Here is a 57,671-nt window from a genome sequence, read left to right as displayed (position 1 = left end):
GGGTTGATTTTTTTGCTGTTATTAATACTTATTGCACTTTATAATGATTTTTCTCGCTTTTAACGGCTCGAAGCTGACTAGGAAAACTTATAACGACGATGGTAATGAAAAAATTATTCGTAGCATCTCTGCTTCTTAGCAGCGCTACAGTGCATGGTTCAGATAAATTTACGTTAGAATCTATTAATTTCGAAGGTTTGCAAAGAGTGTCTCCCGGAGCAGCTCTTCTCAGTATTCCTTTTCATATTGGTGATGAAATAAATGATGCTGATTCCGATGTCGCTGAAATTATTCGTTCACTATTTGCGACTGAGAATTTTGAGAAGGTTGATGTTGCTCATGATGGCGGCAAGTTGATCATCAAAGTCAAAGAACGCCCTACCATTGCTAATATTAGCTTCTCAGGTAATAAATTAGTGCAAGATGAGGTGCTTAAACAAAATCTTAACTTATCTGGAATTAGAGTAGGTGAAGCATTAGATGCTTCTACTTTATCTCACATTGAAAAAGGATTGGAAAATTTTTATTACAATATGGGTAAATATAGCGCTTCGGTGAAAGCGATTGCGACACGTCTGCCGCGCAATTGTGTTGACTTGAAACTCGTTTTGATTGAAGGGGTCTCTGCAAAAATACAGCAAATTAATATTATAGGCAACCATGCGTTCAGTAGTGAAACTCTGCTTTCACTTTTTCAATTACGTGATGAGGTACCTTGGTGGAATTTAATGGGTGATTTAAAATACCAAAAACAAAAATTAGTAGGAGATCTTGAAACTTTGCAGCGTTTTTATCTTGATCGTGGTTATGCAGGTTTTAAAATTGATTCCACTCAAGTCAGCTTAACTCCAAATAAAAAAAGTATTTATGTAACAATTAATATTACTGAAGGGAGCCAGTATAAACTTAAAAATATTACTGTTAATGGAAATATAGCCGATTATATTTCTCAAGCAAAAAAAATAGCCACAATTAAACTTGGTGAACTCTATAACTTCAGCCAAGTCACTCAAATTGCAGATAATATTAAAAAAATGTTGAGCAGTTATGGCTATGCTTATCCATATTTACAGATGCACCCTAACTTAAACAAAAAAGATAAAACAGTAGAATTAGAGATTGAGATAGATTGTGGAAAGCGGTTTTACGTTCATCATGTTATTTTTTCAGGTAACAACGCGACAAAAGATATTGTTTTACGGCGTGAGTTACGTCAAATGGAGGGCGCATGGTTGAACAACGATAAAGTGCAAATAGGTAAAGACCGGCTCAATCGGTCGGGATATTTTGAAACTGTTGAAGTAGAAACTCAAGGTGTTCCCAATACTTATGACCAAGTAGATATCATCTATAAAGTTAATGAACGTAACACCGGTATTATGAACTTTGGTTTTACCTATGGCACAGGGGGAGGGCTTGGATTTCAGGCAGGCGTTGATCAAGATAATTGGTTAGGTACAGGAAATAAGGTCAGTATTAACGGAAATAAAAACAGTTACCAAACTTATGCTGAATTTTCTTTAACCGATCCTTATTTTACTGTAGATGGCATGAGCTTAGGCGGGCGAGTTTTTTACAATAATTTTAAGGCAGATAAAGCGCAACTTTCGAGTTATAAAAACAGAAACTATGGTATCGATGGTAATATTAGCTTACCCATCAATGAATATAATTCATTCAGCCTAGGTTTAGGATATGCATATAATAGTCTTTCTGATATGTCACCGCAGCTTGCAATGTGGCGCTATCTTAAATCTTTAGGTAAAAATATAAACTATCCTGATCGTCTTAATTTTAAGACGCACGATTATATGTTCAATACAGGTTGGATTTTTGATAATCTGGATCGTGGATATTTTCCAACATCTGGAATAAAATCTTCCATCACTGGTAAAGTAACTATCCCAGGTTCAAACAATGAATTTTATAAACTTATATTTGACACTTCTGCGTATTATCCATTAAGCGAAAATTGCTCTTGGATCATGCTATTCACGGGTCGTATTGGATACGGTGGTGGCTTCAGGCATAAAGAAATGCCCTTTTATGAAAATTTTTATGCTGGAGGAGTAGGCAGCCTGAGAGGTTTTCAATCAAATAATATAGGCCCTAAAGCGGCATATTATATAGATGATGGAAATAGAATAAAAAATTCTACGGATGCTATTGGAGGAAACGCACTCGCCGTAGGTAGCCTAGAGTTAATTACTCCGACTCCTTTGATTAGTGAAAAATATACGAACTCTGTTCGTACTTCTGTTTTTATTGATTTTGGTACAGTATGGGACACAAATTGGGAAGATACAGAAAAAACACGATCGGCAGGAGTTTCAAATTATAGTAACATGGCTGAAATTCGTATTTCAGCCGGCGTCGCTTTGCAATGGATATCACCATTAGGCCCATTAACATTTTCTTATGCTACTCCACTTAAAAAGTATGAAGGCGATCAATCAGAACAGTTTCAATTTAATATCGGCAAAACTTGGTAAATTTTTTAAAAATATAGGAAATAAACATGAAAAAATTTTTAGTAATACTCAGTATTTTTTTAGGATTATCTCTTAGACTGCCTGCTCAAGCAGCAAGTAATATTGCTGTTATTGACATACAAACCATTGTTCAAAACTCACCTGAAAAAAAAGAAGCAGATAAAAATTTCGAGAGTAAATTTAAAGAACGCGAAACAAAGCTGAAAATAGAAAAAGTTGATTTAGAAGATAAAATAAAGAACTTTGAGAAAAATTTTTCCACAATAAAACAAATGGAACGTAAAAAATTTCAAAAAGAAATTGACAACAAACGTGACATCTTTATAAAAAATATGAAAGCATTTCAAAATGATACTTATAAATTTCAAGCAGAAGAAAGTGCGAAAATTTTTCGTAATATAAAAAGTATTGTCAAGTCAGTTGCCTATAAAAAGGGATATGAAACTGTGATTGACTTTAATACTGTGATTTATAATAAAAATGACAAAAGCGACATCACTAATGACGTTTTAAGAGAAATGCTTAAGAAAGCTACAAAATAAAATCAATGAGACCTCATTTTGTATTATCTGATTTAGCGAATCAATTAAATGCGAAATTGCAAGGGGACGGTAATACAATTATTACCAGTATTGCGCCTTTGCAATCTGCCAAAAAAAATCAAATCACCTTTTTAACCAGAAAACCTTACAAAAAGTACCTTTCTGATTCTCAAGCCGGTGCAATTATACTAACGGAATCTGATTTACCGTTTTGTAATACGCCCGCTTTAGTGGTGAAAGATCCTTATTTGGCCTATGCCCTTTTATCTAAGATAATGGATACTACCCCTGCACCAGCAGAAAATATTGAGCCACAGGCAGTGATTTCGCCAACGGCTTGTTTGGGGAAGAACGTCTGTATCGGGGCAAATGCTGTTATTGAATCAGGTGTTATTTTAGAAGATGGAGTAGTGATTGGTGCAGGCTGCTTTATTGGTAAAAATGTTCATATTGGGTCAGGTACTCGTTTATGGGCAAATGTGTCTATTTATCATGATGTTCAAATTGGAGAAAGATGCTTGGTTCAATCAGGGGCGATCATTGGTTCGGATGGTTTCGGTTATGCAAACAACAAAGGGAAGTGGGTAAAAATAGCTCAACTTGGCTCAATAAAAATCGGTCACGAAGTAGAAATTGGTGCATCTACCAGTATTGATCGAGGAACACTTGGAGATACTATTATTGGGAATGGTGTTATCATCGACAATCAATGTCAAATTGCACATAACGTGACGATTGGAGATTACACTGCCATTGCGGGTGGTGTTGTGATGGCAGGGAGTCTGAAAATTGGGCGTTTTTGCCAAATTGGAGGCGCCAGTGTCATCAATGGTCATATTGAAATTACAGATAAAGTCGTGATTACCGGCATGTCAATGGTTATGAGGCCTATTACTGAGCCAGGCATTTATTCTTCAGGTATTCCCTTACAATCTAATAAGGCTTGGCGTAAAACAGCGGCGTTAGTGATGCAGATTGATAGTATGAATAAACGCCTAAAATCTTTAAAGCGTAAAATAGATAGGCAACCTATAACAGATTAATTAATAAAGGTACATCGAGAGGATTTATCCTGCCATTATAATCATAACTCGTTACCGATTGTGATGGAGAGAATTTCAGACGAAATTAATATGTTTATTTAATCCTTAAATAAAAATTATGAATTTTAAATTTGCGGCCAGCCTAAGATATTTTCATGATCATCTCGGGCCGTGTTGTTAATAATCTCGGTTTCCAAAGAAGGAAGAGTACTTTGACAACTGATACTGATATTTTAGATATTAGAGAAATTTTAGATTTATTGCCGCATCGTTACCCCTTTTTATTGGTAGATCGTGTTATAGATTTAAAAAAAAATAAATCCTTACGTGCTATAAAAAATATTTCTTTTAATGAGCCTTTTTTTCAAGGACATTTTCCCAAAAAACCTATTTTCCCGGGCGTGTTAATCTTAGAAGCCATGGCCCAAGCTACAGGTATTTTAGCTTTTAAAAGCAAAGGTAAATTGCAATCTGGTGAAATTTATTATTTCGCGTGCATTGAGAAGGCCCGCTTTAAACGTCCAGTGCACCCAGGAGATCAGATGATATTAGAAGTCAATTTTCTTAATGAGAGGCTAGGCTGTGCCCGATTTACTGGCGTTGCTAAAGTGGATGAAGAGCTTGTCTGTGAGGCCACCATGATGTGCGCTCGCAGTCGAGAGGTATAATAAATGATTCAAAAAAAAACTTTTATTCATCCAACTAGTATTGTTGAAAAAGGTGCGATTGTTCATGAGGGAACTCATATTGGTCCCTTTTGTTATATTGGATCACAGGTAGAAATCGGCTCTGGTACAGAATTAAAATCTCATATTGTGATTAATGGTATAACTAAAATAGGAAAAAACAATATCATTTATCAATTTTGTTCTATTGGTGAAGTGAATCAAGATTTAAAATATAAAGGTGAATGCACAAGGGTTGAAATTGGTGACTCAAATTTAATTCGAGAAAGTGTGTCTATTCATCGGGGCACTGAACAGGGAGAGGGTGCAACCTGTGTTGGTAATCATAATTTGTTAATGTTTAACACTCATGTTGCGCACGACTGTCTCATTGGTCACCACTGTATTTTAGCTAATAGTACAACCTTGGGAGGGCACGTTGAAATACACGATCATGCAGTTATTGGTGGTCTTTCAGCTGTGCACCAATTTTGCAAGGTAGGAAGTTATGCAATGTTGGCGGGTTGCTCTGCAGTTGTAAAACACATTCCGCCTTTTATACTAGCTCAAGGTAATCATGCTTCTCTTGTTGGCCCTAACACTGTAGGGCTAAAACGCCATTTTTCTGAAGCAAAATACAAAGCTATCCTTAAGGCCTATCAGCTGCTATATAAGCAGGGTAAAAGTTTAGAGGATGCAAAACTTGAACTTGCTAAGTTAGCGGAGTTATATCCTGTTGTTATATTACTTTTGAATTTTTTAAATCAAATCGATCTTAATTCTGATAAGAACCGTGGAATTGTTCGTTAAAATGCAAAATCGTTCGTTTACGATTGGATTAATTGCAGGTGAAGCCTCAGGCGATATTTTAGCAGCAGGATTGATACGAGAACTGAAAGCTCAGCTTCCGAATGTATCTTTTGTCGGGGTTGCTGGCCCCTTAATGCAGGCTGAGGGTTGTGAAGTATGGTATGAAATGGAAAAGCTTTCCGTCATGGGTATATTTGAGGTGTTGTATCACTTACCTCGTTTAATGCATGTTCGAAGAGATTTAACTCGTCGTTTTATTATGCTTCGCCCCGATATATTTATTGGTATTGATGCCCCTGATTTTAATATCAGGCTTGAAAAAAAATTAAAACAAAAAGGGATTCGCACGCTTCATTACGTGAGTCCTTCTGTTTGGGCCTGGCGTCAAAATCGTCTCTTTACTCTTGCTCAAGCGACCGACATGGTATTGGCACTGTTTCCTTTTGAAAAACACTTTTTCGATCGTTTTAATGTCCCCTGTGATTTTGTTGGCCATATGATGGCCGATGAAATCCCTTTAATACCAGACAAATCAGCAGCAAGAACTGCTTTGAGAATTGATCAAAACAGCTTATGTTTGGCTTTGCTCCCAGGTAGTCGGCACGCAGAGGTGGCTCTGCTGAGTGCTGATTTTATTCGCACGGCAATGCTTTTGCATCAACAATTGCCTCACTTAAAAGTGCTGGTGCCACTTTTTAACAATCAACGGCGAAAACAGTTTGAACGTATTAAAGCGAAAATAGCCCCTCACTTTTCTATGCATATTTTTAATGGCCAAGCTAGGTTAGTGCTAGAGGCGAGTAATGCAGCGCTATTGGCATCAGGGACGGTTACTTTGAAATCAATGTTGGCAAAATGCCCTATGGTTGTCAGTTACCGCTTAAAATATTTTACCTATTGGATTGCAAAACTGCTTGTCAAAACCCCTTATGTTTCACTACCAAATTTATTGATGGAAGAAAGATTAGTGCCAGAATTATTACAAAAAAACTGTGATCCTCAAAAATTAAGCAATGAATTATTGCCTTTACTGAAGGGAGGGAAAAAGGTTGAAATGTTAAAAGAACGTTTTTTGCTTTTACATCAAAGTCTCCGTTGTGGAGCAAATCAAAAAGCGGCGAAAGCTGTTTTGGCGCTCATAAAATGATGAGATCTGATTTTATTTACCATGAAGCTAAATGGATTGCAGGTGTTGATGAAGTGGGCAGGGGCCCATTAGCTGGGCCAGTTATCGCTGCAGCGGTCATCCTGGATCCTGAAAATCCCATTATCGGTTTAGCTGATTCAAAGACATTGAGTAAAAAAAAGCGGCTGGCATTATATGAAGAGATCACGCACAAAGCTTTGGCTTGGAGTCTGGGCCGTGCTGAGTCAAAAGAAATTGATGAAATCAATATTTTTCATGCTACTTTGCTTGCCATGCAAAGAGCAGTAAATGCTCTTAGCATCAGAGCTGATCATGTATTAATTGATGGTCATATTTGCCCGATTTTATCTATGCCCTCATCCTCTATTATTAAGGGAGACAGCAAGGTTTTAGAGATCAGCGCAGCTTCTATTTTATCTAAAGTAACACGTGATAAAGAAATGGAAGTCTTAGATACGATATTTCCTGAATATGGATTTGCTCAACATAAAGGTTATCCAACGGCTTTTCATTTAGAAAAATTGGCGCTTCTTGGCCCAACAAAACAACATAGACAAAGTTTTCGTCCGGTCAAGCGCGCTCTTTTTTCATTAAAAGTTTAATAAATCAAAAATCAACTGATTTTAAATAAATTGTTTCCATTCTTGAATTTGTACGCACCGGGAAGTATAGTAGTGCGCTATTTTAAGCTGCATATCAAAAAAGTTCCTTGCCTTTATCAACAGCGGTCGGTTATTTAATAAGAGGCTTAATAATCCAAAAGGAGCAACACCATGCGTCATTATGAAATTGTATTTATGGTTCATCCGGATCAAAGTGATCAAGTGGCCGGAATGATCCAACGTTATAGCACAGTGATTACTCAATCAGGGGGTCAGATTCATCGTATTGAAGACTGGGGCCGCCGACAGCTAGCGTATCCGATTAATAAATTACATAAAGCACACTATGTTTTGTTAAACGTCGAATCCCCTCAAAACGCCATTAATGAGCTGGAAACTAATTTCCGTTTTAATGATGCAGTGATGCGTAATTTTATAAAACGTATGAACCATGCGGTGACTGAAGAATCGCCTATCATAAAAATGAAAGATGAACGTCGTGAAGTCGTCGAGTTAACAACATCAGGATCTGAAAACAACCAAAAAAATCACCATCAAAAAGATCTTGATAAGAAAACAAATGAATTTTCTAAAGAAAATTGACCTTGTTGACGATAAACAACTGGCTCTTGTCTGGTACTGTATGTAAAGCTCCGATACAAAAAGTCAGTCCTTCTGGCATTCCGCATTGTCAGTTTTTGCTTGAGCACCGTTCTCAACAAAAGGAAGCGGGATTATACCGACAAACATGGTGTCGTATTCCTGTTGTGGCGAGTGGTCATGAGTTAAAAAAACACACTCATAACATCAGGTTTGGTACTAAACTAACTATAGAAGGCTTTGTTAGCTGCCATCAAATCCGTAATAAATTGGTGCTGCATGCTGAAAAAATAAAGTTCATAAATTTTGGAGAATAGCCTTATGGCACGTTATTTTCGCCGCAGAAAATTCTGTCGTTTTACCGCAGAAGGTGTAAAACAAATTGATTATAAAGATATTATCATGTTGAAAAATTATATCACTGAAAGTGGCAAAATTGTTCCAAGTCGTATCACCGGTACCTGCTCTAAATATCAGCGCCAGCTTTCTCAAGCTATCAAGGTTGCACGTTACCTATCTTTGTTGCCTTATACTGATGAACATCAGTCGTAGCAGTCTCCATTAATTCACTCGAGAGGATAATGGTAATGGAAATCATATTGTTAAATGAAATAGAAAATTTTGGTCAAGTAGGTAGCAAGGTAAAGGTCACAAGAGGTTTTGCCCGAAATTTCCTTCTACCAAAAAGGCAGGCAGTTCTTGCCACTAAAAAAAATATGGCGTATTTTGATGAGCGGCGATCTGAATTAGAATCCAAAGCAGCTAAGGCTATTGAAGAAGCTCAAGCGCGTGCGCGTGCTATTAACGAATTAGCTAGCCTAACGATTGCCTCTAAAGCAGGGAGTGAGGGTAGGCTCTTTGGTTCCATAGGAACTCGTGATATCGCGAAGTCACTAAGCGATGCAGGTATTCCTGTTATGAAAAATGAAGTTCGATTATTAAATGGCTTTTTGAGAACTTTGGGTGAACATGAAGTTCATTTCAAAATATACAATGGTGTGTTTGCACAGCTGAAAGTTATAATTATTTCAGAAGATTAGACAATCATTTTGAATTAATAAACGCCTCTTTAATGGCGTTTTTTTTAACATGTTTTTCTTACTAAAAAAGCCTCGTTCGCTTTGAATCATAATTGTCAAAAAATATGAAACTAACCTTATCTGATATTCAGCAGGCTAAAATATTAGTAGTAGGAGATGTGATGCTAGATCGCTATTGGTACGGGCCTGTTGATAGAATTTCACCTGAAGCTCCTGTTTCGATTGTAAAAGTGGATCAAATCCGAGAAACCCCAGGGGGCGCAGCGAACGTGGCTATGAACATCGCTGCGCTGGGTGCAAAGGTGCATTTAATCGGCTTGATTGGTAAAGACGAAGCTGGGAAAATCCTGACTCAAAAATTATCTGAAGCTCAGGTTGATTGTGATTTTGTGTCATCAAGTACCTATTCTACTCTGATTAAATTGAGAGTCCTGTCTCGTCATCAACAGCTCATTCGACTCGATTTTGAAAAAAATGCTCACACATCAGATGCCCAAAAAATCAAAGTTAGGATTGCTTCTTTATTTCCTCATATGACTGTTGTAGTGTTTTCTGATTATGCGAAAGGCACTTTAAATAAGATTCAAGAAATGATTCAACTTGCAAAAAAAGCTGAAATCCCGCTTCTAATTGATCCTAAAGGAAACAACTTCAAACGTTACAGCGGCGCCACTGTTTTAACCCCTAATTTATCAGAATTTGAAGCTGTTGTAGGACATTGTAAAAAAGAGCAAGATCTGGTGGATAAAGGATCTCAACTGATAAAACACTTAGATCTTTCTGCTTTACTAATAACACGTTCTGAGAAAGGTATTACTTTATTACAAAAAGCTAAGCCCCCTTTGCATCTTTCTGCTCAAGCTCATGAAGTGTTTGATGTCACAGGAGCAGGAGATACGGTGATAGCTGTGTTAGCGACCGCATTGGCCTCTGGTCAGTCTCTTGAAGAATCCTCTTTTTTTGCAAATGCAGCAGCAGGAGTAGTGGTGGGTAAATTAGGAACCTCGACTGTTTCTTTTAGCGAGTTACAAAATGCATCGGATGGCAGTAAAAAAGCAGATCTTAGTATCGTAAACGAACAACAATTAAAAAGTGCGGTGCAGACATCTCGTTCTCGTGGTGAAAAATTGGTTATGACAAACGGATGCTTCGATATTCTACACGCTGGGCATATTGCTTATCTGTCAGAAGCAAAAAAATATGGAGATCGTCTCATTGTCGCGGTCAATACAGATGATTCTGTGCGAAACCTCAAAGGTCAAATGCGTCCTATTAATCCATTGGCTCAAAGAATGGCGGTACTCAGTGCATTAAAATATGTTGATTGGGTAGTTCCATTTTCAGAAAATACTCCAGAGCGTCTTATCTCAGAAATTTTACCGGATGTATTGATAAAAGGGGGGGACTATCGGCCACATCAAATTGCCGGAAGCAACGCAGTGGTGGCAGCAGGTGGACAGATTAAAATATCCTCCTATCAAAATGGACTTTCAAGCAGCAAAATCATTAAAAAAATCAAGAATAACTCTTTATGAGAATAGCGTTAAATGTCTTTTTTTTCTGATAATTTTGATTCCAGCTTTTGAATCCGTTGCTCTAACAAAGTCAGATTCTCCCTAGTTCTCAACAGCACCTGAGTTTGAACATCAAACTCTTCACGGCTGATTAAATCAAGGCGACTCAACTGAAATTGTAATCCTTGTCGGATTTTTTTTTCTACATCTTCTCCGAAAGTCAGAACATTTTCAGGAATAGACTTTTTCAATTTTTCAGTCATTTTTGAAATCATTTCTGGATTAAGCATCGTATTTTTATGAATGTATTTCGTTTGCAATAGCATGGATTGTGCGTAATTTGAAGAGCAGGTTGAGCGTTTATTGGAGCCTGACAGCTCTTTGAACCATCATAGCCACTGATATCTTGCTCATTGCTCAGAAAACACTTTAAAGCTAAAACAATCCAGGTTTTGGAATCACGGTTTTGGCTATCGTCGTTATTCACTATGGCCAGAGTAAGCTTTCTACATTCACCCTTTTAAAAGTTAATGACAAGCATTTGAACATATTACTAAATTTAAATTAAACCCCTATATCTCATAGGAATTAAGCATGTGTAACTCAATACATTCATTTTGATAAAGATTTAATAAAAAATTAAAATTTTGATCCATATCAAAAAAAGGTTTTTCAGTTTGGGATTACTAAAAATGCCTGCTAGAACGCCTGCAACAGTGGTATGAGCAGGAACCGCTTCTAACACAACAGAACCCGAACCAATTTTTGCCCAACGCCTACTTTAATATTTTCTAACACTTTTGCTCCAGCGCCTATCATAATGCCTTCACGAATAGTAGTGAGGGCGATCACTACAATTTTTACTAGTGCCACCTAAAGTGACAGATTGTAGTATAGAAACATCATTTTCTATCACTGTAGTTTCATCAATGATAATACCTGTAGTGTGATCTAGCATGATACAAAAACCAATAGTCGAAGCGGGGTGGATACTACCACAAACACGATAAAAATTTGATTCTGTAAATAAATAGCCAATCCTGAGCGCCCTTGTCACCATAACTAATGACTAATCGCTTGTAAAGCGTAAAAACCTTTAAGTTACAGTAAAGGCATTGAATATTTATCAACCGCAGGATCACGAGCACGGACAGCTAATATGTCTCTTGCCGCAGCCAGTATCATCGTTTTATCTGAGCAGTATGCTTTTCCAATATCTCACTGAGTACTATTGTAGGCATACTACAATAAGAAGGAAGCTTACTGGCTAATATATAAGCGATGGCACTGACTAAATTTTCATGTTTTAAGATAGTAGCATGAAAAAAACTAGCTAGGCAGGTTCACTATTACCATCTTTTTACTTCTAATTTAATGCGAGAGCATATCTTTTCTAATTCGTATTCAGACTCTCCATAATAAAAGGAGCTTCATTATTTTTGCTGGGATTAAATAGGCTTAATGCGGCTGCCTGAGAATTTTTCTGGCAATAAAGAACCTGATAAATTTGTTCCGTAATAGGCATTTTAATTTGATGACGCTGAGCAAGGGCAAATACTTCTTTAGTATTGCCATATCCTTCAATCACGTGCCCTATTTTATTTTTGGCTTCCTCTACAGGGATTCCTTGGCCTATCATCATGCCAAATCTGCGATTACGTGATTGATCATCTGTACAGGTCAAAACGAGATCACCGAGTCCAGCCATCCCGATAAAGGTAGAATGATCTGCCCCTAAAGCGACACCTAAACGAGTCATTTCGGCAAGCCCTCTTGTAATTAAAGCAGATCGTGCGTTGGCACCAAATTGCATGCCGTCTGATATACCTGCACCGATAGCTATTATATTTTTTACCGCTCCTCCTATCTGTACGCCGATCAGATCACTAGTTCTATAGACACGAAAGCTTTTTTCACAATGCAGTAATTGATGAAGATCGGCTGAAAATTCATCATCAGCACAAGCGAGTGTGATGGCAGTAGGCAAACCGAACGCAAGCTCTTTAGCAAAAGTAGGGCCTGAAATCACTGCCAAAGGAAGGCTATCGGGTAAAATTTCTTTAGCAACTTTCTGCAATAGACGCCCTGTTCCTGCCTCAAGCCCTTTAGTGGCCCAAACGAGACGGGTATCTTTGCGTAAATATGGTCTTAATTGTCGTAAGACATTTCCAAAAACGTAACTGGCCACAACAACTAGTAGGTTGCGGCTCAAAGACATAGCATTCTGTAAGTTAGATTCCAACCTTAATGTTTCTGGAAAAGAGACATCAGGCAAAAACTCTATATTACAACGATTTTTTGTTAAGTTCGCAATATGCGGAGGGTGATGACCCCACAACACAACAGAGTAACCTTGCCGAGCAAGAGTAATCGCTAAAGCGGTGCCATATGCACCAGCACCTATCACTGTCATTATGGAAGGATAATCTGGAAGACTCATTTTAATCTTGTTCGCTATTTTTAATAATGATGGGATCTAATTCGTTTTGTTTTTCAGCTTCCTGCTGTACATAATTCATAAAAATGATATCAAAATTAATCGGCTCTAGGTGAAGGTGAGGAAAAGATCCTTTTGCAACTAAGTTGCTGATACACTCACGCGCATAAGGAAATAAAATATTTGGGCAGTAGGCACCTAAGCAATGCTTTAATTGCATATTTTCAATATTTTTAATGAAAAAAATCCCTGCTTGTTGAACTTCACAAAGAAATGCGGTTTGACCCTCTGTGGTGGATGTGAGGGTAATACGTAATACCACTTCATGTGTATTTTTAGCTAATAGATTTGAACTGGTGTCCAAATCAAGTTTGATATCAGGGATCCCCTCCTTTTGAAAAATTGCAGGGGCGCTAGGGACTTCAAATGAAATATCCTTGGTATAAATACGGTAAATTTGACAGATCATTTGTGAATTTTCTTCTTCTAACATTTTGATTTTTAATCCTTGATATAAAAAATGATGATAAACACCATGCTTTTTTACTACTTGCTTTTACCCTTTGCCAAAGGCAAATTTGCTTTATTCCAACCGGATATACCTTCTTTTAGGGAATAGATTTTTTGAAAATCCATCGTATACAGCTGTTTCGCAACAGTTAGCGAAGAAATACCATGGGCACATACGATGATAATAGGGAGAGCTTTATGCTTTTCCAATTCATATAATTTATTGTTTTTAAAATTACTTTTTTCTACGTTGATAGAGCCAATGATATGGCTCTTTCTGTATTCTTCTTTTGCTCGAATATCAACGACTAAAGCTTGTTGCTTATTCATCATCAGGATGGCTTCAGTCGGGATAATTTCTTTTACTTTAGAAAAATAATTTTTTATAAAAGTTAGAGTGACGCCAACAAGTAAAGTCACCCAGGTTACACTTAAAATGGGATGCCGATCAATAAATGGTATGAGCTCTCTCAACATAAAATACAAATTCCTGTCAATAAACCGAAAATATAAAACACTTATTTTAACTCTTATGATCTCCTGGCCAACGTTTAAATAAGTCTTGAGGCAATGAAATAGAAAATTGATCTATCACCCTATTTACCGTTTGATAGATGATATCTTGGATGTTTTGAGGATGATGGTAAAAGGCGGGCAAAGGGGGCATTATCACAGCACCAAGCTCAGCGGCTTTTTTCATTAATTGTAAATGCCCCAAATGTAATGGAGTTTCTCGAACACACAGAATTAAAGGCCTTCGCTCTTTGAGCATGACATCTGCCGCTCGTGTCAGTAAATTGTCGGAATAACTGTGAGCAATAGCAGCCAAAGTTTTTATCGAACATGGCAATACGACCATGCCTATGGTTTTAAATGAACCTGAAGAAAGAGTAGCAGCAATATCACAAACAGAATATACGACATCTGCCATTTGTTTAACCTGCTGTAAACTCAATCTTGTTTCTAATCTGATAGTACGACGACCTGCATAACTTATAATCAGATGAGTCTCTACTTCAGGCACACTCTGTAGTACTTCTAAAAGCCGAATTCCATAAATGGCACCACTAGCTCCAGAAATACCAATAATCAGTTTCTGCACGAATCTTTTCCATTTTTATTTTTCATTATAAATTTCAAGATGTTCTGATTCAGAAGAGGAGATTGTTGATGTATCCTGCCCACTTCTGATTGCATTGAGATGAGTCAAATAATTTTGATCAACATCTTTAGTCACGTAATGACCATTAAAAACAGCACAATCAAACTCGGTGATTTCTGGATTATCAACTCTAACAGCGGCGATCAAATCTTCTAAATTCTGAAAAATAAGTGCATCAGCACCAATATATTCTTGAATTTCATTCACACCGCGACCGCGTGCCACCAGCTCATTCACACTCGGCATATTAATACCATAAACATTTTGAAACAAAATTTCTGGTGCAGCGGAAGCAAAATAAACCTGCTTTGCGCCCGCACCACGAGCGATTTCTACAATTTGCTCAGAGGTTGTGCCTCGTACAATTGAGTCATCGACCAGTAAGACATTTTTATCGCGAAATTCTGCCTTGTTAGCATTGAGTTTGCGGCGTACTGACTTACGACGCTCCTGTTGACCTGGCATAATAAAAGTGCGGCCTACATAACGATTTTTAACAAAGCCCTGTCGATAAGGAATGTGTAAAATACGTGCAATCTCTAAAGCAATATCACAAGAAGTCTCAGGAATGGGGAACACCACATCAATTTTTAAATGCTGCCATTGTCGAGCAATTTTTTCACCTAATTTTTTCCCCATTCTCACCCTCGCATTGTAAACAGAAATCTTATCAATGAAAGAATCTGGCCTTGCGAAATATACATATTCAAAAATACAGGGATGATATTGAGGATTTTCAGCACATTGTTGAGTGAATAATTCCCCTTCCTCAGTTACATATACACCTTCACCAGGAGTAACGTCTCGTAAAAATTCAAATCCTAATGTATCTAGTGCAATACTTTCTGAAGCGACCATGTATTCATTTTTACCACAAGCTAAAGTGCGGCTTCCTATCACTAACGGACGTATGCCATTAGGATCACGAAAAGCCACCATACCGTGATTTATGATCATAGCAACACAGGCATAAGCCCCCCTGATGCGTTTATGCATTTGTGCAATGGCCAAAAAAATATCATGTTTTGTCAATCGAAAATTTTTAAAACGATCTAATTCACTGGCAAACATATTTAATAAAAGCTCTGAATCAGAGTGAGTATTAATATGACGACGAATTTGTACTAACTCTTTTTTGAGTTGAGCTGCATTTGTTAAATTACCGTTGTGGGCTAAAGTGATCCCAAAAGGAGAGTTAACGTATAAAGGTTGTGCTTCCGAGACATTCGAACTGCCTGCGGTCGGGTAGCGGACATGTCCAATCCCTATGGTGCCCTGCAGTCTAAGCATATGCCTTGTATCAAAAACTTCTTTGACTAATCCATTGGCTTTCCGTAAACGAAATTGGCCATCGGCATCAATAGTTGCGATACCTGCGGAATCCTGACCACGATGCTGAAGCACTGTTAACGCATCATAAATCAATTGATTAACAGGGGTGAAACCGGAAATACCAACAATACCACACATAATATTTTTCCTTATTATTCTTTCGAGACTACTAATTGTGCTAGCGAAACAAAAGAAAACTTTTCTTTTAAAAGTGTTAATAGCCATTTCATCATTGAATGAAATTCTGGAATTAGGCGAGATTGAGTCAAAGCGTTATTTTGTGAAAAATGTGTAAAGTTTTCTAAAAACAATAATAAAGTAGTCACAATTAAAATCCCTCTTATTACCCCAAATAACATTCCAAGTATTCTATCAGGGCCGGATAATCCTGTCTGTTTGATGAAAGAATCCAGGAGATAGTTAATTATAGTTCCTATAAGAAGCATCGCTATCAATAAGAGACTCATTGCAATCAGATGGCGAATTTTTCGATCAGCAAAATCAGTAAAATACTCTGATACATAGGGATAAAAATAACCTGCCACAAAAAACGCACAACCCCATATCACCAGTGACCATGCTTCACGAATAAATCCACGTATGACACTAACCGCCGTTGAAAAAACCAATATACCGATGATGATGTAGTCAATCCAAAGCATAAATTATTCCACTGGAAAATGATAAATATAAAAAAACGCGGGAATTTTTACTAATATGTTTTAATTTGTCCGTTTAAACCAACGAGTCGATAAAGCTCAGGTTGCATAGATTCAAGTTTATCTTTCGAAGGATGAGGACCAATCAAAATCCGAGTGATTTTTCCTTTTATAGGCACAGGAGGAAAAGTAAAAACTTGATAATCTGATAATCGTAATTTTGCGATAATTTGATTGACTCTAGCTATATCATTAAAGGCCCCCAGCTGTATGACATACTCTTTCTGGATTTCTGATATTGCTTGTTTTGATCTCCATTCCTTTTCGGAAGGCGGTGATTTATTTTGATCTTTATAATCAACGGCATCTTCTTTTGATATCTTTTTTTCTTTAATTTCAAAAGAAAGCACTTTAGTGCTTTGAACTAAGGCAGGAGAATCTAAAGACACAAAAGGATTCATCCCGAGCGGGCTACTCAATACAGAGTTGGAAACCGAAGTGATGTCATGTTCTTTTTTGCCATCAAGCAACCATGGCAAAAAAATAATGGCCAGAATAACCAGAATGGACATACCCAGAAAACGATATTGAAATTTACTGATCACCGGTACTCCGGAGATTTAATGCTGACATCACAGGAGCAATGGTATAAAAAGAACCAAAAACCAACAAAACATCTTCTGGATTAGAAGATTGCATCGCCTGATCCCAAGCACTTTTTACATCAGGAGATAAAAATACAGATTTCTGTAAAAAACTCGCCAAAATTTGAGCAGGCGCCCCACGAGGTTCGCTTAATGTGGCGCAGTACCAATGGTCAACCCGTTCAGATAAAATGTCTAATGTGCCTTTAATATCTTTGTCCTTGAGCATTCCGACCACGGCATTCAGCTGTGCACCGGGTTTGGCTGAGTTTTTTAAAAATTGAGTCAGCTTATTAAGCAGATAACGAGCTGAATGAGGATTATGCGCCACATCGAGGATCACTAAAGGCTTTTGATCGATCATTTGGAAACGTCCCGCAAGAGAAGCCCCTTTCAAGCCCCTTTTAATCGCTTCTTTACTAATTATCTTAGGAAAATAATGTAATACCGCTAATGCGCAGGCCGCATTGATTAACGGGACATTAGGCAGGGGTAGATCAATTAACATGCGTTCTTTAGTTTTCCAAATCCATTGATTTTCCTGATGGCGAAATGTCCAAGACTGATCAATCCGGCGAAGATGAGCCGCTTTTTCTTTCGCTACACGAATAACAGAATCTGGGATGTCAGTGTCCGCGACCACGGCTGGTTTATTCGTCCGAAAAATGCCTGCTTTTTCTCGACCAATACTCTGACGATCTTTGCCTAAAAATTCGGTATGATCAAAATCGATATTAGTAATAACCGCAACATCTGAATCCACAATATTAGTGGCATCTAGCCGCCCACCTAAACCTACTTCCAGAATAACCACCTCCAGTTGATGTGATTTAAAAAGAAGTAAGGCCACCAAGGTTCCAAATTCAAAATAAGTCAACGAGATTTCACCACGAACTTTTTCAATCCGATCAAAGGCACTAGTAAAGCACTTTTCAGGAAGCATTTTTTCTTGAATACGGACTCGTTCCCTATAGCAAAGAAGATGGGGAGAACTATAAACCCCTACTTTGTAACCGTCTTCGATTAAAATTCTTTCCAAAATACGACAGGTGCTCCCCTTTCCATTCGTCCCTCCTACAGTGATGACCCACTCTGCCGGAGAGAGTAAATCAAGTTTTTCAGCGACTTTTTTCACTCTTTCTAGACCAAGATCAATCTTTGTAAAATGCAAGTTTGCGACGTAATCAAGCCATTGACTTAAAGAATTATCTGCGTGAGGGATAAAGGAGTCATTCATAACAGACCTGTTTCAAAAATAGACCTTTGCAAAATCTACTGAGAGTTATGGTGCCTACATTATCCGTTTTGAGTACCGTTTTTGTTTTTTTGGCGATAGATAAGTGATGAGCATCCCAAGCGATTTTTAGGTATCTTCCTTCATAGATTTTCAGTGACTGCCTTCTCTCATGTTTTGCAATTTGCATAGCATCATCGAAGGTTCAGGTTGATGAGTCAATTTGGATAAAAGACTGGCCAACTTGTATCGCATATCGAGACGGCTAACAATCATGTCTATGGCACCTTTTTGGATTAAAAATTCGCTGCTTTGAAAACTTGAGGGTAATTTTTCTCTAACAGTTTGTTCAATGATTCTAGGGCCTGCAAAACCAATTAACGCTTTAGGTTCAGCGAGATTAATATCGCCGAGCATCCCCAAACTAGCAGAAACACCGCCAAAAGTAGGATTAGTCAGAACCGAAATATAAGGCAATCTCGATTCCTGCATTTTAGCAAGGGCCGCGCTTGTTTTTGCCATTTGCATTAAAGAAGTTAGCGCTTCTTGCATCCTGGCTCCCCCACTTGAAGAAAAGCAAACGAATGGGCAGTTGTCTTGCAAAGCGTGTTTGACGGCACGAACAAAACGGGCACCAACGACTGATCCCATAGAACCAGCCATAAAAGAAAATTCAAATGCAGCGCTCACAATAGGCATACCAAATAACGTCCCTTTGATGACTATCAGCGCATCTTTTTCACCAGTATCTTTTTGTGCTCCAGAAAGGCGGTCTTTATATTTTTTTGTATCTTTAAATTTCAACAGATCTTTAGGTGTTAATTCTTCCGCTAAGTCGATTCTAAAACCTTTATCTAAGAAGGCATGTAATCGCGCTCGCGCTGATATCCTCATATGGTGGTGACATTTAGGACAAACCCTTAAATTTTGCTCTAATTCTGCGCTATATAATATTTGCTCGCATTTTTCACATTTCGTCCAAACGCCCTCTGGGATATTGGCTTTCTGAGTGCGGATAATATGACTTTTATTATAAATTCGCTCAATCCAGCTCATTATTTACCTTAGATAATTAATTTTTTATAAAAATAGAAAAATATTCAGCGCTTACATTCATTTTTTAATATTGACGTACGCCACAATGAGGCCATATTTTAAAAAGGCTCTGAAAAATCGACAGCACGATAATGAGCAAGATTAATAATTTCAAATGATTTTGTACCATGGGCACATAGCCAAAAAATATCCTGTGTAAGTGAAAGACAAAATCTACAAAAAAGCACCTAAGATTTTATAGAAAGTAAAATTAGGATAAGACATCTTACCTATACCTGCAATAAACGGAATAAAAGTCCGGACGATTTGAATAAAACAGGCTAAAATAACCGTCTTACCTCCATGCTTCTTATAAAATTTCTTAACGAGGTCGAGAGACGATCATTTTAAAATTTTTGAATTTAGATCACAAAAAAATTTTATCCGAAAATATAGCCTATGTAGTAATTCAATGTATCATCGATAATAGCCGCGATGATCATCAGACACATCATGAAGTGAACATTTAACTCATTTGAAGACAGTAATGCTAATAATCCCGACATAAAAAGCAGTAAATTGCCTAGCAGGCGAGGGGTTATGATGAAACCTGTTTTACAAAATAAAATAAAAAACAGTATTCCGTAAACCCATAGACCGTATTGTGACACGAGTTCCGTTAAATAAATGTCATATTCAGTATAAAATTAATAAAATGGATAAATTTCATAAAAACTCAGATGAATGAAAATGGGTTAATTAAAAGACCTCAAGTCACTGTGGATATCTTTTATTTTCTATGTATAAAAAAGGGGCCCCAGAGGGAGATTAGGTAAAGAAAAATGCGAGGGGTAATCAACTGAAACCAGATATAGACCAGAGGCTTTAGCAGTCACCGCCGCTTGAGTTCGATCTTTGAAAGCTAATAATTGAGCAATCCAATGTTCATTTTGATGACCAATCCCTACTTCTATTAAGCTTCCTACAATATTTCTGACCATATGATGTAAAAAAGCATTTGCTTTGATATCCACCATAATATAGTCTCCCCCAAAACGGCTCACCTTTAGATGATGCACATAACGCCAAGGCGTTTTTGATTGACATTGAGCGGCTCGAAATGAACTAAAATCATTTTCTCCGAGTAAGCATTGTGCTGCCCGTTCCATCTTATTTTCATCGAGTGGCATACTGTAATGAGCGATTCCTTCTGAAAAAAGAGCTGGTCGATGATGATTATTAAAAATAAGATAACGATAACGGCGAGCTCTTGCGCTAAAGCGTGCATGAAAATCTTTTGCCACTTTTTTTGCCCAAAGAACTGTAATATCGGGGGGTAAATAAGTATTGACACCCATGATCCAACTGACTTCTTTTCGGACCGCTTTGGTTAAGAAATGAATAACCTGAGCAGTCGCATGAACACCCGCATCAGTACGCCCAGCACAGCACACCGTGATAGATTCATTGGCTATTTTAGACAATGCGTGCTCCAAACATCTTTGTATACTTGGTACATGTTCTTGACGTTGCCATCCGTAGTAACGGTAACCGTTGTATTCAATCGCCAGTGCAATTTTGTGCTTTAGACCAGACGATAAAGTAGGTAACTTCAATATTGGCATTAATGCAATCGCTCCATAATTAAGAGTTCGGCAGTTTTGATGAGCATATTAGCGCCTGTGAAGCGGATATTATCCGCAACCGACCAAAATTGTACTATTTCTGGAATACCGTAATCATTTCGGATACATCCTATGTTGACAGCATTGTTTTCTAGATCACTTACCTGGGTAGGATAATCATATTCTGAAAATAATTGAATATTTTGAATATTTTCAAGTTCACTACGTACTTGATTGAAAGAAATAGGTTGTAATGCTTCAAAATGAACTATCTGAGCATGCCCATAAAACACGGGTGCCTGTATACAGCTAACTGAAATAGGTAGATGGGGATCTTGAAGTATTTTTCGGATCTGATTGACGAGATGACGTTCTTCATAAACACTTTCTTCTTCATCATTGATGAGCGGCAATAAATTAAAAGCTAACTGTTTTTTAAAAACGCTTTTTTCTGGAGACACCCCATTAAGTAACTTGGCTGTTTGGCCTGCTAAATCATCTACGGCCGCTTTACCGTAAGCAGAAACCGAGATCATATTAGTCACATTAAGACGTGATAACCCCATTTGCTCTATCAATGGTTTAATAGCAACCAGTAATTGACTGGTTAAACTGTCTGCTACCGCAACGATATTATGGTATGGGATCTGTGACAACACTTGTGGATTAACCATAGGTACTATTAAGGGAACATGAGAATCCATAGAAAATAATCCACTATTGTCGATTACCCTGCACCCTGCATCACTCGCTGTTTCTGCATAAAATGCGGTGGCTTTTCTTCCTGCAACAAAAAAAGCAATTTGTGCTTTAGACCAATCAAATTCAGCGGCATTTTGTACAGGTACACTTTTCCCTGCAAAACGAATCACTTCACCTGCACTTTTTTTCGTAGCTAAAAGATATAAATGGCCAATTGGAAATGAGCATTCTTGCAACATTTCTATTAATGCTCGACCTACCGCACCTGTTGCACCTAAGAGGGCAACATTCCAACCGTCAGACATATTTGGTTCTCTCCAACTATCATTAGAAATGAATTATTTTCCTTAATCGAAAAGCCATTAAAGATAAAGGCCATTAAAAAATCACAAAGATGAAACACTAAATCCCAATTTTTGTAAAAGTGATCGACTTTCTAAATAATGAGATTCAACACAAAAAGAAGACCATTCTCTACGTTCTTGATAATGTTTACGAATATCATCGAATCCTCCTTTGATGCCTGCTTTTTTTCGTAACAAAGCATCATCACGGCGCACATCATACACCAGGTGTATTAATTGCTTTAATTTGCTTGGACTTATCTCACCATTCAATTTAATTAGATTAAAATCTTCTGATGCTAATAAAGCATTCAGATCAATTGTCTGAGGTTGATTTAAAAATTGGCTAAAAGCAGAAAATATTTGAAGGGTGCCTCTGGCTTTACCTTCTAAGGTGTAACCTGCTATATGAGGAGTTCCAATGTCTACCAGAGACAATAATTTTAAACAAATGTCAGGTTCGGCATCCCATACATCTAATACTGCCCTTATCTTTTTCTTTCTTTCTAAAGCTTTCAGTAAAGCACGATTATCAATCACTTTGCCGCGGCAAGTGTTGATGAGAATTTTATTCTCAGGGAGAGCGGTTAACACATCATCATCTACTAAATGCAGAGTTTTATATAAACCCGTTACATTGAGGGGAGTATGAAAAGTTAGAATATCTGCCTGCATCACTAATTTTTCGAATGGCCAAAATTTTTGAATAGAATCATCCACCTGGGTTTGCTTTGCTCTTGGAGGATCACAAATTAACGTACGCACACCCAATGCGTTTAAACGTTGATAAAGTAAAGATCCAATATGTCCTACACCGATGATCCCGACTGTTTTATCCTGCAAGCAAAAACCTTGTCGTTCTGACATGACGAATAGAGCAGAGAAAACGTATTCCACAACTGCAATTGCATTGCATCCAGCTGCAGAGGAAAAATGTATTTTTTGCTGATTTAACCAAGAAATATCGATATGATCGGTACCTGCTGTTGCGCTTCCCACAAACTGTATAGGGGTTCCCTGTAAAAGTTTAGAACCAACATGGGTGACAGAACGAACCATTAATGCATCTGTTTTCTGTAAGCTTTCTCTTGTAATGTTACGCCCACGTATTAATTTCACCTCACCCATACGGTGAAATAACGTTTCAGCATATGGCATATTTTCATCTACGATAATTTTGAATTTTTTATCTGTCGGCATTAAATAAGTCAAGGTTAAATAAAAAAACTGTTTTTAAAATGGTAGAATATTTCAATTTGAGAATAGGCATGTAAAAGAAAAAAATTCTTTTAAAACAAAATAGACTTAGTAACAACAATTCTGTCACATTAAGAATTTTTAGATTTCTTTAAACACATTATATTGTGTTTTAGTCACTATTAGAAAATCATATTTTGAGGTTGATCGGATCAATGAAACAGAGAAAAAATAATGGAGCTTTTACTGTATGTTTGAGTTAACACTGGTGAAAATGGATTGAATCGTATAACCTCTAGCCGTTATATTTTATATAATATCCTTTTATTTTTAATAAATAAGTCAAATACAAAAACGGCATGAATAATCGCTTATTAACATTTTTAATTACCATCATTTTATTTCTATTTTACAGTGAAAAAGCCATCTCTAATATCACAAAACAATGTTCATTAAGTATTCCTCGTTACAACCAGCCCCTTGTTGCAAATAACCACCATGATCTCCCTATGTATATTCAATCAAATCAGGCATCAGCTGATTACCCTAGCACTATTATTTTTTCAGGTAATGTCACTGTTAAGCAAGGTAATTGCACTTTAAATGCAAATAAAATGACCTTAAATCAAACTCAGGGTCAAAATTCACGCCATAACCCTATTCGTACTACAGTGGCTACTGGGGATGTGAAATACTTTGATCCTGAAATAAAACTCGAAGGGACTCAGGCTAGGTCCAATATTGATACCAAAGACGCAGAGATCGATGAAGGAAAGTATCAGTTGGTTGGGCGTCAAGGTCAAGGTAAGGCGGACCTTATTCAAATACGTGATCAAAACCGTTATACCATTTTGAAAAATGGGACTTTTACTTCTTGTCCTCTTGATGATAATAGTTGGAATATTATCGGTTCAAAAATCGTTTTTGATAGAAAAAAAGAAGTGACAAAAATATGGAATGCCCGCTTTAAAATCTCGAAAATGCCTGTTTTTTATACTCCTTATATGCAATTTTATTTGGGAAAAGAGCGACACTCTGGTTTTTTAGTGCCTACTAATGAATATTCCAAAAAAAATAATTTTGAATTTACATTACCTTATTACTGGAATATTGCACCTAATTTTGATGCGACGATTACGACAAAATATTTGAGTAAAAGAGGGGTTCAATGGCGAAATGAATTTCGATATTTGTTTCCACAGGGCCAAGGTATTATGGTTTTTGAATGGCTACCTAATGATAAGCTTTATAAAGAAAAAAATAAAAATAGTCAGCGATGGTTGTATTATTGGAGTCATTCAGGAGTCATGGATAAAGTATGGCGATTTGGCGTTCATTATACCAGAATCAGCGATCATGATTATTTTTCTGATCTGAGATCTCCTTATGGTTTTTCTACAGATGGTTATGCCTCTCAAATTTTCAATGTAGGTTATTTCCAAAAGCATCGGAATTTAATGTTTTCATTAAAGAAATTTCAAGTATTTAACGAAAGTGGAAATAGAAATGCATACCGAGCTGAGCCGGAATTGGAGATCAATTATTATAAAAACGATATCGGCCCTTTTGATATGCATATTTATGGGGGAGCCGCGAGATTTACGAGTGTGAGTGCAGATAACCCAAAGACTGAGCGCTTTCATGTAGAATCTCAGTTACACTTGCCTCTCTCAAATAGGTGGGGGAATCTGAATATTGCAAGCAAGTTAATGGCGACTCATTACGAGCAATCTATCCCTGAACAGTTTTCTGATAAAAACTTGCAGTCTTCGTACAGTTTAGAGAATTCTGTTAATCGTGTCATCCCACAATTTAAGGCTGAGGGAACACTGATCTTCGATCGCTCCATGGACAAACTCTCTGGTTTTACACAAACTTTAGAACCACGAGTACAATATGTCTATAAAACTTATAAAAATCAAAATAATATTTATATTTATGATTCAACCCTTATGCAAAATGATTATCATGGTTTATTTCGTGATCGTACCTATAGTGGACTAGATCGTATTGCTTCGGCCAATCAAGTGACCACAGGTTTAACTTCCCGCATTTATGATAATGCTATGTTAGAGCGATTTAACATTTCTATCGGTCAAATTTATTACTTTGCTCCTTCTCGTTCTGTCAGCAATACTAAAATTGATAGCAGTCGTATCGGTAGTTTAGTTTGGGCTGGTGACAGTTTTTGGCGTATAACGGATCAGACTAGCTTAAGAGGGGGCATGCAATATGACACCCGTTTAGGCAGTATTGTTCAAAGCGATGCCGTTATGGAATATCATAAGGACAATAATCACATTTATCAATTAAATTATCGTTATGCAAGCCCAGAATATATTCAGGCTTCATTGCCGCATGTGAGTAGGCCCAATTACCAAAAAGGAATTTCACAAGTAGGTACGACGGTGAGCTGGCCTATAAAAAATCGATGGTTTCTAGTCGGTGCTTACTACTATGATATGAGAGCACATCAACCTGCCAGAGAATTGGTTGAAATCCAATATACCACCTGCTGTTGGAGTGTTAATCTTGGCTATGAAAATAGCATTAACGGTTGGAATGCTAACAATAATGGAAGTCAGTATGAAAATAGATTTTCAATTAATATTCAATTACGTAGTCTAAATACGAATGACAGCTTCAGTACACAAAAAGCACTGCAACGGGGTCCTTTACCTTACCAAAAACCTTTTTAATTTTAAAAAATGATAAAAACACAGAGCTTAATAAACTGGATCTCGTACCTATTCGCGGCAGCTTGAGTCAATAATCTACTTGATGAGATAAGGTAAAAATATGAAATATTGGAGAATATATGTTTTAGTATGGTTTTTAGGAAGCCACTTCACTGTTTTTCCAGCACCCAAAGAAATCAATAAAATCGTTGCTATAGTGAACGATTCCGTCATACTGCAGAGTGATATCAATCATAGGCTAAAAGTCATCAAAATGAATGCGAACAATATGCATCAGTCCTTGCCCGAGGAGGTGATTTTAAGACAGCAAATCCTCGAACGGCTCATAGTAGAAAGTATGCAATTACAAATAGCTGACAAAATAGGTTTCAAAATTCTTGATGATGATTTGGACAAAATTATTACTGATATTGCAAGAAAAAATCGTCTGACCGTTGATGAGATCCGTAACAAGTTGGCCGCAGAAAATATTCATTACGGTACTTATCGTAATGAAATTCGTAATCAAATATTAATTGCAGAAGTGCTTAAAAATGCGGTGAAACCTCGAATCAACATCTTTCCACAAGAAGTGAATGCTTTATCAAAGTTAATTTTGAACGAAAAAAATCAACATATGGAGCTAAATCTCAGTCAAATCTTGATTCCTATAACAGATAATTCTTCCCAGAAAGAGATAGATAAAGCCGAAAAAAAAGCCAATAAATTAGTCTCTCAACTTAAAAAAGACGTGAAATTAGGGGTCGCCTATTCGGCTGACTCGCAACCTTTGAAATGGGGAATGATAGGTTGGAAAAAAGTGCAAGAATTACCCACCTTGTTTTCTGAAAAATTAAAAGGCATTCATAAGCATAAGTTTGATATTATTGGCCCCATTCGCTCGGAGATTGGTTTTTATATTTTGCGCATTAACGATCTGCATACTATTTTTGAAAATAGTGAAGATATTAAAAACCAAGCTTACAAAATCCTGTTTAATCGCAAATTTTCTGAACAAGCCGAGACTTGGATACAAGAGCAGAGGGCTTCAGCTTACGTTAAAATTTTTGAACACGATAATGAATGACAATAAACCTATTCTCATCACGCCAGGTGAACCTGCTGGCATCGGTCCAGACCTAGTGATCGCTTTGGCACAACAGCATTGGCCTGTCGAGTTGGTTGTTTGTGCTGATCCTTATTTATTATCGGCACGAGCCAAACAGATGAATTTACCCCTGACATTGAAACAGTATCACCCCAAAAAAGACAGTCAGCCCTGTTTGCCATCCACATTGAGCATTTTACCCGTGAAAGTAAAAACTACCGTGATCGCGGGTAGGCTGAATGTCAATAATGCACCTTATGTGATAGATACACTGATGCAATCTTGTGATCGTCTTTTAGCTAGTGAATTTAGCGCCCTAGTCACTGGGCCGATTCAAAAGAGTATTATTAATGAAGCGGGCATTCCTTTTATAGGTCATACTGAATTTTTTGCGCAACGATGCAAATGCTCAATGGTCGTGATGATGTTAGTCAGCAAAAAACTTAAAGTGGCATTAACGACCACTCATTTGCCTTTATCAGAGGTATCGAAAGCGGTGACTCAAGATCACCTCAAACAAGTTATTCGTATTCTCAATCACGACCTTAAAACCAAATTCGGGATATCTCGTCCCCACATCTATGTTTGTGGGCTAAACCCTCATGCTGGTGAAAACGGCCATCTAGGAAAAGAAGAAATTGACGTTATCATTCCTGTACTCAATTTGTTACATCAAGAAGGGATGACACTTATTGGTCCTTTATCTGCAGATACGATATTTCATGAAAAATACCTAAAACACGCTGATGTGGTCTTATCTATGTACCACGATCAAGGATTACCTGTATTGAAATATCAAGGATTCGGCCAATCTGTCAATGTTACACTAGGGTTGCCTTTTATTAGGACATCTGTAGATCATGGTACTGCATTGGATATAGCAGGCACAGGTAAGGCTAAAGTAGGGAGTTTCGCTAGCGCAGTCAACCTATCCATCGATATGATTGTTAAAAGCGATGAACCGTAGACTTTATCAGGGGCATTTTGCAAAAAAACGCTTTGGACAAAATTTTTTAACAGATAAATTTGTTATTAATCAAATTATTTCATCGATCCATCCTTCACCTAAACAAATATTAATTGAAATTGGCCCAGGATTAGGAGCGTTAACACTCCCTATAGCCGCTCAAATGGATAAAATTTTGGTCATTGAATTAGATCGTCATTTGGCTGATCGCTTAAATCAGCATCCTCAATTAAAAGATAACCTAATTTTGTATCAACAAGACGTCATGACCGTGAATTTTTCAAAATTATCAGCGACTTTTAAGAAACCCCTTCGAATATTTGGTAATTTGCCTTATAACATTTCTACACCATTGCTGTTTCATCTATTTAAATATATTCACTGTATTGATGACATGCACTTTATGTTGCAAAGAGAGGTTGTTAATCGTTTGTTGGCAGCTCCAAATACGAAAGCCTACGGGCGTTTAAGTATCATGGCACAATATCATTGCAAGGTGATCCCCATATTGGCGGTACCTCCTAATGCTTTTACCCCCATACCTAAAGTATATTCAACGATGATTCGATTACTTCCACACCGATCTTTTTCTCATCCTTATCCTGTAACAGATATAGAGCGGCTTAACCTTGTGACAAGACAAGCTTTTAATCAAAGGAGAAAAACACTGCATAATAGTTTATGCGCTCTATTTGCTGACCAAGAATTGGCTAAAATAGGAATTTACCCAAAACTTAGAGCAGAAAATGTGTCCGTTGAACAATATTGCCTTTTAGCAAATCGGCTTCATTAGAGTATGTTTAAAACTTTTTCTAACCGCTTTTTCAACCTAAAACTGATATCAGCTTAATATGTCTAACTACCTGATCGGAGATGTCCACGGTTGCTTTGATGAGTTTAAAGCTTTGTTGGCTAAAGTGAATTTTGATAAAGAAAAAGACACCCTGTGGTTAACAGGAGATCTCGTTTCTCGCGGCCTTCAATCTTTAGAAGTATTACGATATGCCCGTTCTTTAGGAAAGGCTTTACGTATGGTATTAGGGAACCACGATCTGCATTTATTAGCGATATATGCAAGGATGAGAAAAAATAATCCCAAAGATCATCTTACTGCTTTATTAAGCGCTCCTGATGTAGATGAGCTGATCGATTGGTTACGACAACAGCCCCTTTTGCAAATAGATAATGACTTAAAACTCATTATGACGCACGCTGGGATCCATCCTCAGTGGAATAAAAAGACGGCACAAAAATGCGCTAAAGAAATAGAAAACATGCTTCTCAGTGATCATATCCCTTTATTTTTAGATAAATCGCATACGGAGACTCCTCACTTATGGAGTCCTGAATTAAAGGGTGATGTGCGTTTGCAATTTATGACGAATGTATTAACACGAATGCGTTACTGCTTTTCCGATGGAAGTTTGGACATGACTCACAAAGAAGTACCTGAAAAAATGCAGGGTGATTTATATCCTTGGTTTTTATTACCCCGTTTGTTGGAGCCTGAATATGCGATTGCCTTTGGTCATTGGTCATCCTTAAAAGGAAAAGGTACTCCAAATAATATTTATGCTCTAGATACAGGCTGTTGCTGGGGAAATGAATTAACTTTATTACATTGGGAAGAAAAGCGCTATTTTATTCAACCCGCTTATAAATGTAAACATGTGTTCTGAATAGGGAACTTGATGTCACGATGTCTGATTGTTTTCTTTTCATCATGTCTGATGGTGCTTTCGTTTTGTAGTTTTTCTAGCTCTTTAAAAAAGACTGCTTTGTCTTTGGACATCGAAGGTGTTGGAGGAGAGGTAGCTCGTAATGTTAAAGCTCGTCTGTTTATGATTAATACAGAATACACCACCGACAACCATCGTTTGAGATCACGGGTTAAAGCAGAAATTACCCTCGCATTGGAAGCCTTAGGTTATTATCATTCTGACATCAATTTTGAATTCACCCAGCAATCTGTATTGCTGGCTAAAATCACTCCAGGTGAACCCGTGCTGATTGCTGGAATCGATGTGATGTTAATGGGGCATGCTAAAAACGACCCTGATTATCAGGCGTTATTGAAAGAAACACCAATAATAGGCTCAATATTAAATCAAGGGAAATTTGACCAATTTGTAGATGCTCTCAATGGGCTTGCCGTGAGCAAAGGGTATTTTGATGCTAAAATGAAAAAAACTCAGCTTCGTATCGCCTTAGATCTGAATAAAGCTTTTTGGAAAATTTGTTTTGACAGTGGTGAACGTTATCACTTTGGTAAAGTGACTTTTTATGGTTCTCAAATTAAAGAACCCTATTTGCAAAATTTAGTGCCTTTTCATATAGGGGATCATTATAGTTCGGATAATACCGCTGAACTCAATCGGCGACTTTCTGCTACTAACTGGTTCAGCACTGTTTTGGTTTCTCCAAATTTTACCTCTTTAACAAGGAGTCAAATTTTACCACTAGATGCTGTGTTAACACCTCGTACAAAAAACAATGTGGAATTAGGGGGGGGATACTCAACCAGTATTGGCCCGCGTCTCAAGGCAAGCTGGAACAAACCTTGGGTTAATTCGCGAGGGCATAGCTTAACGACAAAAGGCAATCTTTCTGCTGCTGAACAAAACTTGGCTTTTAGTTATCGTATTCCATTAATCAAAAACGCATTGGAGGAATATTATTTATTACAAGCAGGTCTTAAAACCTCTAGGTTAAACGATACTAAATATAACATCAGTACCATGAATGTGGCTCGTTTTTGGAATTTTTCAAATGGCTGGCAACCGGCCATTCATTTTCGTTGGAGCTTAGAAAAAATCACCCAGGGTAAAGTAGATTCTATCACTGGTTTGCTCTATCCAGGGATCAGTATGAGTAAACCACTTCAAAGTGGTGAGGCCATGCCTCATTGGGGTGACAGTCAACATTATTCGTTAGATATTTCAAATAAAAAATGGGATTCTGATATTAATTTTGAAATTATTCAAGCTCAAAATGTTTGGATAAGGACCTTAGGAAAAAAATACCGTTTTATAGTGAAAACGCATCTGGGGTGGATAGCAACCAAAGATTTTCAATGGATGCCGCTTTCATTACGTTTTTTTGCGGGAGGTGATGGCAGCATCAGGGGTTATAAGTTAAAAAGTATCTCACCCCGTGACAGTGACCATAAACTCACTGGTGCTACAAAACTGCTCACTGCCTCTATTGAATATCAATATAATGTGATGGGTCGCTGGTGGGGAGCTGCCTTTGTTGATAGCGGTGAGGCTATCAACGATATCCGGCATAGTGATTTTAAAACAGGGGCCGGCATAGGGATCCGTTGGGCTTCTCCTGTTGGTCCTATCAAATTCGATATTGCAACTCCGATTAGCGATAAAAAAAATAAAAAATTACAGTTTTATATTAGTTTAGGGCCTGAGCTATGAGAAGAATAAAAAAATTCACTCTGGGTTTTTTTTTAGTTTTTTTATTGTTGTGTGGCATTTTATGGGGTTTGATTTGTACTACGGGAGGCCTCCATTTTTTAATCAAAAATATCGTTGATTGGGTGCCTGGGCTTAGTATTAAAAACATTGAAGGAAAATCAAACGACTTGACATTAAAAGGCATTCAATATCAGATGCCGGGTTTTAAATTAAAGATCAAAGAAATACATCTTGCTTTATATGTCTTTTGTCAAACATCGCTGAAATTTTGCATTGATGATTTCACACTCAATGACCTGGATATGGTGATAGAGACGAAAAAATTGCCTTCTACTGAAAAAGCATCGGATCAACCATTTACTAACCTTCGCATCTTTTATCCTCTGTTTTCAAAAAACCTCAGATTCATAAACCTAAATGTAACCATTGATGACACACATATATCTTTAGCCAATTTTCGTACACAAGCAGATTTACAGGGGCGAACACTGTCTTTGATATCCCCTCAACTCTCAGGACTGCTGGTCAGCTTGCCAAAATCTTTGGAAAAATTACAAGCTCCAGCACTCATCTATCCTGTCAAATCTAACGACCAAACCACTGCTACAGAAGCAACAAGACCTTTAACGAACTCTTCTTTTAATAAAAACATACATCCCGATCTTTTGGATTTTTTTGCTCAACCTATTTTATCTGCCTTGCCTGATTTTCACTTTCCTTTAAATATTCAAATTAAAAAATTAATAGCAGAGCAACTCAGGATCGTGAGGGATACAGATATTGTTATCAATTCTTTGCAATTAGAGGCAAAATCCTATAACCAACATTTTCAGGTGAATACATTAAAAGTCAGCCTTCCTTTTGGTTCTTTTTCTGTACATGGAGAAGCGAATTTTGCCGATCAATGGCCAATCGCCCTTAAAATTGACAGCCTGATAAAAATTCCTCCCCTATTAAAGGAAGAAAAAATACAGTTAAATTTAACAGGAAAACTCAAAAAACAACTTAAATTCACCGCTGATTTTTCTGGTTCTATCAGCGCTCAGTTAAATGCGACTACCACGCTCTCCAAATCGGGGCTACCCCTTATGATGACCTTAACATCGAGCCAACTTCAGTGGCCGTTTAAAGGAGATCCAGAATATAAAATCAACAATCTTCAACTGCAATTAAATGGCAAAGCTACAGATTATGCTTTGTCATTGACAGGAAATATGAAAAGTGAAGAGCTGCCACACGCGGAATTTAGTCTTGATGGAAGAGGTAATTTACAACAGTTTCATTTAATTCTTTTACGTTTAAAGCTTCTTAAAGGTCAGGTGGATTTATTGGGAATAATAGATTGGTCAAAAACCATCAGTTGGGACTCTATATTAATGTTAAAAGGAATTGATACAAAAAAACAATGGCCAGAATGGCCAGCTCAATTCAACGGAAAGATATCTACTCGTGGCACTATCGATGGTGAACGTTGGCAATTGCAAATTCCTGATATGCTCTTGAAAGGGGAGCTACAAAACAAACCCTTCAAAGTGTCTGGTTCTTTAAAAGACGATGAGGCTGGACAGTGTAAAATCTCCTCGTTTAATATAGATTTTGGGAACAATAAACTCAAAATCAAAGGAGATCTGACTCACCAATGGGTATTAGATATGAACATCGATGCGCCGAAATTACAGGATGGATTGCCGAGTGTCTCTGGTCAACTTAAGGGAATATTAAAATTAAGAGGGGACTTAATAAAACCTAAGCTAGAAGCGCATTTTATTGCCAATCAATTAAAATGGAAAAATTTCAGCATTTATCAAATTAAGCTCGATGCCAAGCTCCACTTTTTAGAACACATCAAAGGTCAATTCGTTCTACAGGTAGAAAAACTGAAACAATCTGATTTCATGCTTCATCATCTAATGCTCAATGCAAAAGGCACAGAAAAGCAGCATCAACTGGCTCTTCAATTTAAAAGCGAGCCTCTCTCTGGAAATTTTGCCTTACAAGGGGATTTCAATCGTCAAAAACAAATATGGGATCTCAAACTCAACAAAACAGATATTCGAACCCTATCTTGGAATTGGCATTTAAATCACCCAACAAGCATCAAATATTTTTATCATGCCCAAAAAGTCACTATTCAACCTCACTGTTTGGAGAATATACAGGCTAAATTGTGTTTAGCCGATATGATAGAGGCCACGAAATCAGGCGGGCAAATGAGTATGCAACTCAATCGATTTGATTTAGCGATGCTAAAACCATTTTTGAGCTCAGGTACATCCATTTTTGGACATATAACCGGAGATGCAAAGATGAAATGGACTGCAGAAGATCATTTGCCAACAGTTCAACTCGCGCTTGTAGGGCATGACGTTAAAATACGTCAAAATATTGCAGACAATCCTCTCAATATTGTATTCAATAATTTAAAGCTAGGGGTTCAACTCTCTCATAATAAAGCTCAAATCAATACTTTGATCTCATTGAAAAATAATGGTCAGATGCAACTGGATTTGAAAATATCTGATTTACAAGGGAAACGCACACTATCTGGAAAAATTGACATCGATCAAATTTCATTGGAACCTATCAACACAGTGTTAGACAAAAATGAAACAATAACGGGTGTCTTAAACAGTCACTTAGATATAAGTGGAAACTTAAAAAACCTTTTGCTATACGGTGATATTTCGCTCAATCATTTTTCTATTCATAGTAGTTGGATGCCAGTGAATATGGCCTCTCCCAATCATTTATTGATCAATTTTAAAGGGACGAAATCGACGTTAAGATGGGTAATTATAACAGAAAAAAGTCAAATTAACCTCTTAGGTAATGCGAACTGGGATCATATTGATGATTGGCGCGCCAACCTTTCGGCCAAAGGTGATCAGATTCGAGTCACTTGCCCACCTATAGTAAAGCTGGACATTTCACCCGATATACTATTTGAAGCTAGGCCAAAATTAGTAACACTTAAAGGTTTTATTGAGGTCCCATGGGCGCGAATTAAAGCAGAAAAAATTCCACCTAACGTCGTGGACGTTTCTTCATATAAAGTTATGCTAAACGATCAACTACAACCTATCATCCCTCAAAAAACAGCAATGCCGATTAATACTCATTTAAATATTAAAATTGGAAACGATGTCGCATTAGATGCATTTGGTTTAAAGGCGCAATTACAAGGGACACTTAAGGTTGAACAAGATCAATATGGAATAGGGCTACAGGGTCAAATCAACACCTCTTCAGGCAGCTTTCACGCTTACGGCCAAGACTTACTAGTCAAAAAAGGCCACTTGATATTTTCCGGGCCTACTAAACCTTTTCTCAATATTGAAGCCATTCGGAATCCTAAAAATATCACCCCTGGATATACCGCAGGAATTCGAGTCACAGGGAATGCGAATACCCCTAAAATTGAAGTATTTTCTGACCCCGTATTACCCAAGCAAGAAGCGTTATCTTACCTTCTTAGAGGTCAGGCTATAGATCAGTCTTATGGCACTGATAGTAGTTTAATAACTTCCATGCTAATTAACATGGGTATTTTACAAACTGAAAACTTGATTGGAGAAATAGGAGGTGCCTTTGGCATCAGTCGTCTTACTTTAGATACACATGGCGTAGGAAACGATTCTCAAGTTGTTGTGAGTGGTTATCTTAACAAAAATTTACAGCTGAAATATGGTGTCGACATTTTTGATTCGTTAGCCACACTGACATTACGTTATCAGTTAATGCCTAGATTATATCTAGAAGCCATTTCTGGGATTGGCCAAGCATTAGATCTTTTATATCACTTTGGATTTTAATCGTTTTCATCAGTATTCGAAAAGGATCATAAGTATGATCTGAAACAGGGCTTAATGATCTCATGTTTATAAACTGTATTATTTTTTCTTTTTTTGCGACGTAGATCATAAAATGATGTTTAACAAGTTATTTTTGAAAATTTAAATCACATATTTTGATATGTATCAGATATAAAATGATAAAAAATATTTAATATTGTGTTAATTGTTTTATTAATCATTGCTGATTGCTAAATCACGCAACATTAAATTTGATGAAAAGCGAGCAAAGAACATATGAGCTTAAGGTTTTTATTCTATATTCCATCGTCGATTTACCAGTTATTCATTGAATAAAAGTTAGAGAACAATTTGACTATTGGTACGATGAAAAAAATATTGGCAATAGTAAGCGTATCAACAGCAACGGTCTCTAGAGCTCGTAAGAGCACAGAACAAGTTTCCGTGTTGAACAGGGATAAAGTGGAAAAGTCCGTTACCAACGCAGATTACTATTCGAATGTTCTTTACAAAATATTAAACGAACCGAATCTCGTACTATCTTTGTATGTGTGCCTAACTTCGGTGACACTTTCTTTGATGATATCATTAAAGGCATTACAGAAATAGCCCTAAAAAAATACTATCAACTTCTCATTAACGACGCCGCGTAAAATAAAGGCAGATTAAATCCATTTACGATTGCAAGACAAATAGCATATATTGTGTTCTGTGGTTCTAATTTTAATTTAAATTTCACTAAAGCATCTCGGGAATATTTACTCCCCTATAGTGATGGTCAATGAATGTATTTATCAATTTAATCTGCCAACAGTGCATATTGACAACCTGGTTGCTTCTTTTCATGTCACGAATCATTTACATTATAAATTAGGTCATCGATGTATTTCCTGTATTTTAGGAATAGAGAGTCATCTGTTCTACCAAAATAGGTTACAGGGGCATATTCAGGCCCTTCATCGTAGTGCTATTCCGTTACAAAATAATTATTTTATACAATTTGATTTTGGTTATATAGCAGGTGTTCAGTCATTTAAAAAATTAATGGCTTTACCTAAACCTCTGACGGCCATATTTTGCCACAACGATCTTTTAGCAGTAGGAGCCTATCTATCAGGCAAAAAACAAGGAATAGAAGTTCAAAATGATATCTCAATTATGGGATGCGCTGATCTAAAACTGTCAGAATATATTAATCCTATGTTAATAACGGTATAAACCCTTCGTCATAAAATGGGTGAAAAAACAGCTGAACTCTTACTGGTTCATTTAGATGAGCATAAAATAGTAAAGGGATCTTATTTGTTAAAGAGTTCGTTATTGGCGAGAGAAAGCACTGGTTATTTCAAAAACCTGAGTTCTAGATAAGAAATTGAAATTTAGAGATTCTAACTTTAGAATCAGCATCACATAAATGAATTATGCGCGTATAGAATAAGTTTTGAGAGCCTGCTTTTTTGGTACAAAAATTTCTGGGGGTTAAAATAATGGATGAAATCAAAGATAATACAACTCACTGTAAGTGACAATTAATTAATATGGTTAAATCTATACACTATTTGCGGGGTCCTGAGTGTTTTTTGTGTTTTTGTACTATAAGGGATATGTTCAATAACGTATATGCAATAAAAACTTGGGCTATATCCTATTCTCTAGTGGCTATTTTCGTGTTAACCTGTTCTTCATGATAAGTGGTTTTATCATTATTTACTTAACCGAAAATCACAACAGTATTTTTCTTTCTCGGTTAAAGGACTGTGTACAGTACATCCAGTCTATTTGTTTTTTTAGTTTTACATACTGCAGTTATGTATCCATACGTCATTGTAGGAATTATCAAGTCTCCGTTTTTCTTATATATTAATTATAAGAGTGCCGTACTTTTTACGGGTATAGTACTATATACCCTGATTGAACTTTAACATATAAATTCATTTTCTATATGTTCTTCTTGATTTGGCTTAAAATTTCACATCGATACAGAACGTTAGTAACTTTAGTAATAAAGCTTTTTCTATACGCCTATTTAAACATAAAATACAATAAATTATTGACCTGAAATCCAAATCACGGATTAAACTTTACTGTGACTAACAGTATGCAAGGTCTTATAAAAACATGTAGTCGCCTCTTGTGATTGAGTTGATCCTTGGCATGATTACATGTGAGATATTTATGAGAATAAGAGCGAACGCTAAAATATTGATTTCGACTTGCAGCATTATATTTTACTCGTCGCTGTTCATATGATTTTACTATGTTTTTGTCGATATAGGTGGCACGGAATGCTATTTATCGGTTTTCCCTGCTTTTAAATTCTTTTTCATCTGTGATTTTAGAAAAAGTTAAGGAGGTAAAAGAAAAAATATCTGAATTTTATCGGAAAATATCCTATCTATTATATATGACATACACAACAGTGTTAGCGTCAATATCATTAAACAATGCTTATTTTACCCATAGATGTACTTATTTGGTTTTAGTCGGTTGATTTTTGTACTATTTTCTCAATATATAAGTCAATGCTTCTAAATTAGATAACATTATGATCGATAAATGCAGGGTAAGGAGTGTCATATAACTCTATAAAATTCTACTAAAAAACCAGAGGAATTTCATTTTTATGTCATTTATAACATTATTCATCCTCAGTGACCTTATATTACACCTTAGTTTCTTCTGGTTTTGACGCTTTTAAAAACTCTATTAACTCAGGTTCATGCATTATTTTTATACCTAATTTCTCTGCTTTATGAGCTTTAGAGCCCGGATTTTCCCCTGCAATAAGAAAGTCTATCTTTTTGGATACACTACCGTTGACTTTTGCCCCTAAAGAAATCAAATGTGCTTTAAGATCATCTCGGGTAAATGCATTTAATGAACCAGTCAAAACCATCGTTTTATCCTGAAAGGGATGGCTCAGTTTTTCTATCGGCTTTGCAGCTGGCCAATCTAAAATAGATTCCAGTGCAGAAATCACCTGTTGATGATATGCGTTTTTAAAAAAATCCACCAGATTTTTTGCGACAACTTCACCAACATTAGGCACTTTTTTTAATGTTTCTAGGTCCGCCTTCCGCAAAAGATTAAGTTGACCAAAATATAACGCCAAATTGGCGGCTGTTGTTTCACCGACTTCTCTGATTCCTAGCGCATATAAAAAACGCGCAAAGGTGGTTTTTTGAGATTTTTTTAAGGAATTTAATAAATGTTGCGCTGATTTTTCTCCCACCCTATTCAGAGACAGTAACATCTCTGATGTTAAATTAAATAAATCTGCAGGGTTTTGAACATATTTTTTATCTACTAGCTGATGGATGATTTTATTGCCAAGACCTTGTATATCGATCGCGCGTCGCGCAACAAAATGTTTCAATGCCTCTTTACGCTGAGCAGGACAAAATAATCCTCCTGTGCAACGGATCACGGCTTCACCTTCAATACGTTTTGCAACTGATTTACAAATAGGGCAATGGTGAGGAAAAATAATTCCCACCGTATTTTGAGGTCTAGATTCTATGATCACGTTGACAATTTGTGGGATCACATCACCTGCACGTCGCACGACTACAGTGTCCCCAATACGTAACCCTAAACGGGCTATTTCATCTGCATTGTACAAGCTGGCGTTGCTGACCAGCGCCCCTCCTAATTCAACTGGCTCAAGGCGAGTCACTGGAGTCAGAGCCCCAGTTCTGCCGACTTGAAATTCCACTCCAAGAACTTGAGTGGTTTTTTCTTGGGCTGGAAATTTAAAGGCCGTCGCCCAACGAGGGGCCTTCGCTAAAAAACCTAATTTTTCTTGTAATAAAACATCATCTACTTTGATCACGATGCCATCGATATCAAAACCAAAAGTCGCACGTACTTGTGCTATTTCTTGATAATAGGTCATGACTTGCTCAGCACCAGTGCATAATGTGATTCGATCATGGACAGGTATTCCCCAAGCTTTCAATTGCATCAAACGCTGTATATGACTTTGAGGTAAGGCCCCGCCTTCAAGAAAACCAATGCCATAACAGAAAAAATTTAAAGGCCGTTCCGCCGTGATATGAGGATCGATCTGGCGCAAAGATCCAGCCGCCGCATTACGAGGATTGGAAAATATTTTCCCATGATTAGCACGAGCTTGTTTGTTGAGCTCTTCAAATCCTGCGTGAGGCATATAAACCTCCCCCCTGATTTCTATCAGTTGGGGTAATAACTTCCCCTTTAAACGAAGAGGAATTGATTGAATGGTGCGAATATTATGCGTGATGTTTTCACCTTGAAAACCATTGCCTCTCGTGGCCGCTCGGATTAATTCCCCTTTTTCATAGATGAGACTCACTGCCAAGCCATCTAGTTTGAGCTCACAGCAGAAAGTTAGCTCTTTTTGAGCATTTTTTTCGCTTCTATTTTTAGAATCTGAGTCTCGAATAAGTGGATTTAAAGACGATTTTTGTGCAGATGATGCCGCTCTAAGTCGTTCAGAAACACGTTTCTTAAACGCTAAAAACCCTTTTTCATCAAATACATTATCGAGCGAAAGCATAGGCACTTGATGCGTCGCAGACTTAAAAGCGGTTGAAGGAGATGCGCCGACTTTTTGGGTAGGAGAATCACGGCTCATTAATTCAGGATATTGCGATTCTAATTCCCGTAGTTGTTCCAGCAAAGCATCGTATTCCGCATCGGTTATCTCGGGGGCATCGTTGACGTGGTATAAATATTCATGATGTTTTAGCACATCCCGCAATTGGTTAATTTTTTTAAGGATAGATTTCATAAATGAGGGGTACTTTTGATGAGGGCGTTATAATCTTCTAATTTTTGAGGGGTAATCATTTTGCGTTGATCATCTAAAACTAATCCTCCAAGCTCATCTGCTATTTTTTGTGCTGACTGCAACATTAATTTAAAGTTTTCAGAGGCATGACTATAGCAGGGCAATCTCATAAATATTGAAATGCCTGGTGTTGAAAAATGATCCATTTTTTTAAAATTAAAAAAACCGGGTTTCACCATATTGGCTAAGCTAAATAAAGTGATGCGCTCGCCTGTAAGAGTAAGATAGCGATGAAAAATGTTCATATCGCCAAATTGAAAATTACTATTTAAAATGCTTTTTAAAAGCATTTCTCCAGAAAAGGTACGCGATGAATGAGCAGCAACATGTAAAACTAATACCTTTTGTTCTTTTTGAACAGATGGATGATGGGTTTCTTGAGATCGATGAGATAAATCATCACTTTTTTTTTGCAATTGAAGCTCGGTTTCTGAGATTTGTGAAAAAGACGAGGTAGTTACATAGGTAACTGAGCTATCAAATTTAAGCGCCTGATATTTAGTTGGCGGCGGTATTTTTTTATGATGTGCTTTATCAAAAGCATGTTTTTTAACATTTGGTGATGCCTTTTTAAGAATTTGGATTTCGCTCACACCTGCTTCATCCAAAATTTGTAACAGAACATCATCTTTTTTTTGATTTTGATCTTTTGTTGTCTGATCATAAAAAAGGGCAGAGCGTTCTTTACGCCGCACCCGTAAACTATGTATAAATAATACGATGATGGTAATCACACCAAAAAGCAATAATATCAAACGTAAGTCTTGCATGATTAAAATCTCTATCGTTTTAATAAAAAAATAATCGATATTCAGTTCTATATTTTTTGTCGAATTTATCAGTGAAACGTTAAATTCTTGATTTTTTTGATCAGAAAACCATTATTAAAGTTGACTTTGAAACTTCAAATTTTCGCTCACTTCTTTTTGATTAGATAAAGCATATTTTAGACCTTTTAAACGTAATTCGCACGAGAGACATTTGCTACATCCATCGCCTTGAATACCATTGTACTAAGTCAGCGTTTTATTTCTAATCAGTAGCATTTGTTGATAATAATCGGATAAAGCCCAAGTTTCCGCTTTATTCAGCTACATTAAAGGGGTAAAAATAATATTTTTACATCCCTAATGTCACTGCATAATTGAGCGATTTGAAAAACTCATACCTCCAATCAGGATACCTAAAACAATCAGTTTAGTAGACACCTGCAATAACTATATCTGCGTCTACTTGAAAAGCATAAATCGCCGCAAAGTCAGGAACACAATATTTCTACCAGGTACTAAAGTATTAGGCAGCGATCCTTCTCTGTTTTACTTTATTGTAAGAGGAATATTTTCCTTCATCAAACTGATCACCGCGAGCTCGGATCGATGTTACTGACTATAATCAAAAGTAATGAAATAGACTTCATGATATTGAAGTAAAGCTTAGATCAGGCAGGTCGTAGAATCCTGCCCCATTAAAAACCAGAACTGCATGTTTGATAGGATTATTTTTCTTATATTTTAGATTTTTTAGTTGAGGGAACACTTTTTCAAAATTGACGAGGAACTGGCAATTTAAGCTCTCCTTGGCAGCAAATCGTTGTGTCAAGGCGATTATCTCTTAGCTTTGACCTTGCACTTCTTTTAAACCCTTAAAAAGAGCACGTTCACCCAATGCTTCTTCAATCCGTATCAATTGATTATATTTAGCCACACGATCAGAGCGGCTTACAGAACCTGTTTTAATTTGGCCTGAAGAGGTGCCCACCGATAAATCAGCAATGGTGGCGTCTTCTGTTTCACCAGAACGGTGAGAAATAATTGCAGTGTAACCTGCTTCTTGCGCCATTTTAATCGCAGCTAATGTTTCAGTCAGAGAGCCTATTTGATTTAATTTAATTAAAATTGAATTGGCAATCTTTTTTTGAATGCCTTCTTTGAGAATTTGAGTATTGGTGACAAATAAATCATCTCCAACTAATTGAATTTTATCGCCTAATACTTGAGTTTGATATTGGAATCCTTCCCAATCTGATTCGTCTAACCCATCTTCAATTGAAATAATAGGATATTTTTGAGTCAGGTTTTCCAAAAAATGCGTAAATTCTTCTGATGTAAATGTTTTTCCTTCTGCTTTCAACTCATAACGATTTCTTTCTTTATTGTAAAATTCAGAAGCCGCGCAATCCATTGCAAAGGTGATGTCTTTACCTAAAACATACCCCGATTTTTCTACGGCTTCTTTCATCGTTTCTAGAGCCGATACATTAGATCCAAGATTTGGCGCATATCCGCCTTCGTCACCCACTGCAGTACTCAGATTTTTAGACTTAAGTACTTTGGCCAGATGATGAAAAACTTCAGATCCAATGCGAATCGCTTCTTTAAAGCTCGTCGCCCCGACAGGCTGGATCATAAATTCTTGAATATCAATGTTGTTGTCAGCGTGTTCACCACCGTTAATGATATTCATCATCGGTAATGGCATGGAAAATTGATCAGGCGTGCCATGAAGCTCAGCAATATGTTCATATAAAGGCATGCCCTTAGAAGCAGCACCTGCTTTTGCAACCGCTAAAGAAACGGCTAAAATGGCATTAGCCCCAAAACGAGATTTATTTTCAGTCCCGTCTAAATCAATCATCAATTGATCAATATGTTGCTGATCTTTCGCATCCTTACCTAAAAGCGACCGTGCTATAGAACGATTCACGGCCTCAACTGCCTTTAGAACGCCCTTTCCTAAAAATCGGGCAGGGTCACCATCTCGTAATTCTAACGCTTCACGTGAGCCGGTGGAGGCCCCTGATGGCGTAGCGGCCAAACCGATAAATCCCCCCTCTAAATGCGCTTCTACTTCTACTGTGGGATTACCACGAGAATCAATGATTTCTCGGGCGAGTATTTTTGCAATTTTAGACATCGTATTTTCCTTAAGTAGGTATTCAATATAATTTGTAGAAAACTTGCCTTTTAAGCAAATTTTTCGACAGCATGTTTATTTTAGTGAATCTTGATGATGATGTGCTAAAGCGGATTTCACAAAACCAATAAATAATGGATGACCATCACGAGGCGTTGAAGTAAATTCAGGGTGAAATTGACACGCAACAAACCAAGGATGATGCGGTAATTCAATAATTTCAACGAGTTTTTTATCCATAGATCGACCTGAGACACTCAGCCCTGCCGCTTCTATGATGGGTAATATCATGTTATTGACTTCATAACGATGACGATGCCGCTCTATAATAATAGGTTTTTCATAGAGTTGATGTGTCACGCTCCCTTTGAGCAAGTGACATTTTTGAGCCCCCACCCTCATGGTGCCCCCCAGATTACTTTTTTCTGAACGAACTGCGATTTCACCATCTTCGTTTTTTTGCCATTCCGTAATCAATCCAATCACAGGATAACGGGTATCAGGGTCAAATTCAGTCGAATTTGCTTTTTCCATTCCCGCAACATGACGAGCAAATTCTATCAAAGCAACTTGCATACCCAAGCAGATCCCTAAATAAGGAATGCGATTTCCACGTGCATATTGAGCAGCGACAATCATGCCTTCAATTCCCCGATGTCCAAATCCTCCAGGAATGAGAATAGCATTCAAGCCTGCCAATTTTTCAATTCCAACTGTTAGGAGTTCTTGTGCATCTATCAACTGAATATTAACTGTGACCCGATTTTTTAAACCCGCATGTTTTAAGGCTTCAATTACTGATTTATAAGAATCAGGCAATTCTATATATTTTCCTACCATACCTATGGTCACAGTGCCTTCACAATGATATTCTTCGTATAAAATTTGCTCCCATTTCTCTAAATTGGCTTTGGGGCACTTTAAATTAAATTTATGGCAAATATATTGATCAAGTCCTTGCGACTGTAATATTTTGGGGATTTTATAGATAGAATCCACATCTTTCAGAGAAATCACCGCTTTTTTTTCTACATTGCAAAATAATGCAATTTTTGAGCGTTCATGATCGGGTACTTCATGATCTGAGCGACAAATTAATACATCCGGCTGGATGCCAATAGAAAGCAGTTCCTTGACTGAATGCTGTGTTGGCTTAGTTTTGACTTCACCGGCAGTGGTGAGATAAGGCAATAAAGTCAAGTGAATATAAAGAGCATGACTGCGACCCACATCTGTCACCATTTGACGAATGGCTTCTAAAAATGGTAAAGACTCAATATCACCTACTGTGCCTCCAATTTCTACCAAAGCGACGTCATAGCCTTGCGCTGCCATTACAATACGTTCTTTGATGGCATTTGTGATGTGAGGAATTACCTGAACGGTCGAGCCTAAATAATCCCCCCTCCGCTCTTTTTGAAGAACTTCAGAGTAAATTGCCCCTGTTGTAAAATTGTTATGCCGTGTCATTTTAGTGCGAATAAAACGCTCATAGTGACCCAGGTCTAGATCGGTTTCTGCGCCATCTTCAGTAACAAAAACTTCGCCATGTTGTTTTGGGCTGATAGTGCCGGGATCTAAATTGATATAGGGATCAAGTTTCATGATGGTGATGTTCAGAGAACGGGCTTCTAGTGTAGCAGCCAAAGAAGCAGCAGTTATCCCCTTACCCAGAGAAGAAACCACCCCTCCGGTGACAAAAATATAATTCGTTATCATATGCACCTAAAGGGTAAAATTTTAATAGATGAGATTCAAAAATCTGTTTATCCTGTTTTTAATGCATTTAAAAATCATACAAAGTGTTTTCGCCCCGCAAACTCACGGTACGATTAAATACCAAATGCTTTTCAGAAGAATCTTTATCGGTACAAAAATAGCCTTCACGCTCGAATTGATACGTTTTCCCTTCTTGCGTGTTAGCTAGACTTGGTTCCACAAAGCCTTGACGTATGCATAATGATTCAGAGTTGAATACCTCTAAAAAGAGAGAGGTGTCTGCATGCGGGGCCGTCAATAAATGATGGTATAAGCGCATTTGAGCAGGAACAGCGTCATCGGCAGAAACCCAATGAATCACCCCTCTTATTTTTCGGCCATCTGAGGGATTTTTATTGAGCGTCTCGGGATCATACTCACAGTGAATTGCCGTAATCATGCCTTGCGCATTTTTTTCAACATACTTTGCTTTAACGACATAGGCATGACGCAGCCGCACTTCTTTGCCCAACATCAAACGCTTATATTTTTTATTGGCTTCTTCGCGAAAATCGGCTCGATCAATATAAAGAACACGATTAAAAGGCATCTGGCGATGTCCCATACCAGGGTTATTCAGGTTATTAGGTACCGTTAGCCACTCTTTTGCATTAGAATGATTGTCAATGATTAATTGAACAGGATCTAATACCGCTAAAGCGCGTGGCGCATTTTTATTGAGATCTTCACGAATACAAGCTTCTAAAGCACTCATTTCGACCTGATTATCCTGTTTAGTGACACCAATGCGGTGACAAAACTTTCGGATAGAAGTAGGTGTATAGCCTCTTCGTCTTAACCCTGAGAGCGTCGGCATACGGGGGTCATCCCAACCGGTCACTTTTTTTTCTTTGATCAAAAGATGAAGTTTTCGTTTAGACATCAGGGTATATTCAATATTCAAACGAGAAAATTCATATTGTTTCGGGTGAAAATCGATGCTGATATTCTCTAGAACCCAATCATACAAACGTCTGTTATCCTGAAATTCTAACGTACAGAGCGAATGGGTAATCCCTTCTAATGCATCAGCAATACAGTGCGTAAAATCATACATCGGATAGATACACCATTGATTACCTAGTTGGTGGTGCTCAGAAAATTTAATACGATACAAAATAGGATCACGCATGACCATAAAGGGAGAAGCCATATCAATTTTTGCACGCAGACAAGCGGCGCCTTCTGCAAAACCGCCTGCCCGCATTTTTTTGAATAACTCTAGATTGTCTTCAACGGTGCGGTCACGAAAAGGGCTGTTTTTGCCAGGTGCTGTTAAAGTGCCACGGTATTCACGTATTTGTTTAGCATTTAACTCATCAACATAAGCTAATCCTTTTTGAATCAACTCAATCGCATATCCGTATAAGGACTTAAAATAATCTGAGGAATATCGCACTGAGCCGCTCCATGCAAACCCTAACCACTGCACATCACGTTTGATAGATTCAATATATTCCTGCTCTTCTTTTTCTGGATTGGTATCGTCAAAACGTAAATGACATTCACCTTGATAATCTTGTGCCAGACCAAAATTTAAACAAATGGATTTGGCATGACCAATATGGAGATAACCATTCGGTTCAGGTGGAAAGCGGGTTCTGATGAATGAATGCTTACCTTGAGCGAGATCCTCTTCAATGATATGACGAATAAAGTGATGCGGACGTTCGCTGGCCTCGTTCATGACTGTATTCCTGTTATTCTCTAAAAAACAAATATTTTAAGCTTTTTTATTGAAGGCCGCTACTATGTTGAATAAAGAAAGATATCAAACCTGCAGTGCTATTGAATTTTTATTTGGCACGATAAAAGAATACAACAGGCTCGTTTTACGCTTCTATAAACTCGATGTCGCCTTCTTTTCTTTCTCCGCTATCGCTTGTCTTAAAATGTTTAAATAACTTTTTAACAACGCTATAGCAATGTTCATGGTATTAGAATATTTACGTAAATATTGGATCTGTTTCCATTTTAGTAAAATTTATGGGGTCAGTGAGGGTGATATATACAAGCTAATCCTCTGGGTTGAGGATCCCTTGAGAAGTAAGGTATTTAGTTTGCCTGAGCGACAGACGTTACTAAAGAGCAATTTTGACTATGAAGTCATCTTCAGTTGATATGAGTGCAACCCGAATGCAATGTCTGCAAAAAAGTAAAGCAATTTCTACTCAATAAATCATGGAGAAAAAGCGACATACCTTAAAAATCCAAAGCGTTATATGATAAAGGCAGTAGATGTGTTTCACGGGTATCAGTCATTATGACTTTTTCTCGGCAGTGTGATACGTATTGAGAACCGTTATCTACTGGCGTGACGTGTCTACTTTTTATGGCCACTAGCATACGATTTACACGCGTTTGTAAATGCTGGAGTGAGAATAGACTAGTCTGGTATTTGCTTTATCTATTGCAGAACAAAAGAAAATTAGCTTTGACTTCCTCTGGATAGACAGTACTACAGTGAGCCTACACTGTCATGACTCAGGAAGTTAAAAAAAGGAGCTCAGTTGATAGGGTGCAGGTGTAAAGAAATGAGCACTAAAATTCATGTCGGCCTTTCAGGCCGATTATCTCAGAAGTGTTTGTTTGGCTGACGGACAACGTACCGATATTAAAGTCTTTCCTATTTTGTAGGCCAAAGGAGACTGGAGAAAGATAAACGATGTTATTGCGGATAAAGGCTATGATTTTTATGATATCAAAAAGCGTATTCGTGATAGCAGAAAATACTCGGTTATCTCTTGTCGATTAGACGGGATTTATCCCGGTATCCAGCAAAAAGATAAAGAAAAATATAAAATACGTAATACCATTAAACATTTCTTCGGCAAAATAAAAGAACATAGAAGACTCGCTTTACGATTTGATAAGCTGGACGTTCACTTCTTTTCTTTTCTTGCCATCGCTTGTCTTAAGGTTTTTAAATTATTTTGTTAATTTAGCTATAGCTAAGCGGCTTCATTTGGATTAAGCAATATACTGAGAAAACAAGGAATCGCATCTTGCAGTGAAGTTCTCTTCTTGTCTGTTTAGCGTTTGCCCAATGAGATGCAGGTCGGAGTAAAGAGGTCAATCTTCAATCAGATGCTCATCTTTATCATGGCTTATTGAATATTTTCTCTCGTAGAAAGAGGCGTTATCCACAATGATAACGCACTAGTGAGCGCCAGGAGGAAAGAGCCCTCGTGTGTGAATTAAAGAAACAGACAGAGGTGTAATGGTCTAATATTTACAGCGTCTTCAAAAGACTGCTATTAAAATTTCTTGAGGAGGAAAAATAAACAATAAAATTATGCAAGCGAAATACAGTCGGAAGTTTAAACAAGACGCGTCAAAATTAGTCATTGAAAGAGAATATACCTGTCAACAGGCGGAAAACAGTTTGTGGGTTTCATTAAGTGCTATAAGACGCTGTGTCAGTGCTGAACAGTGGCGATATCCGCGAGAGGCTCTAAAGAGATATTTTGGCCTGGCAGAGCATGAAGAATTAATTCGCTTGCATAAATAGCGCAATAACATTTTGATAGAGAGTAAAATTTTAAAAAATCGCCGGTCTTCTTTGCAAAAGAAAACGGATAAAATTTCAGTTTATTCGTAAGTAAAAGAAGATCTATCCTAAGCGCTTGTTAGGTCGTGTGATAAAAGTCAGTCGTAGTGCTTTCTATGAGTGAGAAAGAAAATTCCCTTAAGTAAAGTCTCCGGCCATGAGGGTGTTAGAGCGAACAGCGGTCAGGATATTTTGTGAACATAAACAAATACTGGCTTCACGCAGATTGAAACTGAAATTAAATTATGCAAGATTTTAGGTAGGTCGATTTAAAATCGCGTCGTTTAATAGCTTCGTTATCATTAATCGTCCGTTATCCGCAGTGTTACCGGGTGACAACAGACAGCAGCATAACCAGAAGATTGCCCGGAATCTGCTGGACTGACAATTTACCGTGAATACACCCAGGAAATTGTGGACAACAGATATTAGCTATATCCGTACCTATTATGGTCGGCAGTATGTCGCTATCGTAATAGATTTATACTCACGACAAATAGTAGGATTTGGTCTGGCGCACATCTCTATTGAGCAGCTCTACAAATAACATATTGGCGTAGCAAGCCAGATAAATGGCTATACTTCTCCACTCAGATCGAGGTAGTCAAGTACAACCATACAGGTAGTCAGAGTAAAAAAAGCCAGTGCTGGGATAAAGCGCTTACAAAGCGCTTCTTCTGTAGTCTGAAATATAAATATTTACACTACAAAATGCTGGGGTGACCTTGGTGTCAAGCTGATGGGGCTTGATTATTTGGCCTATTATAATAGAAAACGTCCACATAGTGTACTAGAATATCTGTCACCCATGTAGTTTAAGCGAATACAATTAATCAATGTATCTTAAAAATGTGTCCGGTTTTACTTGATCATTACTTGATTGAACCCCAATAAAAATGGTTAATCAAGTTAGTGAGGATTTTAGCCTGCTAATCTGTGTCAAGCAGCGCTAACCTTTTTAGCATACGCATAGAAAGGCATTGACTCGCTTATCCAAAACTCTCGTTAATTAATTTAACTTTTTTTTTAAATGCGTTCTCAGTCGTTTGCGTTTACGGACTTGATTGGGTGTTAAAGTATTTTGTTTACCTGCAAAAGGGTTCTCTGATTCTTTAAATTGGATCCGGATCGGAGCTCCTATCATTTTTAATGAACGACGAAAATAGTTCATAAGATAACGTTTATAAGAATCATTAATTGTGTTTACTTGATTTCCATGGATCACGACAATCAGTGGATTATAGCCGCCAGAATGAGCATATTTAAGTTTAACTCGTCGGCCACGGACGAGAGGAGGTTCATGTTCTTCTTTTGCTAATTGCATAATACGTGTAAGCAAAGCAGTGTTGATCCGTTTTGTAGAACAGTCATACGCTTCTTTAATGGATTTAAATAAATTTTCAACACCACTACCACGCAAAGCAGAAATAAAATGCATTCGTGCAAAATCGATAAACCCTAAACGTAAATCTAAACTGTTTTTTATTTGCTCTCGCTTTTCTGAAGAAATAGCATCCCATTTATTGACGCTAATCACTAATGAACGCCCGCTGTTTAAAATAAAATGTAGTAAAGACAAATCCTGATCAGAAACCCCTTCATTTGCATCAATGACTAACAACACAACATTGGCATCTTCAATTGCTTGAAGGGTTTTTATGACAGAAAATTTTTCAACTTTTTCCTTTATTTTTGCGGATTTACGGACACCGGCAGTATCAATAAAAATATATTCTCTGTTATTACGGATTAAGGGAATATAAATACTGTCTCGAGTGGTGCCTGGTATGTCATAAACCAACATACGATCTTGAGCTAAGATACGGTTAATGAGTGTAGATTTACCCACATTTGGACGGCCCACAATGGCCAGTTTAATAGCTAAACTTTCAGGATTAAAAGGGAATTTTTTGCTCTTTAAAAAATCTGTTTTATTAACCTCATTTTTTTGCTTTTCCCAATAAGAGCAATTAAGTTTTTCTTCACTGATCTCAACAATGGGCTTTTCGGGTAGAAAAGGTGTGATCACTGAACTCATCAATTGAGCGACACCACGACCATGAGAAGCTGCAATACCATAAACTTTGCCTAAGGCTAATGAATAAAAATCAGTCAATGCAGTATCAGAGTTCATGCCATCGATTTTGTTAGCCACCAAAAAAGTGGCTTTTTTGCGTTTACGTAAGTGTTGAGCTATTTCTAAATCTGCAGGCAGTAGACCAGCACGGGCATCCACTATAAAAAGCACGACATCTGCTTCTTCAATCGCTAAAAAAGATTGTTGTGTCATGCGTTTTTGAATATTTTCTATTCTTTCAATGCCATTTATCCCCCCTGTATCAATAATAATAAATTTATGGTTTTCAATTTCAGCGTGACCGTATTGGCGATCTCTGGTTAATCCTGGGAAATCGGTGACTAATGCATTAGCTGTTTTGGTCAACCTGTTAAAAAAGGTAGATTTACCTACATTTGGGCGTCCAATTAACGCAATAATAGGAATCATTTTGATTCTCACGACTTATTTTCATTTAATTTTTTTGTAAAACTTTGCCGAGTGGCGTGAAAATTTTGGGATTATTTTTAATAATAAAATCCACATCATTTTCCTGTTTGGCGATCTCTAATCGGTCATGTATTTTTGTACAAATGAATAAACAGTACCATTTCTAGCTTGAATAATCAGTTTTCCTGATATTTCTATAGGAGCACCTAAAAATCCAGAACGATTGACTTCTTGTTGTGTGACAAAACGTCCGTCTTCAGCATTCAACCAGTGTAAATATCCTTCGGAATCTCCTACGACTAAGTAGCCATTATAAATCACTGGGGCCGTTAAACCACGATGCAATAAATCGCTTTGTTTCCAAACTGGAATACCAGTATCAGATGTTAACGCGATAAGTTGATCATTTTGATCTACAAGATAGATATAACCTGCATGTATTGTTAAATCATTCACTGATCCTAAGTTACATTTCCACAAAATTTCTCCTGAATTCAGTTGTAGTGCAACGAAATTACCATTATAGGCTGCCGCATAAACAATACCATCTACTATAATAGGCCTCATATCAACGTCCTTAATACGCTCAATTTCTGTTGAGCCCCTCACTTCAGAAATCACCTGTTGCCAAATAAGCTGTCCTTTATCTATCGTAACAGCACTGACGCGCCCGTTTTCACCACCAAAAACAGCGGTGCCAGATGATGAGATAGCAGGATCTGATTCACCTCGTAATGAGAGTGTTGGTACGTCTAAATTTAAGGTCCAATAAATACTTCCATTTGTTTTATTGATCGCTTGAATCATTCCGTTGCCAGTATGAATTAATATTAAATAACTGCTGATAATAGGACGAGATAATACTTCACCTGCAACCTGTGTTTTCCAAACAACGCTACCATCAGAAGCATTGAGCGCAAAAAGGATAGCGTGTTCACTTCCAACATAGACAAGATCGCCATCAACTGTTAAGCCTCCGGATAACATGGCAGAATCATTTTTAATAGAGATAAAACCTGTTTTTTGAGATAAATTTGTTTGCCAAATCACCTTGCCTGTATCAAGGTTTAGCGATTTAACCCATCCATTGCGGTCCGCAACAAATAAGGATTTATCGTTTCCGACAGGACGTAGACGAGAATAGTATTCTCCTATCCCTCGACCAACGGATGTACTCCACAATGGATGTAAGGTAAATTGATTTTTGACTTCTGGTAAAGGTGATAGAGTGATCACATCTTCTTCGCTATTAAAAAATGCACAGCCATTAAGTAAAAACAGACAGATCATGCCTGACCAAAATATTTTATAAAATTGCATGAAAACTTCCTTTAAGCGGATAAATTATTCAATTTAAGACGTAATAATTGTGATGAAGCAATAGATGACTCTATACTTTTTTTGTACGCCGCCCTTGCGCCTGGGATATCATTTTTTTCTAATAAAATATCTCCTCGTATGCTCTCAGCCATGCCTAGCCAAACATCAGAGTATATATTATCTAAGCTTTTTAAAGCTTTATCGAATTGTTTTAACTGTAATTGTACTCGAGCTAAACGTAGATAAATTAACGAAAGCATATTATTATCTTTTGTACTGAGCAATGCCGACATCAGTTGTTGCTCTGATTTATCAAAAAACTGATTTTCAACGGATTTTTTCGCTAATTGCAACGCGATAAATCCAGAATAATTATGATAATTTTTTTGAATAAATTTTTCAGCCTTTGAGATATTTGGCTCACTTATGTATTTATCATTGGAAAAAAGCTGACTGATATCTTGATAAGAGGAAGAAGACATTGACACGAAGCTGCCCTGATATTTTTGCCAATAACGCCAAGAGAAAAACGCTATTACGCTTATTAATAGGCCCAGTGCAAGTGCTTTCCAGCTGTTACGTAAAAAAATTCGGAAATCTTTAGTTTCAATACTTTGAGTTGAAGATCTGTTCAAAATGCATCCCATGTAGTTAAAATTTATGCAATGAAAATTTTATTAAGAAATAAGATAAGATCTGCTTGCATTAATAAATTCTGTTCTCCTGTAAAAAGGTTTTTGATCGCAATTTGTTGTTTTGTTATTTCGTTCTCACCTAATATTAACGCAAAAGTCGCGTTGCATTTTTTAGCAGAAGATAATTGTTTAGATATTTTTTGCTTACCGTAGTGCAGCTTTAATTTTAGTTGAGGAAAACTGTCACGAATTTTTTCTGCTAATTTTATTGCTGTAGCTCGAGAGGTATTGTTTTCAGAAATGAAATAAACATCTAATTTTGGAGAAAGGTAAAAATTAGGGTTCACCTTTTTCACCAACAAAACTAACCGCTCGAGTCCAATAGAAAAACCTACTGCTGGGGTTGAATCTTTTCCTCCGAATTGTTCGACCAGACCATCATAGCGCCCCCCTGCACAAATAGCTCCTTGAGATCCTAAATGATTTGTCACCCATTCAAATACCGTTTTGTTGTAGTAATCTAAGCCTCGTACCAAGTGTGGATTTACACGATAAGAGATGCCCGATTCATTCAAAAATTGACAGAGTGTTAAAAAATGCTGTTTCGATTCATCATTGAGATATTCAGATAATAGGGGGGCATCAGCGAGTATTTTTTGAACGATCTGATCTTTTGAATCCAATAGCCGTAATGAATTTTTGTGCATTCGATGAATTGCTTCTTCAGTCAATTGATCTTTATTTTTTTCTAAAAATCTCAATAAAGATTCACGATACCTTGCACGCTCTTCTATCGAACCAATTGAATTTAATTCCAATTGAACATAATTTAAAATGCCTAGCTTCTTCCAGAAGCGGGCTGTCATTAAAATGAGTTCTATATCAATATCTGGTCCATACAAACCAAATACTTCTACACCTAATTGATGGAACTGACGGTAACGGCCTTTTTGTGGCCTTTCGTAACGAAACATGGGGCCAATATACCAAAAACGTTGTTCCTTATTGTGAAAAAGACCATGTTCAACACCGGCACGAACGCAGCCCGCTGTTCCTTCGGGACGCAAGGTTAGACTTTCACTATTGCGGTCATCAAAGGTATACATCTCTTTTTCTACTACATCAGTGACTTCACCAATCGCTCGTTTAAACAATGTTGTGCTTTCTATGATTGGGATGCGAATTTCGTTATAACAGTGGGTTGCAAGTATATTTTTCAAACTATTTTCAATTTGCTCCCATAATTTGGAATCTGGAGGAAGACAATCATTCATTCCGCGAATAGCCTGTAACTTTTTTATCACATTTGTCATATTTTCATTATTTCCGAAAAGATTAAAATTGACTGATTTGAATCCGATTTTTTTTATCTAATAAGGCTGCTTTGGCACGAATTTTGGCTTCGAGTTGATCAATAATTTGTTGATTATCAAGTCGACCTTTACGTTTACCCTCGTCGAAAAAGCCACTTTTGTTACGTGCTCCAGTGACGCCTAAAGTAGACACTAACGCCTCACCTAAACCATTAACAACACAACCAATAATAGAAACATCCATAGGAGTGACGATATCTTCTAGACGTTTTTCAAGCGCATTAACGGTACCAATAACATCAAATTCCTGACGCGAACAGGTTGGGCACGCAATAAAGTTAATACCTCGAGACCTGATACGCAAAGATTTTAAGATATCAAAGCCGACTTTAATTTCTTCTGTGGGATCGGCGGCCAAAGAAATGCGCAAAGTATCTCCTATTCCTTCAGAGAGAAGTATTCCTAAACCTATCGCGGATTTTATAGAGCCACTACGAGCCCCCCCCGCTTCTGTTATGCCTAAATGTAAAGGTTGATCGATACGAGTTGCTAAAAGGCGGTATGAATGGATAGCTAAAAACACATCTGATGCTTTTACACTGATTTTAAATTGATCAAAATTGAGGCGTTCTAAAAACGAGACTTGGCGCATTGCCGATTCTAATAGTGCCGCTGGTGTCGGTTCTTTATATTTCTCTTGAATGTCTTTTTCTAATGAACCGCCGTTAATACCGATTCTGATTGGAATTCCGTGATGACGTGCACTGGCAACAATATCGCGAATACGAAGTTCACTGCCAATATTACCAGGATTAATGCGTAAGCAATCTACACCATACTCTGCTACTTTTAGAGCAATACGATAGTCAAAATGAATATCAGCAACTAATGGAACAGAAGCTTGTTGTTTGATCTGGTTAAACGCTTCCGCAGCCTCCATAGTGGGTACAGAAATCCTTACAATATCAGCACCAACAGATTGCAATGCTTTAATTTGAGCTACCGTCGCAGCCACATCTGTAGTTTTTGTATTAGTCATGGATTGAACGCTGATCGGTGCATTCTCTCCGATAGGGATTTTACCTACATAAATTCGGGTCGATTTGCGTCTAATGATGGAGGATAAGTTATACATGATATTCTCTTAAACACCTGTAAGTCAAAAATTGCGCCCAATATTGCCATTTACTTGCATATTAGAGTGCAGTCAGTAGTAGTGTAGAGTCAATTGACTTTTTATTATTACTGTCGGCGACAGATAGGTTTTTTTGAACCAAACCAAAATAGAGGCAGGAGGTAGTTGAACTTCGGTCATCGGTGATGTTGCGTCGTTTTTTATTAATGAGTATTGTGTTAACAATTTTACTGATGCTTAGATATTCATGCTGTTAATTTCTGTTTTTTAAATTTTATTATTTTGATACCACCAAGCTCCAGTTAATCAAAAATGTTAATAAAATAAAAATAAGTATATAACATTAGACATCTATGCCATTTTTACTCTTTTTATTATATATAAATACAGTTTATTAGATGTTTTTATTACCTAAATTTCTTCATTAAGTTTTGATAATACTGATTCTCTTAGTAGATTGAATAATATTGCATAAGAACGAATACAATTAATCTCAAAAGCAGAAAAAATTGGGCGTAAGATTATTTTTTCGATTTTTTGAATTGTAGACAATCTTCAGCATAAACGATCCGCTCCCGTTTGTTGTGTTAATTTTGATGCTTCGCGAGACTTTTTTAGGCGAGCTCCAATTGTTTCTATTGGATTTTATGTTCAATACATCTAGCCCTGCATGGGCTAAATAATCTTTACACTCTTTTGAGTGCGAGGAATCTTTTGTTAATTGTTTGACGAGATTTTGTACGTCTCCTCATCTCCAAATTTATCGGATAAATAAATTTGTAACAATAAAACTTCAACACAAACAGGTAAAATACTTTAATGCACATTTAACAAAAATTGAGCGTGGTCATGTTTTTTAAATTCAATTTTTTGATTTTTCTATGAGAAATCTGCCTTTTTGTGCCTCATATTTTAAGGCTCTGCTTATCAGCATTTAACCAAATTTATATTGCTTAGCTTCAAAAACAGTACCCTGTATTTTCCAAGTTTTCTGTAATTTCAATATAATCTGTTAAAAGTACTGCGGCAGTAAATTGTTCCTGTGCAAAAGCATAATTTCCTTGTTTACATAAAAAGTACCGTAATGATTCGTCATCGTAACATTTAACGGTGCTAATTGCAGAATTTTTTGATAACGTTGATGGGCGGCTTTATTTTCTTCCACGTTTTGTTCTTAGAGAGCCATACCTAACTGAGCTCGATAATCCTCTTTATTCTCAAGCAGTGCTTTTGTAAAAATTTGACGCACCAATTTTTAATCACCTTGTTTAAATATTCTAAGCCCAACTGTAAACGTGGTTGCCGTGCTGCTTGTTCGCGTGATTTATTGGATATGTGTGTATCACCCAATAAAAAGATCAGATCAAAAAAATTTTCCAAAACATATGAAAGGTTATATTTTAGTCTTAACTTTTTCGTATTGATTTTTAAAAAAATTTACGGTGTAAGGGAATACTTTAAACATTTTAATACCTAATAATATATGGGTTCACCATCTATTCTTGTTTAATGTACGTTTGGTGCGATCAATGACATCTCCTGCTAATTGACCACAAGCAGCATCAATATCATTCCCTCTGGTTTTACGTATAATCGTCGTGAAATCATATTGCATTAATACCTTTGCAAAACGATCTATCCGACTATTGGAGCTACGTCCATAGTCAGCACCAGGAAAAGGATTCCATGGAATTAAATTAATTTTGCAGGGGGTATTTTTTAAACAATTAGCTAACTGATGAGCTTGTTCTAAACTGTCATTCACATGATTCAGCATGACGTATTCAATCGTCACTCTGCCTTGATTGGCATTAGATTTTGTCAAGTAACGGCGAACCGCTGCTAACAAGGTTTCAATATTATATTTACGATTAATGGGAACCAATTCGTTGCGGATATCATCCGTCGGCGCATGAAGAGAAATCGCTAATGCAACGTCTATCATATCACCTAATTTATCTAAAGCAGGCACAACACCAGAGGTGGATAATGTAACTCGCCGTTTAGATAAGCCGAAACCAAAGTCGTCCATCATAATAGCCATGGCTGGCACAACATTATTGATGTTCAGTAAGGGCTCTCCCATACCCATCATCACAACATTAGTGATGGGGCGTTGACCTTTTGATTTTAAAGATCTGATACTTTTAGAAGCACGCCAAACCTGGCCAATAATTTCGGAGACGCTCAGGTTTCGGTTAAAGCCTTGTTGAGCGGTAGAACAAAATCGACATTCAAGTGCACAGCCGACCTGTGAAGAAACACAGAGGGTTGCACGCTCTGATTCTGGTATGTAAACGGTTTCGACCTGTTGATCTCCCACTTTTATTGCCCATTTAATGGTGCCATCAGAAGAACTTTGTTCTTTTGCAACCTCTGGC

At 37.2% G+C, this 57,671-nt stretch carries 46 protein-coding genes and 3 pseudogenes (2 of these 49 cut by a window edge); 22 read left to right on the top strand and 27 right to left on the bottom strand.

Translation table 11 applies throughout. The features are described 5' to 3' along the window. The 13 genes from rseP to hldE form a co-directional block, all read left to right on the top strand. Positions 1-63: the final stretch of a sigma E protease regulator RseP gene (rseP, locus tag CICURV3402_RS04955; RefSeq protein WP_158380094.1), read on the top strand. Its footprint begins 1,314 nt before the window's first position; 63 of the gene's 1,377 nt are visible here — the last part of the coding sequence; its start codon lies beyond the left edge, outside the window; the stop codon is at positions 61-63. Positions 64-98: 35 nt separating this feature from the next. Beyond that, positions 99-2,492: an outer membrane protein assembly factor BamA gene (bamA, locus tag CICURV3402_RS04950; protein ID WP_158380093.1), complete on the top strand. Its 2,394-nt coding sequence runs from the start codon at positions 99-101 to the stop codon at positions 2,490-2,492. Positions 2,493-2,518: 26 nt separating this feature from the next. Continuing rightward, entirely contained in the window at positions 2,519-3,034 is a 516-nt protein-coding gene (locus tag CICURV3402_RS04945; protein ID WP_158380092.1) for an OmpH/Skp family outer membrane protein, read from the top strand. A 5-nt stretch (positions 3,035-3,039) separates the two neighbouring features. After that, positions 3,040-4,077, top strand: a complete 1,038-nt coding sequence (gene lpxD / locus CICURV3402_RS04940; protein ID WP_158380091.1) for a UDP-3-O-(3-hydroxymyristoyl)glucosamine N-acyltransferase — start codon at positions 3,040-3,042, stop codon at positions 4,075-4,077. Positions 4,078-4,289: 212 nt separating this feature from the next. Beyond that, entirely contained in the window at positions 4,290-4,745 is a 456-nt protein-coding gene (fabZ, locus tag CICURV3402_RS04935; RefSeq protein WP_040056059.1) for a 3-hydroxyacyl-ACP dehydratase FabZ, read from the top strand. 3 nt (positions 4,746-4,748) lie between these two features. Then, positions 4,749-5,552 carry an acyl-ACP--UDP-N-acetylglucosamine O-acyltransferase gene (gene lpxA / locus CICURV3402_RS04930; RefSeq protein ID WP_158380090.1) on the top strand — a complete coding sequence of 268 codons (804 nt, stop codon included), beginning with the start codon at positions 4,749-4,751 and terminating at the stop codon, positions 5,550-5,552. Position 5,553: 1 nt separating this feature from the next. Beyond that, positions 5,554-6,699 carry a lipid-A-disaccharide synthase gene (lpxB, locus tag CICURV3402_RS04925; RefSeq protein ID WP_158380089.1) on the top strand — a complete coding sequence of 382 codons (1,146 nt, stop codon included), beginning with the start codon at positions 5,554-5,556 and terminating at the stop codon, positions 6,697-6,699. Continuing rightward, complete coding sequence (gene rnhB / locus CICURV3402_RS04920) at positions 6,699-7,301, top strand: ribonuclease HII (protein ID WP_158380123.1); 603 nt, start codon at positions 6,699-6,701, stop codon at positions 7,299-7,301. The genes lpxB and rnhB overlap by 1 nt, the downstream gene beginning before the upstream one ends. A 171-nt stretch (positions 7,302-7,472) precedes the next feature. After that, positions 7,473-7,904, top strand: a complete 432-nt coding sequence (rpsF, locus tag CICURV3402_RS04915; RefSeq protein ID WP_158380088.1) for a 30S ribosomal protein S6 — start codon at positions 7,473-7,475, stop codon at positions 7,902-7,904. A 2-nt stretch (positions 7,905-7,906) separates the two neighbouring features. Continuing rightward, a complete protein-coding gene (gene priB, locus CICURV3402_RS04910; protein WP_235667670.1) occupies positions 7,907-8,218 on the top strand; it encodes a primosomal replication protein N in 312 nt (103 codons plus the stop codon). Positions 8,219-8,222: 4 nt separating this feature from the next. Continuing rightward, positions 8,223-8,453: a 30S ribosomal protein S18 gene (rpsR, locus tag CICURV3402_RS04905; RefSeq protein ID WP_158380086.1), complete on the top strand. Its 231-nt coding sequence runs from the start codon at positions 8,223-8,225 to the stop codon at positions 8,451-8,453. Positions 8,454-8,488: 35 nt separating this feature from the next. Next, positions 8,489-8,941, top strand: coding sequence for a 50S ribosomal protein L9 (rplI, locus tag CICURV3402_RS04900; protein WP_158380085.1), 453 nt, complete (start codon positions 8,489-8,491; stop codon positions 8,939-8,941). A 104-nt stretch (positions 8,942-9,045) separates the two neighbouring features. Beyond that, positions 9,046-10,476, top strand: a complete 1,431-nt coding sequence (gene hldE / locus CICURV3402_RS04895; protein WP_158380084.1) for a bifunctional D-glycero-beta-D-manno-heptose-7-phosphate kinase/D-glycero-beta-D-manno-heptose 1-phosphate adenylyltransferase HldE — start codon at positions 9,046-9,048, stop codon at positions 10,474-10,476. 8 nt (positions 10,477-10,484) lie between these two features. Here hldE and ubiK read toward each other — a convergent pair whose 3' ends face one another. The 15 genes and pseudogenes from ubiK to CICURV3402_RS04825 all read right to left on the bottom strand — a co-directional run bounded on the left by ubiK (position 10,485) and on the right by CICURV3402_RS04825 (position 23,339). Further along, positions 10,485-10,745 carry a ubiquinone biosynthesis accessory factor UbiK gene (ubiK, locus tag CICURV3402_RS04890; RefSeq protein WP_158380083.1) on the bottom strand — a complete coding sequence of 87 codons (261 nt, stop codon included), beginning with the start codon at positions 10,743-10,745 and terminating at the stop codon, positions 10,485-10,487. Positions 10,746-11,027: 282 nt separating this feature from the next. Beyond that, positions 11,028-11,792 (bottom strand): annotated as a pseudogene (locus CICURV3402_RS04885) (serine acetyltransferase domain-containing protein); the annotation flags it as partial. A 56-nt stretch (positions 11,793-11,848) separates the two neighbouring features. Then, positions 11,849-12,895 (bottom strand): NAD(P)H-dependent glycerol-3-phosphate dehydrogenase, encoded by a 1,047-nt coding sequence (gene gpsA / locus CICURV3402_RS04880; RefSeq protein ID WP_158380082.1) that lies wholly within the window; start codon positions 12,893-12,895, stop codon positions 11,849-11,851. A gap of 1 nt (position 12,896) precedes the next feature. Continuing rightward, entirely contained in the window at positions 12,897-13,385 is a 489-nt protein-coding gene (gene secB / locus CICURV3402_RS04875; protein WP_158380081.1) for a protein-export chaperone SecB, read from the bottom strand. A 53-nt stretch (positions 13,386-13,438) separates the two neighbouring features. Next, complete coding sequence (locus CICURV3402_RS04870; RefSeq protein ID WP_158380080.1) at positions 13,439-13,879, bottom strand: rhodanese-like domain-containing protein; 441 nt, start codon at positions 13,877-13,879, stop codon at positions 13,439-13,441. A gap of 46 nt (positions 13,880-13,925) precedes the next feature. Then, the gene (locus CICURV3402_RS04865; protein WP_158380079.1) at positions 13,926-14,504 is read right to left on the bottom strand and encodes a UbiX family flavin prenyltransferase; all 579 of its coding nucleotides are present in this window, start codon (positions 14,502-14,504) and stop codon (positions 13,926-13,928) included. Between the two features lie 15 nt (positions 14,505-14,519). Next, a complete protein-coding gene (gene purF, locus CICURV3402_RS04860) occupies positions 14,520-16,034 on the bottom strand; it encodes an amidophosphoribosyltransferase (RefSeq protein ID WP_158380078.1) in 1,515 nt (504 codons plus the stop codon). A gap of 14 nt (positions 16,035-16,048) precedes the next feature. Continuing rightward, positions 16,049-16,558 carry a CvpA family protein gene (locus tag CICURV3402_RS04855; protein WP_158380077.1) on the bottom strand — a complete coding sequence of 170 codons (510 nt, stop codon included), beginning with the start codon at positions 16,556-16,558 and terminating at the stop codon, positions 16,049-16,051. 50 nt (positions 16,559-16,608) lie between these two features. Beyond that, positions 16,609-17,160 carry an SPOR domain-containing protein gene (locus CICURV3402_RS04850; RefSeq protein WP_158380076.1) on the bottom strand — a complete coding sequence of 184 codons (552 nt, stop codon included), beginning with the start codon at positions 17,158-17,160 and terminating at the stop codon, positions 16,609-16,611. After that, positions 17,150-18,436, bottom strand: a complete 1,287-nt coding sequence (gene folC / locus CICURV3402_RS04845) for a bifunctional tetrahydrofolate synthase/dihydrofolate synthase (RefSeq protein ID WP_158380075.1) — start codon at positions 18,434-18,436, stop codon at positions 17,150-17,152. The genes CICURV3402_RS04850 and folC overlap by 11 nt, the downstream gene beginning before the upstream one ends. A 150-nt stretch (positions 18,437-18,586) precedes the next feature. Then, on the bottom strand, positions 18,587-19,489 hold the full coding sequence (accD, locus tag CICURV3402_RS04840) for an acetyl-CoA carboxylase, carboxyltransferase subunit beta (RefSeq protein WP_158380074.1): 903 nt from the start codon (positions 19,487-19,489) through the stop codon (positions 18,587-18,589). 64 nt (positions 19,490-19,553) lie between these two features. Beyond that, positions 19,554-20,198 (bottom strand): annotated as a pseudogene (locus tag CICURV3402_RS06795) (DedA family protein). Positions 20,199-20,265: 67 nt separating this feature from the next. Beyond that, on the bottom strand, positions 20,266-21,093 hold the full coding sequence (truA, locus tag CICURV3402_RS04835; RefSeq protein WP_158380073.1) for a tRNA pseudouridine(38-40) synthase TruA: 828 nt from the start codon (positions 21,091-21,093) through the stop codon (positions 20,266-20,268). Then, positions 21,093-22,100: an aspartate-semialdehyde dehydrogenase gene (locus tag CICURV3402_RS04830; protein ID WP_158380072.1), complete on the bottom strand. Its 1,008-nt coding sequence runs from the start codon at positions 22,098-22,100 to the stop codon at positions 21,093-21,095. The genes truA and CICURV3402_RS04830 overlap by 1 nt, the downstream gene beginning before the upstream one ends. 81 nt (positions 22,101-22,181) lie before the next feature. Continuing rightward, on the bottom strand, positions 22,182-23,339 hold the full coding sequence (locus CICURV3402_RS04825; RefSeq protein WP_187306961.1) for a 4-phosphoerythronate dehydrogenase: 1,158 nt from the start codon (positions 23,337-23,339) through the stop codon (positions 22,182-22,184). Between the two features lie 356 nt (positions 23,340-23,695). Here CICURV3402_RS04825 and lptD point away from each other — a divergent pair, with 356 nt between their 5' ends. The 8 genes from lptD to CICURV3402_RS04785 all read left to right on the top strand — a co-directional run bounded on the left by lptD (position 23,696) and on the right by CICURV3402_RS04785 (position 36,547). After that, a complete protein-coding gene (gene lptD, locus CICURV3402_RS04820; RefSeq protein ID WP_158380071.1) occupies positions 23,696-26,035 on the top strand; it encodes an LPS assembly protein LptD in 2,340 nt (779 codons plus the stop codon). 100 nt (positions 26,036-26,135) lie between these two features. Next, on the top strand, positions 26,136-27,101 hold the full coding sequence (locus CICURV3402_RS04815; protein ID WP_158380070.1) for a SurA N-terminal domain-containing protein: 966 nt from the start codon (positions 26,136-26,138) through the stop codon (positions 27,099-27,101). Then, on the top strand, positions 27,091-28,089 hold the full coding sequence (pdxA, locus tag CICURV3402_RS04810; protein WP_158380121.1) for a 4-hydroxythreonine-4-phosphate dehydrogenase PdxA: 999 nt from the start codon (positions 27,091-27,093) through the stop codon (positions 28,087-28,089). The genes CICURV3402_RS04815 and pdxA overlap by 11 nt, the downstream gene beginning before the upstream one ends. Continuing rightward, positions 28,079-28,882: a 16S rRNA (adenine(1518)-N(6)/adenine(1519)-N(6))-dimethyltransferase RsmA gene (gene rsmA, locus CICURV3402_RS04805; RefSeq protein ID WP_158380069.1), complete on the top strand. Its 804-nt coding sequence runs from the start codon at positions 28,079-28,081 to the stop codon at positions 28,880-28,882. Before pdxA ends, rsmA begins: the two co-directional genes overlap by 11 nt. Positions 28,883-28,940: 58 nt before the next feature. After that, positions 28,941-29,768: a bis(5'-nucleosyl)-tetraphosphatase (symmetrical) ApaH gene (apaH, locus tag CICURV3402_RS04800; protein ID WP_158380068.1), complete on the top strand. Its 828-nt coding sequence runs from the start codon at positions 28,941-28,943 to the stop codon at positions 29,766-29,768. 12 nt (positions 29,769-29,780) lie between these two features. Beyond that, complete coding sequence (tamA, locus tag CICURV3402_RS04795) at positions 29,781-31,517, top strand: autotransporter assembly complex protein TamA (protein WP_158380067.1); 1,737 nt, start codon at positions 29,781-29,783, stop codon at positions 31,515-31,517. Then, entirely contained in the window at positions 31,514-35,329 is a 3,816-nt protein-coding gene (tamB, locus tag CICURV3402_RS04790; RefSeq protein WP_158380066.1) for an autotransporter assembly complex protein TamB, read from the top strand. Before tamA ends, tamB begins: the two co-directional genes overlap by 4 nt. A gap of 774 nt (positions 35,330-36,103) precedes the next feature. Then, a complete protein-coding gene (locus CICURV3402_RS04785) occupies positions 36,104-36,547 on the top strand; it encodes a substrate-binding domain-containing protein (protein ID WP_235667677.1) in 444 nt (147 codons plus the stop codon). A 1,444-nt stretch (positions 36,548-37,991) separates the two neighbouring features. On the opposite strand, the gene ligA is transcribed toward CICURV3402_RS04785, so the two are convergent. From ligA to glnS, 6 genes and pseudogenes are all read right to left on the bottom strand, one after another. Continuing rightward, positions 37,992-40,100 (bottom strand): NAD-dependent DNA ligase LigA, encoded by a 2,109-nt coding sequence (gene ligA, locus CICURV3402_RS04780; protein ID WP_158380064.1) that lies wholly within the window; start codon positions 40,098-40,100, stop codon positions 37,992-37,994. Next, positions 40,097-40,930 (bottom strand): cell division protein ZipA, encoded by an 834-nt coding sequence (gene zipA, locus CICURV3402_RS04775; protein ID WP_158380063.1) that lies wholly within the window; start codon positions 40,928-40,930, stop codon positions 40,097-40,099. The genes ligA and zipA overlap by 4 nt, the downstream gene beginning before the upstream one ends. A 114-nt stretch (positions 40,931-41,044) precedes the next feature. Then, positions 41,045-41,651, bottom strand: a pseudogene (locus CICURV3402_RS06790) (7-cyano-7-deazaguanine synthase). A gap of 120 nt (positions 41,652-41,771) precedes the next feature. Further along, positions 41,772-43,073, bottom strand: a complete 1,302-nt coding sequence (gene eno / locus CICURV3402_RS04770; RefSeq protein ID WP_158380062.1) for a phosphopyruvate hydratase — start codon at positions 43,071-43,073, stop codon at positions 41,772-41,774. A 75-nt stretch (positions 43,074-43,148) separates the two neighbouring features. Continuing rightward, positions 43,149-44,792: a CTP synthase gene (gene pyrG, locus CICURV3402_RS04765; RefSeq protein WP_158380061.1), complete on the bottom strand. Its 1,644-nt coding sequence runs from the start codon at positions 44,790-44,792 to the stop codon at positions 43,149-43,151. A 67-nt stretch (positions 44,793-44,859) separates the two neighbouring features. After that, on the bottom strand, positions 44,860-46,518 hold the full coding sequence (gene glnS / locus CICURV3402_RS04760) for a glutamine--tRNA ligase (RefSeq protein WP_158380060.1): 1,659 nt from the start codon (positions 46,516-46,518) through the stop codon (positions 44,860-44,862). A 1,608-nt stretch (positions 46,519-48,126) separates the two neighbouring features. Here glnS and CICURV3402_RS04755 point away from each other — a divergent pair. Beyond that, on the top strand, positions 48,127-48,342 hold the full coding sequence (locus CICURV3402_RS04755) for a hypothetical protein (protein ID WP_158380059.1): 216 nt from the start codon (positions 48,127-48,129) through the stop codon (positions 48,340-48,342). 1,048 nt (positions 48,343-49,390) lie between these two features. Here the strand turns inward: CICURV3402_RS04755 and der are convergent. The 6 genes from der to rlmN form a co-directional block, all read right to left on the bottom strand. After that, positions 49,391-50,887 carry a ribosome biogenesis GTPase Der gene (gene der, locus CICURV3402_RS04750; RefSeq protein ID WP_158380119.1) on the bottom strand — a complete coding sequence of 499 codons (1,497 nt, stop codon included), beginning with the start codon at positions 50,885-50,887 and terminating at the stop codon, positions 49,391-49,393. Between the two features lie 117 nt (positions 50,888-51,004). Continuing rightward, complete coding sequence (gene bamB, locus CICURV3402_RS04745) at positions 51,005-52,207, bottom strand: outer membrane protein assembly factor BamB (RefSeq protein WP_158380058.1); 1,203 nt, start codon at positions 52,205-52,207, stop codon at positions 51,005-51,007. Between the two features lie 11 nt (positions 52,208-52,218). Next, positions 52,219-52,854, bottom strand: a complete 636-nt coding sequence (locus CICURV3402_RS04740) for a YfgM family protein (protein ID WP_187306959.1) — start codon at positions 52,852-52,854, stop codon at positions 52,219-52,221. 11 nt (positions 52,855-52,865) lie between these two features. Continuing rightward, on the bottom strand, positions 52,866-54,146 hold the full coding sequence (gene hisS / locus CICURV3402_RS04735) for a histidine--tRNA ligase (protein WP_158380118.1): 1,281 nt from the start codon (positions 54,144-54,146) through the stop codon (positions 52,866-52,868). A 31-nt stretch (positions 54,147-54,177) separates the two neighbouring features. Further along, entirely contained in the window at positions 54,178-55,290 is a 1,113-nt protein-coding gene (gene ispG / locus CICURV3402_RS04730; protein WP_158380056.1) for a flavodoxin-dependent (E)-4-hydroxy-3-methylbut-2-enyl-diphosphate synthase, read from the bottom strand. Between the two features lie 1,489 nt (positions 55,291-56,779). Further along, on the bottom strand, positions 56,780-57,671 hold the 3' portion of the coding sequence (gene rlmN, locus CICURV3402_RS04725; RefSeq protein WP_158380055.1) for a dual-specificity RNA methyltransferase RlmN. The gene runs 287 nt beyond the window's last position; only the last 892 of its 1,179 coding nucleotides appear in the window; its start codon lies beyond the right edge, outside the window; it ends in the stop codon at positions 56,780-56,782.

The sequence above is a fragment of the Candidatus Williamhamiltonella defendens genome (assembly GCF_900699045.1).
In the GTDB taxonomy this organism is placed as follows: Bacteria; Pseudomonadota; Gammaproteobacteria; order Enterobacterales; family Enterobacteriaceae; genus Hamiltonella; species Hamiltonella defensa_A.
Note: the sequence above shows the minus strand (reverse complement) of the source record. Positions and strands in the feature narration are given on the sequence as shown.

Coding starts and splice junctions, on each gene's coding strand:
- bamA (WP_158380093.1), top strand. CDS start 99: ATGGTAATGAAAAAATTATTCGTAGCATCTCTGCTTCTTAGCAGCGCT.
- CICURV3402_RS04945 (WP_158380092.1), top strand. CDS start 2,519: ATGAAAAAATTTTTAGTAATACTCAGTATTTTTTTAGGATTATCTCTT.
- lpxD (WP_158380091.1), top strand. CDS start 3,040: ATGAGACCTCATTTTGTATTATCTGATTTAGCGAATCAATTAAATGCG.
- lpxA (WP_158380090.1), top strand. CDS start 4,749: ATGATTCAAAAAAAAACTTTTATTCATCCAACTAGTATTGTTGAAAAA.
- lpxB (WP_158380089.1), top strand. CDS start 5,554: ATGCAAAATCGTTCGTTTACGATTGGATTAATTGCAGGTGAAGCCTCA.
- rnhB (WP_158380123.1), top strand. CDS start 6,699: ATGAGATCTGATTTTATTTACCATGAAGCTAAATGGATTGCAGGTGTT.
- rpsF (WP_158380088.1), top strand. CDS start 7,473: ATGCGTCATTATGAAATTGTATTTATGGTTCATCCGGATCAAAGTGAT.
- rpsR (WP_158380086.1), top strand. CDS start 8,223: ATGGCACGTTATTTTCGCCGCAGAAAATTCTGTCGTTTTACCGCAGAA.
- rplI (WP_158380085.1), top strand. CDS start 8,489: ATGGAAATCATATTGTTAAATGAAATAGAAAATTTTGGTCAAGTAGGT.
- hldE (WP_158380084.1), top strand. CDS start 9,046: ATGAAACTAACCTTATCTGATATTCAGCAGGCTAAAATATTAGTAGTA.
- ubiK (WP_158380083.1), bottom strand. CDS start 10,745: ATGCTTAATCCAGAAATGATTTCAAAAATGACTGAAAAATTGAAAAAG.
- gpsA (WP_158380082.1), bottom strand. CDS start 12,895: ATGAGTCTTCCAGATTATCCTTCCATAATGACAGTGATAGGTGCTGGT.
- secB (WP_158380081.1), bottom strand. CDS start 13,385: ATGTTAGAAGAAGAAAATTCACAAATGATCTGTCAAATTTACCGTATT.
- CICURV3402_RS04870 (WP_158380080.1), bottom strand. CDS start 13,879: ATGTTGAGAGAGCTCATACCATTTATTGATCGGCATCCCATTTTAAGT.
- purF (WP_158380078.1), bottom strand. CDS start 16,034: ATGTGTGGTATTGTTGGTATTTCCGGTTTCACCCCTGTTAATCAATTG.
- CICURV3402_RS04855 (WP_158380077.1), bottom strand. CDS start 16,558: ATGCTTTGGATTGACTACATCATCATCGGTATATTGGTTTTTTCAACG.
- folC (WP_158380075.1), bottom strand. CDS start 18,436: ATGAATGACTCCTTTATCCCTCACGCAGATAATTCTTTAAGTCAATGG.
- accD (WP_158380074.1), bottom strand. CDS start 19,489: ATGAGCTGGATTGAGCGAATTTATAATAAAAGTCATATTATCCGCACT.
- truA (WP_158380073.1), bottom strand. CDS start 21,093: ATGCCAATATTGAAGTTACCTACTTTATCGTCTGGTCTAAAGCACAAA.
- CICURV3402_RS04830 (WP_158380072.1), bottom strand. CDS start 22,100: ATGTCTGACGGTTGGAATGTTGCCCTCTTAGGTGCAACAGGTGCGGTA.
- CICURV3402_RS04825 (WP_187306961.1), bottom strand. CDS start 23,339: ATGCCGACAGATAAAAAATTCAAAATTATCGTAGATGAAAATATGCCA.
- lptD (WP_158380071.1), top strand. CDS start 23,696: ATGAATAATCGCTTATTAACATTTTTAATTACCATCATTTTATTTCTA.
- CICURV3402_RS04815 (WP_158380070.1), top strand. CDS start 26,136: ATGAAATATTGGAGAATATATGTTTTAGTATGGTTTTTAGGAAGCCAC.
- rsmA (WP_158380069.1), top strand. CDS start 28,079: ATGAACCGTAGACTTTATCAGGGGCATTTTGCAAAAAAACGCTTTGGA.
- apaH (WP_158380068.1), top strand. CDS start 28,941: ATGTCTAACTACCTGATCGGAGATGTCCACGGTTGCTTTGATGAGTTT.
- tamA (WP_158380067.1), top strand. CDS start 29,781: ATGTCACGATGTCTGATTGTTTTCTTTTCATCATGTCTGATGGTGCTT.
- tamB (WP_158380066.1), top strand. CDS start 31,514: ATGAGAAGAATAAAAAAATTCACTCTGGGTTTTTTTTTAGTTTTTTTA.
- CICURV3402_RS04785 (WP_235667677.1), top strand. CDS start 36,104: ATGGTCAATGAATGTATTTATCAATTTAATCTGCCAACAGTGCATATT.
- ligA (WP_158380064.1), bottom strand. CDS start 40,100: ATGAAATCTATCCTTAAAAAAATTAACCAATTGCGGGATGTGCTAAAA.
- zipA (WP_158380063.1), bottom strand. CDS start 40,930: ATGCAAGACTTACGTTTGATATTATTGCTTTTTGGTGTGATTACCATC.
- eno (WP_158380062.1), bottom strand. CDS start 43,073: ATGTCTAAAATTGCAAAAATACTCGCCCGAGAAATCATTGATTCTCGT.
- pyrG (WP_158380061.1), bottom strand. CDS start 44,792: ATGATAACGAATTATATTTTTGTCACCGGAGGGGTGGTTTCTTCTCTG.
- glnS (WP_158380060.1), bottom strand. CDS start 46,518: ATGAACGAGGCCAGCGAACGTCCGCATCACTTTATTCGTCATATCATT.
- CICURV3402_RS04755 (WP_158380059.1), top strand. CDS start 48,127: ATGCAAGCGAAATACAGTCGGAAGTTTAAACAAGACGCGTCAAAATTA.
- der (WP_158380119.1), bottom strand. CDS start 50,887: ATGATTCCTATTATTGCGTTAATTGGACGCCCAAATGTAGGTAAATCT.
- bamB (WP_158380058.1), bottom strand. CDS start 52,207: ATGCAATTTTATAAAATATTTTGGTCAGGCATGATCTGTCTGTTTTTA.
- CICURV3402_RS04740 (WP_187306959.1), bottom strand. CDS start 52,854: ATGGGATGCATTTTGAACAGATCTTCAACTCAAAGTATTGAAACTAAA.
- ispG (WP_158380056.1), bottom strand. CDS start 55,290: ATGTATAACTTATCCTCCATCATTAGACGCAAATCGACCCGAATTTAT.